Source organism: Brevibacterium picturae (genome assembly GCF_900105045.1).
In the GTDB taxonomy this organism is placed as follows: Bacteria; Actinomycetota; Actinomycetes; order Actinomycetales; family Brevibacteriaceae; genus Brevibacterium; species Brevibacterium picturae.
In genome coordinates, this window is record NZ_LT629739.1 from 2863189 (window position 1) to 2919400 (window position 56212).

Sequence of the window (56212 nt, forward strand, 5' to 3'; positions counted from 1 at the left end):
GCTGACCGACCTGCGTCGCCGCAAAGTCGACACCACCCTCGTCGGGCCGGAGTTCGACCTGGCCTACTGGGCGTCAGTCCTGCAGAGGATGGCCAGTGAGGACCCCCAGGTGGGCCGCCACGACGGTGCCTCTTTGCACCAGGTGGCCGAAGGCTTCCGTGAGAACGACCGCGCTTTCGTCGCAGCAGGTGCAAGCCGACTGCGATACAACCATGCTCAGGCGTGGAAACGGGGAATCGACAACGACCCGATCTCCGCCGGAGTCATCAAACAGGAGCTGCTCTCCCCACACACCTCGGTGCAGACCATGTCGACGCGGGCCCCCGAGCTGCTGACGACACTTGCTCCGGTCTGGATGGCCAGTCCGTACTCCGTGCCCGAGCTCTTCTCCGCACTGCCGCTCTTCGACGCCGTGGTCATCGCCGATGCCGGCCGACTGTCGGTCGCCGACGTCGTCCCCGGCATCACTCGGGCCCGGCAGGTCGTCTCCCTGGGCGATTCCAGACTGCTGGGGCCACGACCCTTCTCGATCGCAGTCGATCGCTGGGGCATGGACGATGGGAATCATCCGAGTTCAGTGCAGGAGAGCCTCGGCGAATTCCTGCCCAGAATGGAGCTGTCGAACTCCTACCGTCAGTCGCCGGTCGGGCTCATCGACCTGGCGAACCGGCACTTCTACGATTCGACGATCACGACGATGCCGACCGCGCACACGGGCGAGGGCACCGGTCTCGAGTTCTCCTTCGTCGCAGATGGTCGGGGTCCGACGGACATCGGCACCGGACGTGTCGAAAGCCCCGACGCTGAGGTCAAACGTGTCGTCGAACTCGTCCTCAAACACGCACGGAACCGGTCGCGCGAGTCATTGGCGGTCGTCGCGCTCACCGCGCATCACGCTCAGCGCGTGGCCACAGCGATATCGTGGGCAATGAAGGATCTGCCCTATGTTGCGGCATTCTTCAGCGATTCGAGCAAGGAACCTTTTGTGGTGACCGACGCCGAACGGGTCCAGGGAATGTCCCGCGACGCGGTGATCTTCACCTTGGGCTATGGGCGGACCGTCCATGGGCGAGTCATCCACGACTTCGGTGCGCTGTCGGGACCTGATGGGGAGCGGATCCTCGCGGCGACGATGACTCGGGCACGCAAGCGTCTGACCCTGGTCTCGAGCATCGAATCCGATGACTTCGATACGCATAGGCTTGCCGGGGGAGCGGCTCTGCTCCCACGGCTGCTCGACGAGGTCGCCGCCGGCGGTGTCAGGCAGCCGGGCCCCCACGGTGAGATCTACGATCCGCTCTTCAACGACATCGCCGATCGTCTGCTGCAATTGGGCGTGGTCGCTCACGAACATTACAACGGCATCGATCTGGCCGTGGCGAACTCGACCGAGGACGAACACGGAATGATCATCGCTGTCGCCGGCGACGGACCCGAATACGCGTCGGTCCGTAGCCTGCGTCAGCGCGAGCGCGTCGTGCCTGAACAGTTGGCTCGTCGCGGGTGGAAATTCATGCGCGTGTGGTCCACCGACGCCTTCGTCGATCCGCAGACGGAGACCGAGAAGATCTTCGATGCGTGGAAGTCCACAGTCGAGAAGATGAGCCCGCAGGCCGTCCTCAATGCCGCCCGAGCCGCCTCGGTCGTCGTCGGCCGCACCGGCAGCAGGCCGAAGCTGGTGCCCGGTCTGCCTATGCACAAGTACTCGGACTCAGGGCTTGACGCAATGATCGACTGGGTCCAGTCCGATGCCGTCGTCCGCGGCGATGGCGAGATCAAGGATCTGCTCCGCACTGCGCTGGCGCAGAAGGGCAACTCCGGTCGCGGAGATTCTCAGCTGCAGGCGGCAGTTGACCGTTACCGTCAACGGCATGCACGGGCCAAGCGAGTCACCGGCGCCGAGGTGGTGGTTCCCGAATCCGATCAGCACAGTCCCATGGAGGACGAGGTTGTTCCCACGTTCGACACTGGAAAGATCCGGGCCGACGAGCTTCGTCAGGCAGGTCTGATCGAGACCGCGAGCACCGAGCAGGTGACCAGCCCGGATGAGCAGGTGATGATCCCGGACGGGGAAGCGACGAGCTCGGACGGGGAAGCGACGAACCCGGACGAGCACGGTGCGCCCGGTGGTACGGAGGAGGAAACCTTTGATTCCTCCAACCCCACAGCTGGAGTGCAGGAGACGGCGGGCGATGCAGCCGAGTCATCTGCCGGCCGGCGCGGTGGTGAGAAGGATCGCCCGAGTGCCGCTGATATCGAGCCGCGCACGGATGACTCCTGACGAGATGAGTGACGAGAACCCCGAGTCACATTCTCCTGAGGACGAGGGCGCACAGAACGCGGAGCCTGCCGATCACCCCGCTGAACATGCAGCTGATGACGAGCAGGAGACTGTACAGCAGAAGAAGGAGCGCCTGGAGGCGGCCCTACGCAGATACCGGGCCACACTGCGCAATGAGGCTGAGACCGGCAACGACGGTTTCAGCGCCGACTATTACAGATCGCAGAAGCCTCCGCATTGGTGACGGGAGGTCACCAGTGACCGTCGAACACGGCTGGCCAGAAGCCAGAAACCAGCGACCGGATACCAGAGCATGACAATGGCGAAGGCCCGATTCCCCATCAGGGAACCGGGCCTTCGCCATGGTCGCCTCAATCAGTGGCGCGGAGGATCGGTCGATTCGGTGTCGTCGAAGGGGCCAGCCGTGCTGGCTGGGCCCTCGGCGGGACCGCCGACGGTGGTCGCTGCCTGAGTCCGGAGGATTTCGCGGATATCGCCGAGTAGGTCTTCGGTGGTCGGAGGAACTTCTTCCTCGGGAGCGCCGCGCTTGCGCAGTTCATTGAGCTTGTTCATCGGGACGATGATGATGAAGTAGACGATGGCGGCGACGATCAGGAAGTTGATCGCTGCGGTGATCACGGCGCCCAGATCAATGGTCGTCTCCGGGACGCCTTCCTTGATGGTGAAGGACAGAGCAGGGCCCTCCCCACCACCGACGGCAGCGATCAGAGGGTTGATGATCTTGTCGGAGAACGCCGTCACGATCGCAGTGAAGGCCCCGCCGATGATCACTGCTGTTGCGAGTTCGACGACATTCCCTTGGAGAATGAAGTCTCTGAAACCTTTAAGCATTAGAGACACCCTTTCGGCGTATATGTAAACAATAATGCGATGTTCAACGTTTCTATGACGATTACATGATACACACTGGTAACTCGCCCGCACGGTGAAGACATGCGATTCATATCACTGGAAAGATTTGTTAGCTAATCGCACGAAGGCGCGGTGAGGTCGGCCTGTTGTCATTTCTGAGTCAGCGGCGACTCACTGCGGGAGGATCGCGAAGCTGATCGGCATCCCCGCGAATTCTGCGATCCGCTCAGCATCATCCGAGGACAGAATCACTGAAACAAGCTGCCCTGATTGTGATGTAATGCCGTCGGGCTTGTCGACCAGTCGGGCTATTATGACTTCCTTGACGACGACTTCAGAGCCCCCATCGGGCAGCGAGCTGAATAGTCGAATTCGCTGTCCCGGCTGCAGCAGTGCCGCAGAAGCGTTATCGGCCAAACGCACGGGCATAAGGAGATCCGTGCTGCCCTCCGGCAGCGCCTGCTGGTCGAGGACGGCCGACTGAGTCAATGGCGAACCCTTGGACAGTCCGGCCGAAGTGCGCTTGTGTTCGGCATCCGATACCGCGGTGAAGACCTTGTCAGGGACGAGCTGTGTCGGGAATTCGACGACTGTCAGATCCTGAGTTCGGAGCTCAGAGCCCGGGGGCAGATTCCTGTTGGCGACGACGACGGACGTTCCGCCCTGATCGGGGGTGAGGATCCAGACCACGAGCGCGCATGCGCAGGCGAAGCAGACTGCTGCGGCGATTCTCTGCGGTTTGATCCGTGAAGACTTCGACCACGTCGACATTCTGGTTCTGAAGCGGCGCATGATTCCCATGCCCTGAGCCTGATTGTGCTCAGAGTTTCAGATCAAGGGAGCAGAAAGCGCCTGTGGGCAACGGTCGTGTGTGCACAGGCGAATCGCACATGAGTGGTCGGCCGATCCACAGTGAATGTACGCGCGAGTCGATGATCTGGACAGCGCTCGCGAGTCAGTTGGCGGAAGTGCTGCTGGCTGCGGGGGTGCTGGCAGCCGGTGAGTTGGACGTCGACGAGGACGAATCCGATGAGCTCGACGATTCCTTCGGCGCGCCGGACGCGTTCGACGAATCGGGTGAAGAGTTCGAGGAAGAGGAGACTGTGCTCGAATTGCTCGCGCGAGAGTCAGTGGCGTAGAAACCGGAACCTTTGAAGCTGATCCCCACGGTGCCGAAGACCTTCTTCAAGCGTCCCTGGCACTCTGGGCAGATCGTGAGCGAATCATCGCTGAAGTCCTGGTGGATATCAAAAGCGTGGCCACAGCTCTTGCAGGCGTAGGAGTAAACGGGCATTCGAGACCTTTCTTCGACGAGAAGATTATAGTCCACTGCGCACCGCGCGAATAACGCACGGGGTGAGGGGCTCGCACAAGCGTGGTCCTGTCCACAGACCTGGACGCATGAGTGGGTTTCTACGGCACGCCATCGAAGGTAAGCACCAGCGCATTAAAGGGTGAATACCAATCGCAGTCGACCGTGCAGTCGGCCCCTCGTTCGTTGCCGTCTCTGGTCAAACGAAGGTGTGAACACCCCGGTCGGTCACGGCCCGGCTGATCTGCAGGTCCCAGGGGTCAACGGTGAGCCCGGGGAGGTCGAGCTCCGTCGCGAAGCAGACACCGTAGACCTGGCTGCTGACACCGCTAGGTGAAACATCAACGTGGTGGTCACCGTCATCACCGTCCACGTGTTCACGCGCTGCCAAGGGCACCTCGCCCTGCGGGCCGAACGTGCGGTCGTAGAAACCGCCGCCGTTGCCCAAGCGAGCACCACCGGACCCGAAACCAAGGGCAGGTACGAACACAAGGTCAGGGGCCACCTCGGCGGATAGGAGATCGGACGCGGTCAGCGACGGCGACGGCTCGCGGATTCCCCACTTCCCGCGAGGTTCGAGGGTGGATATGGACTCGGCGACGGCACCGAACATGAGGGCGTGTCCGACCGCAGTGACCACGGGAAGGTAGACGATTCCGCCGTGGGCGAGGAACCGGTCGATGACCGGGTCCAGGGAGGGTTCGCCGGCCAAGGCGGCGTAGGCCAGCATCGAGCAGCCGGTCAGATCCGTGTCCGGCGATACCCTCTCGACCACGTGCCAGGCAGCCTCGGCAAGCGACGACTCGGCCTTGGCAATCGTGGTTTCGGACTTCGCAGACACCGAATCTGCGACCGCTGCAGCCCGAGCCGCGCGGTCGGTACGTATGAGTGCACGCAATTGCGCCTTCGAAGTTTCTGTATCCACGCTCTTCAGCCTAATCCGGGACACCACAATTGGTTAAGATGAGCGGCATGAGTGATGAATCGCAGCGCACTGTGCGCAAGGCCGTGATCCCCGTGGCCGGGCTGGGTACCCGCTTTCTCCCCGCGACCAAGGCGACCCCCAAGGAGATGCTGCCCGTCGTCGACAAACCAGCCATCCAATACGTCGTCGAAGAGGCAGCCGATGCAGGGCTGCAGGATCTCCTTATGATCACGGGTCGCAACAAGCGCCCCCTGGAGGACCACTTCGACCGCGTCGACGGTCTCGAGGCCGCGTTGGCCAAGAAGGGCGATGACAAGAAACTCGCCGCCGTTCGTCACGCATCCGAACTCGCTGACATCCACTACGTCCGCCAGGGCGACCCGAAGGGCCTGGGCCATGCCGTGCTCAAGGGCCGCCAACATGTGGGCGAAGAACCCTTCGCAGTCCTGCTCGGTGACGACCTCATCGACGAACGCAGCCCGATCCTGCCGAAGATGATCGAAGTCGCTGAGCAGACCGGCGGCAGCGTCGTCGCGCTGATGGAAGTTCCTCCCGAAGCGATCCACCTCTACGGCTGCGCCGCCGTCGAAGCCACGTCCGATGATGAGGTCGTCAAGGTCACCGGCCTGGTCGAGAAGCCGGAACAGGGTGAGGCCCCGTCGAACTTCGCGATCATCGGTCGCTACGTTCTCGCGCCGGAAATCTTCGACGTCCTCGAGACCACCGAACCGGGTCGCGGCAACGAAATTCAGCTCACCGACGCCCTCCAAACACTCACCGACGAGGACGGTGGCAACGGGGTCTACGGGGTCGTCTTCAAGGGCGCCCGCTACGATACGGGCGACAAGCTCGACTACCTCAAGGCCGTCGTGCAGATCGCCAGTTCTCGAGAAGACCTGGGAGCTGACCTCAACAGCTGGCTCAAGGAATACGTCGCAACGCTTCCCTGATATGCGTTCGCATCACCCCAACAGTGGACAGTCCCGCACCAGTGGGCATCACCGATGAGCATCCGAGAGCGGAGGCAGCCGTTTGTGGCCAGTCATCCTGACTGATCAGCAGTCCGACATCGTGTTGCGTCCGCTGCACAGGCGCGACGAGAGTCAGTGGCGAGAAGTCCGCAGGCACAACCGTGATTGGCTGCGTCCATGGGATGCGACGCTGCCGATCCCCGGCCAGCAGCTTCCCGGGTTTCGAACCATGGTCCGCATGTACGACAAGCAGGCTAAACGTGGGCAGTCGGTGCCGTTGGCGATCGAGGTCGGCGGTCGTTTCCGCGGCCAACTCACCGTCTCCAGCATCAGCTGGGGGTCCATCCTCAGCGGACAGATCGGCTACTGGATCGATTCGCGAGTCGCCGGACGCGGCATCACACCCATCGCTGTGGCCATGGCCATCGACCACAGCCTCTTCGCCCTGGGCCTGCACCGCATCGAGATCAACATCCGACCCGAGAACACGGCAAGCCTGCGCGTGGTCGAGAAGCTCGGCCTCCGCGACGAGGGGGTGCGCGAGAAGTACATGCACATCGACGGCAGTTGGTGTGACCATCGCACATTCGCCGTGGTCGCCGAGGAAGTTCCGCAGGGGATCCTCGCCGCCTACCGTCACAGCCTGAGAAACTTGTGAACTTGGTGCCTGTTTGACCGACACACCACAGTCCTTCACGTCGTTGCCGATCCGGGCGATCTAGGGTTGCAGTGTGGACACCAGCATCATCGTCGTTATCGCCATCATCGTGGTCTTCGCCGTTGTCGTGCCCACAATGATCCGCAAGTCAGCGACGGAGCTGTCCCGAGTCGAGATCGACACCGTTCCAGAACAGGCCGAGGTCGTCGCCGCCGATCCCCAGATCCCCGGCCACGATCACACCGAGCGGGCGAGAGTCTTTCACTCCTCCGCGACCATCGAACCAACCGTTCCGCGTCCCGACGTGGCACCGCTGACCGAGGCTCCGAAACTCAGCCTCTCCGCACGGGCACCCGAATTCGCCGTCATCGACGGACGCACCGACTCGAGTTCGACCACGAACACAAGCTCCACCACCGCCGAGGCGGACGAGCAGCACCAGCGCAGCTCGCTTCCCGTCGCCGTCGGTGAAACCCGCTCCGCCTACCTCGACAGCCTCAGCCACAGCGCACATGAGGCATCCGCGACGAGTGACAATGTTCGGCTGCTGCACCCGGCAGTGCACGCCGTATTCAACCAGTCGCCGCAGGGGGCGAACGGCAGAAGCTCGGCCGACGGAGGTGACGCAGCTGGGGGAAGCGCCCGTCCGGGACATGCTCAGCCACGATCGCTGCACACACGATCCACCGAATCCATCACCACAGGCACAACAGAGACGACCAGACGAGGTACACAGATTCCCAATCCGAGCTTCGGAGCTGATGAGGACCATTCGATGACTGAGAAAGCAACGACTCTGCGCGAGTCCATGAAATCGCTGCGCACGATGACGCGGGGATTTGCCCTGCTCTTCCTCGCCTTCGTCCTCGGCATTCTGGTCACGGGCGTGCTCGCGATGTTCTCGATCGTCCACGTCGCCCTCACCGGAGTCTTCTGCGGAGTCGCAATCGTCTCCCTCCTCATCGTGCGTACGCTCAACCTGCGCAAGCGCGAAGTCAAGGCTCGCCTCCGCGAAATCGAAGGGCGGACAGCGAAAACCAGGAACGGCGCAACGAAGACGAGAGCTGCGCAAAGGACGAGCGCTGCCCCGAAAGCACCCGCCGCCTCGTCGAGGACGGCAGCTCCGACGGCCGGTGCTTCGAAGACCGGTGCACCCACGACTGCTGCTCCGAAGGCCGCGGAAGCCAAGCCGACCGCGGCGCGGCCGGCGGGATCGACGAAGGCTGCCCAGGCGCGCGCCGTGATGCAGCGCAACGCGAGCGCGAAGCACAACCGGGAAGAAGCAGACACCGGCGAGATTCCGCTCGTGCGCATCCGCAACGAAGCCGCGGAGGGACACACCACCCGTCAGGTGCTGCTCACCGGACCGATCCCCATCGTCGAAGAAGCAGCCGACGCCGATGCGACCGAGACTGCAGAGGCCTCCACTGCAGAGAAGACCTCAACGGAGAAGACACCCGCGGAGAAGGCCGCTGCGACCAAGGCGGCTTCCGAGGTCAGTGCGGACGAATCCACGCCGACCGCAAAGTCGAGCATCGCAGCGGGATCGGTGTCGGAAGCTGAGGCCGCGCCGCAGGCTGACCCCACTGCAGAGACCGACTCTGCTGAAGACCCCGACTCTGACAGGGATGCCGGTGCCGAGACGACAGCGTCGAAGGCCGACACTGGCAACGTGAGCGACCCGTTCATGCAGCGACTCCAGGCCCGTGATGCCTGGTCGCCGACGCCGCTGCCGGTGCCCAGCTACGTTGACGCCCCACATGTTGAGCACCCGGTCCCTGAGGCGAAGGCGGCCGATGCCTCGTCCTACGAGTCGTACGAGACCGAGGCCCGCAGCCGTGAGGACATCGCGGCTCAGTTCGCCGCTGAACTCGGCTACCGTGCCGAGCTCAGCGACTCGGCCCGTGATGACAGTCCGCTGGAACACGGCCGCAAGGCGATTCGGACCAACAAGGGCCCCGAGCTGGGCGCCGTCGACGACGTTCTCGCCCGCCGCCGCGCCTGAACGCGGCACGTTTCTTCACTCGCACCTGAACGGCGCGGACAACCGCGGGTGCCGCCTCGGCAGCTGCGGAGGCTGATCGGCCTCGACGACTGCCGGCTGGATCAGTCGGAGAAGGCGAACCAGCAGATGGAATCACGACGGTCCTGATCCGCAAGGACCAGTTGGCGGATCCGCCTCGGCAGTTGGGCCCTCTGCCAGTCACGTTCGGCCCGCCCCGCCGCAGGATCCTCGGGATTCGCGCTGCGGACCGCTTTGATGGCATAGGCGGCCGCGCCAAGGTCATGTTCGGCAACGTGCCCGACGCACGCTGCCTGCCCTGCCGAATAGGCCGCGAACCGCGCTGCGCCCCGCAGCGGTCGGGCTGCACCCATCGCGTGCCCTCCGACGGCGCGGGCCACCATCATGGGCATGCTGCCGTCCGCCCAGGCACGGGCGGCTGCCACGGCATCGCGCGGTCGATGGTCATCAGACCGCTGATCTTCGAAGAGGTGCAGAACGTGCTCGGCGCAGTCGGCTGCCCAGAGTGCCAGCAGTCGGTGATCGTCATCGCTCAGGGTGCCTCCGCGGCGAATGGTGACCATCGCCGGGTCACGGACTTCCGGAAGGATCATGGTTGCCCGCTCATCGCGGTCGGTTGACTGCTCGGCGCGGTCGGCTGAACGCGAAGCCGCACATCGAGTTCATGCATGAGGCGGTTGATGTGATTGGTGTTCGCTCTTGTCCGGCCCGGCCTCTCATTAGAATCGTCCGGCCGCTCAGCGGAACGGCTCGACATCGCGTTGGAATCACCCGACATCGCACTGATCCTCGGGTAGCGCCGAAGGACATCGCAGAGTTGCACAGTGGCATACGACGCGAAGTGTTCGGCGAAGAAGCCGAGGCCAGAGCACTCGTCTGAGCTATCCGCGAGTTCGATGACTCGGATGGCATGCGCAGGTGCGCGCAGAATGTGTTTGACCTGTGCCAGATCGGCTAAGGGATGCAGATAGGCTGATGCGGCGGCATCTCCGGCGGCCATCGCCGCATGGAACGCAACGTCGGATGAGGCCTCTCTCCCGGCTCGATGGGCGGCTGGAGCACTCACGCGCCGAGCCCGTGATCGTGGTTCGCCGCGGGCGACGGCAAGTGCGGCGTCGAGGGCATGCCGGGGTCTGGTGTCCGCGGGACATCGCAGTTCGAAATAAGGGAGCACCACTTCGGCGGTGGCAGAGGTGAATGCGGTGACAGCTCGGAGGTCGTCCCTGCTCCATGCGAAGTCAGCCTCGCGAGGTCGACTCACTCGTTCGCGATCGATGCTCACACTGCCCGATTGTAGCTTCGGCGCGGGTGGCGCGGGCGGAGCCTCACCGCCACGCCGCCGGTGGAGGGTCAGCCTCAGGCGCGGGGCAGGGCCACGTACTTGAGCTCGAGGAACTCCTCGATGCCCACGCTTCCTCCTTCGCGACCGAGTCCGGACTTCTTCACGCCGCCGAAGGGTGCTGCGGGGTTGGAGACCAGGCCGGTGTTGAGGCCGACCATGCCGGTCTGCATCTTGTCGGCCAGATTCAGGGCACGTTCGACGTTCTCGCTGAACAGGTAGCCGGCCAGACCGAACTCAGTCTCATTGGCCAAGGCCATTCCCTCCTCGTCGGTGTCGAAGGTGACGATGGGAGCCACGGGTCCGAAGATCTCGGTGGTGCGAATCTCGGAGTCCTGGGGCACATCGGTCATGACCGTCGGGGTGTAGAAGAACCCCTTGCCCTCGATCTTCGAACCGCCGGTGAGGATCGTCGCACCCTTGGACACAGCATCGTCGACGAGGGATGACACCTTGTCCAGGGCATCCTGGTCGACCAGCGGACCTACCTCGGTGCCGTCGTCGAGGCCGTTGCCGACCTTCATCGCGCCGAGGCGCTCGGTGAGCTTTTTCGAGAACTCCTCGGCGACCGAGGAGTGGACGAACAGGCGGTTCGCCGAGGTGCAGGCCTCGCCGCCGTTGCGCATCTTCGCCTGGACCGCACCGGTGACGGCCTTGTCGATGTCGGCGTCCTCGCAGACGACGAATGGGGCGTTGCCGCCGAGTTCCATCGAAGTCTTCATGACATTGTCGGCGGCCTGCTTGATCAAGCCGATGCCCACCTCGGTGGAACCGGTGAAGGTGATCTTGCGGGCGATGCCGGATTCCATCCACGGGGTGACCACGCGGCGGGCGGAGTCGGAGGTGACGACGTTGAGGACGCCGGCGGGCAGGCCTGCCTCGATGAGCACGTCGACGAGCATGAGCGAGGTCAGCGGGGTCAGCTTCGCAGGCTTGAACACCATGGTGCAGCCGGCGGCGATGGCCGGGCCGATCTTGCGGGTACCCATCGCCAGGGGGAAGTTCCACGGGGTGATGAGGATGCAGGGCCCGACCGGTTCGCGGGAGACCATGACGCGGGTCTTGCCGTCGGTGGACTGGGTGTATTCGCCGCCGACGCGCACGGCTTCCTCGGAGAACCAGCGGAAGAATTCGGCGCCGTAGGTGACCTCGCCCTTGGACTCGGCGAAGGGCTTGCCCATTTCGGCGGTCATGACAGCGGCGATGTCATCAGCCCGTTCGATGAGGAGTTCGAAGGCGCGGCGCAGGATCTCGGCGCGTTCACGTGGAGGGGTGGCTGCCCATGTCTCCTGGGTGTCACCGGCGACCTTGATGGCCTCTTCGGCATCGGCAGCGGATCCGTCGGCGATCGTGGTGATGCGGTCACCGGTCGCGGGATTGTGGACGTCGAGGGACTTTCCGCCCTCGGCATCACGCCACTGGCCATTGATGAACAGTCCGGTGTTGAGCTTGTCGATGATCGGTGTGATGTCCACGACTGATCCTCCCTTGGTGGTCGTTGAAGCATGGCCGCGTCGTGGCTGAAATGCACGCTAGAGCGCAACTGTGACCAGTGTAGTGGTGATCACCGATGCGAGCTATACGGAATTCGTTGTCTGAGGTCCGTTTTCATGCGACGTTCGAGGCATGGCCGACAGCGAAGCATGAGCGAGTGCGCTTGTGGCCAGCAGCAGTCTGTTGTGCATCGTGATGCCCCGGATCACTTCGACGCAGATCCGGTCCCTGCTCAGGGCGTCGGTGATCGGTGTGGTGTTCCTGCCCGCGATCTCGGCCAATGCCTGAATGTGGCGGAGGATCGTGTCGCGCCCGACGGGATAACCTGAGGCGCTCAACTCCTCGAGCACGTCTGCCATCGATGTCACTGCCGTCGGCGAGATGTCCGGCCAGCCCAGTTCCTTGAGGACGTTGCGGATGTCGTGTTCGAAATCTGAATCTCCTGGCCTCGCCGAGGCGGTGCCCGGAGACAGCGCATTGCTCGCCTCCAGCGCCAACTGCTGGCAGATCCCCATCAGATCGATGTTCTCCAGGCTTTCGTCGTCGATGGCCCGAGTCAGCGCGGTGATGGAGCCGATCGACGATCCGAGCTCGCGACGCAGGCAGGTGATGAGCGCGAGCCGGTCGACGTGGGCCGGAGCATAGTCGGCCGTGGTCGCATTGCGCTTGCGCCCGGGCGGAAGAATGCCGACATGGATGTAGTACTTGATGCTGGCGGTCGAGACCCCGGTCTCCTGCGCCAAGGTGCTGAGTTTCATGACGATCCCCATTCGGTGTGGATGGCTGCGTGCCAACGTGGGATGGCGACGTGGCCGCCCGGCAGCGTGGCCGCCCGGCGACGTGGCCGCCCGGCAGCGTGGTGTCAGCGTGCACGGTGCAGTCAGCGACTGTTTCTCGGATAGCAATCAGGGCTTAGCTATCTACGTTGCCGCCCTTGGTTAGTGAAACTATCTTAGGTCTATGACGACGATGTTCATAGCAATCCACGCTCTTGCCGCCTCTGGCGTTGTGCTCTTGGCCCCTGTCCAGATCATCCGGCGGACCAAGGATCGCAAGCACAGATGGATCGGGCGATCGTGGGTCGTCCTCATGTACCTCGTGTGCGTGAGCGGCATGTTCATCTACACCCTCAGCGGCAGCTTCACGATCTTCCACGCGCTCGCGATCTTCACCTTCGGGACCACAACCGTCGGAGTCATTGCGATCCGGAGAGGAAACATCCGCAGGCACATCGGGATGATGATCGGATCATGGCTCGGCGCGCTGACGGCGGGTGCCTTCGCCGCGATCATTCCGGGCAGGGAGATACCGCAGCTGGCGGTCGCCGACCCGGGTCTGCTGTGGGGCGCCGTTGCAACAATCGTCATCGCCGCCACGGTCTGGGTCGGCTACGTTCTCAAATTCGTGCCGACTCAGGCACGCAGCTCTTCGAATTCGGGATTCTTGCGGAAGAACTCCATGACATAGGAACAGGTCGTACGGAACTTCAGGTCCGCCTCGGCGCTGGTCTCGAGGGCGAAGCGCACCAGATGTGCGGCGATGCCGCGGCCACCATAAGCGGGGGACACCTCGGTGTGGGTGAACGTGCGCACTGCGGATTCGGACGTGTCATCAGGGCTGGCCTCGCGGTCGATGTAATCGACGTGTCCGATGACCTTGTCGTCGTGGCTCACCGTGAAGCGAGACGCCGCGATGTCCTGGGCAAAGGTGTACGTCTCGTCCGAGATCTCGAGGTCCATGAACGCTCCTTAAGGCGAAGGTGTCGGCCATCCCCATGCCAGCACGTGGATGAGTCAGTCCTGATACATGAAACTATAGTTGTGTTCCCCATCGAGCGACTAACCTGTTGAGCAACCCGTTCTTTCGGCCGTTCCCGGCGACGGCCAGACATCCTCAAGGAGCCGACCTATGTCCTCTCACGCCCCAGCCACCATGGTCGATGCTCACACGCTGATCCTGCACGAAACAGGCTTCGAAGTCAGCGAACTCAGCCTCGACGACATCGACGACTACGTTGAACTCGTCGCCTCCGCCTACCGGGGTGAGCCCTCGAAGCAGGGGTGGACGACCGAGGCGGATCTGCTCAGCGGCCAGCGACTCGACGCCGATATGGCCCGCGAGATGCTCGCCGAGCCCGATGCGTCGATGATCCTCGTCCGGTCCGCCGAAGGGCAGGCTGTGGGCAGCGTCTACCTGCGCGAACCCGTCGAGGGAATCGCCTACCTCGGTGTGCTCGCGGTCTCCCCGGTGGGGCAGGGCCAGGGCGTGGGATCGGCACTGATGAACCTCGCCGAGGCATGGGTGGCCGAACGCTGGAACGCCCACTCGCTGCAGATGAGCGTCATCAACAAGCGCACCGAACTCATCGCCTACTACGAGCGCCGCGGATATGAACGCACCGGAGAGGTCGAACCCTTCCCCTACGGTGACGACCGCTTCGGTGTGCCGCTCGTCGACGACCTCGAATTCGTCGTTCTGGTCAAGCCGCTGAGCTGAGAGCCATCAACGCAGTGACAGACGCACATGGTGCCCAGCGAAATTCGCTGGGCACCATGTGCATCTCGGGAGACGGGGAGGAGGCGTGTCCCTCAGAAGATCATGGCCGGCACGACGAGTCCGCCGACGAGGACGATGGGTCCGATGATGACCATCGACATGCCGAACTTCACGAGGATACGCGTCAGCCGTGCCTTGCTGTCACCCGGAACCGTGGCCACGACCGTGGCGCCCAGCGTCGAGAACGGCGAGACGTCGACGACGGCCGAGCACACGCCCAGTGCTGCGATGAGAGCCCACCCGGGGACTCCGCCGGCAGCGATGAGCGGCAGCGCCAGAGGCACGAGTGCGGCGAGGATGCCGGTCGTCGATGCGAACGCGGAGACCAGTCCGCCCACCACGCAGAGCACGAGGGCGGCGATGAGCGGCGAACCGATCGCCTTGGCGCCCTCGCCCAGGAGGTCGACGGCGCCCATGTTCTGCAGCACGCCGACGAAGGTGATGATGCCGCCCACGAGGAGGACGGTCGACCAGTCGATCTTGGGCAGCGCGGCCTTGCCGGTCTTGGGATCGGCAAGCGAGAGGATCGCACCGAAGAGGAAGCACAGCAGCCCGATGTCCGGTTCCTTGCCGAACGCGGCCAGGACGACGACCGAGCCGATGAGGCCGACCATGAGAACGACGGTGAGGATCTGCACAAATGAGAAGGGCCCCGATTCGGCGCTCGCCGAGGAGCTGGAGGAGTCGAAGAGGGCTTCGTCCTCGTCGTCCTCACCGAAGGCCACCTTGGTCGCCGAGGCGGATCCGCGAGAGATCGTCGAACCGGCACCTTCGCCGGTGGTTCCGAATTCGTTCGTCCCGGCAGCGTCCGCTCCGAAGTGGGCAGAACCGGTCGCGGCCATGGCAGACTTCTTGCCGAAGAGCGAGCGACCGAACATGAAGTAGGCGACGGTGAGCATCACGATGTAGACGCCGACAGCGAGGCCGAAGAGCAGGAACGGGGACAGGTCGATTCCGGCATCATGGGCAGTGCTGTAGGTGACGATGCCGTAGAGGCTGGTCGGGGCGAACCCGCCGGCGCCGATGGCGAAGCAGATCGCCAGGCCCATCAGTGCGAAGTCGACTCCGTATTTGCGGGCTACCTGCATGCCCACGGGCATCATGACCAGACCGGCCAGGGGCGCACCCATGGCAGCGATGCACGCGGTGATGACGAAGAAGACGGCCGGCAGCAGGACTGCAGAGGAGCCGACCTTCTCCAGCGCCCAGTCGATGATCTTGTCGACGGTCCCGTTCTCCTGCGCGATCGCGAAGAAGTAGGTGACGCCGGCCAGCAGGATCATGATGGACAGTGGGAATTCGGCGATGATGTCATCGACGGTCATGTCGGTCAGGAACAGGCCGGTTCCGGCCGCGCCGACGAGCATGAGCACGCCGATCTGTACTCCGCGGATCGCGCCGATGGCGAAGAGTGCGATGAAGATCAACAGCGCAATGATTTGTACGAGCATGGGTCCCCAATAAGGCTGAAATATCGCTGAGCGAAACTGGCTGATTCGCTGAGTGACACTACCACCTCAGTACGGGCAGGGGCGGTTGCTTCCACGGCAACGGCCGATATTTCCCGTCTATCGGCACTTGGGTGTGTTCGGGCGTGCTCGGCGGGGTCGGAATCAGCCGGGTTCCGGTGAGCTCAGCCCATGACGTTTCCGCTGGTTCCCGCCGGATTCCGCAGACGCGAGAAGGTTCCCAGATTCAGTGTTCGTCCCGTGCGTTCCAGCGGAATCTGGACGGGATCATCGTCGTGGTCATGGCCGTTCTCGACGGCGTCGATGAGGCCTGCCATGAGCTCGCCGACCATCGGCGCATTCTTGAATTGGTTGCCGCTGGTGCCGACCGCCAGATAGAAGCCGTCGACCTCGGAGCGGTCGTAGATGGGAGTCCAGTCGGTTGAGGCGTCGTAGACTCCCACGACTCCGCGGGCCCGGTTCGGGATCGTGATGTCGTTGAAGCGTTTGGCCGCTCGCAGCGCCTGAGTCTCGAACTGCTCGGGACGAACGCTCAACGTGACGGCGTCAGGGTCGTCGATCCACTCCAGTTCGTCGCACTCGGGCTCTGTGCCTCCGATGAGAAGCTGCCCGCCCACCTCGGCGCGCATATAGGTTCCGACGCCGGCGTCCAGGATCGCGGGGATGGGGGAGCCGTCGCTGCGGATGACGGTCGATTCCGCCGGCAGGGTGTGAACCTCTTGGCGCAGGGGAGTGAGCGAGATTCCGTGGTCCGATCCGACGCCGGCGAGCTCGTTGAGCTTCGATGACCAGGGCCCTGCGGCATTCACGACGACATCGGCGTCGAGAAGGCGGCCGTCGGCGAGGCTGATGGTCCAAGTCGGGCTCGGCTGATCGGTGCTGCTCTCTTTGCAGTCGGCGCCCGGTGCGTCGCGGTTCGCATCGGAGGCTCGGTGCTGCAGTCCGAGGACTTCGGCGTTGTAGAGGAAGGTCGCACCGTGTCGCCCGGCGGCGCGGACAAAGTTCTCCGTAGCCAGCACCGGGTCGGAGATGTACCCGCCGTCCGGTGTGTACAGTGCCGTCGCGGGTTCCTCGCTCTCGTCGAGGAACGCCGGATCATCGGGGCGCACCGGCGGGAAGTGGTTCGAGGTGTCGACGCCGGGCAGCTCACGGGCGAGATCGGCCGCATCCCACTCGGCATAGGGAATCGCAAGGTCCTCGAAGTCGGTCCGCACATTGGCCGGGAGCAGACCGGGAATATCGATGACGGCCATTCCAGTGCGGATGAAGTCCGCGACCGGCTCCGACTCCGGTGCTTCGACATGCTCGCGCAGATTCTCCCACCGGTGCTTCGACTCCCAGGCCAGGGCGATAGAGTCCCGCAGCGAATAGGTGAAGCGGACGATCGCGCTGGTGGCTCCGGTCGAGCCTTGGGCCGGTCCCGGTTTCTTGTCGACGACGGTGACCGCGTAGCCGCGTTTGGCCAATGAGTGGGCGATTGATGCCCCCATCACCCCGCTGCCGACGACTACCGCCTTCGCGCTCATTGCTGGACCTTTCGCCTGCCTACTGATTCGACCTGTCGCCCACGGTCGGGGTCGTAGCCTCGACCGCGGTGAGGCACGAACTGCCGACCGCGGCCAGCTTCGACTGTGCCGATCATCGTAGCGAGATCCTCGTCTGCGCGACACCTGATCTCAGCATTCAGTTCAGGTGGAGAGCTCAGTGCTCAGGTCAGGTGGAGAGCTCAGTGCTCAGGTCAGGAGGAGGGCGCCGCCCAGTGCGATCACGGCAACGATGAGAGTCGTCGTGGCTGCCAGACCGATGGGCCCCGCGCCGAGGCTCTTCAGCGAACGCCATTGCACCCCGCGACCGAGGGCGAACATCGCCATGGCCAGGCACACGGTCTGGAGCCAGCCCAGGCCGGAGACCGCGACCTCAGGCAGCAGTCCGAAGGTGCGCAGACCCGCCATGAGGAGGAACCCGAGAACGAAGAGCGGAACGATGGGAGGACGTCTTCCCGCCGCCGGGGCGGACGGCGGAGGCGAGGCCTGGGGGACTGACGTGGACTGAGCAGTCGACGAAGACTGCGGGGACGACGAGGACTGAGCAGTCGACGAAGACTGCGGGGCCGCCTCGGCGGGGGATGTCACCGATGCCCGCTCCCGGCTTTCGTTGCGGCGCATCACCATGCTGAGCACGGCGACGGTCGGGGCGAGCATGATGACGCGGGAGAGTTTGACGAGGACGGCGACCTGGAGAGCTGCGGGACCGATGATGCCGCCGATCGCGACGACCTGCGCAACCTCGTGCGTGGACGCTCCACCCCACATGCCGGCAGCGTCGGGGGTCAGCCCGAAGGCGATGCTCAACGAGGGGATGACAGCGATCATCAGGGTGCCGAAGAGGACCACAAGGCCGATCGCCGCCGCCACGTCCTCCTTCTTCGCCTTCAGCGTCGACTCGACCCCGGCGACAGCTGCGGCCCCGCAGATGCCGAACCCACAGCCGATGAGCAGCGCAAGGCTCGAATCGACGCGGAACGGACGGGCCAGCAGCAGGCCGGCGATGATGCCGACGGCGACGACGACGGCGGCGAGCACGAGGACCAGCCAGCCGAGCTCGAGGATGTCGCCGAGGACGACCTGGGCACCCAGGGCGACGATGCCCAGACGCAGGAGAGGCTTGGCCGCGACGTCGAGCCCGGGCCGGAAGGTCTGCGGCAGCTCGGGGAGGACGTTTCCGACGATGATTCCCAGGACGATGGCGATGAGAAGAGGGGACAGGACGGGGGCCATCATGGAGATGGGCCAGGCGATCGCGGTGGCCAGCGCGGCGACTGCCAAACCGGGAAGCAGACGGAGAACTCTATTCATGAGTTCAGTCTGTCAATCGGCACTGGAATCCGGTAGACGGCAATAACGGACCAACCCATATCGGCTTGATATGGCATCATTGATGTATGCGGGATCTCAGCAGAATGCAGGACTGGCCCGAGCTTCCGGCTCTGGGGCTGCTGGTGACTCTGAGCGCGAGCGCTCAGTCCATCGGGCAGGCCGCCGAGGCGATGGGGCTGGCCCAGCCGAACGCCTCTCGCAGCCTGCGCAACCTCGAGCGGGACCTCAAGGTGCCGCTGCTGCGGCGCTCGCCGCGGGGAACCGAGCTCACCGCCGAAGGCCACGCCGTTGCGCAGTGGGCCTCGAAGGTCCTCGACGCCTATGCCGATCTCAACGCGGGAACCCGCGCCATCCAGGATGACCGGGCCGGTACCGTGCGCGTGTCCGCCTCGCTGACCGTGGCCGAATACCTGCTGCCCCGGTATCTGACGACATTCACCGTCACACATCCCGACATCGATGTCGGCCTGGCAGTCGAGAACTCGGCCGCAGTCATCGCGGCCGTACGTGAGCAGCGCTGCGACCTCGGTCTCATCGAGTCCGTGTCTCTGCCGCAGGATCTTCCCGCCGAGGTGGTCGGACACGATCGCCTGATGGTAGCGGCTGCCCCCGACTTCGCCACCGCATGGACCACGCCGATCGGCGCCGCTGCGCTGGCGGACATTCCGCTGCTGGTCAGAGAGGTCGGATCGGGAACGAGAGAGGTCCTCGACGCTGCCCTTGCACAGGTCGGTGGGGCGAGCGTGGCGGGAGAGTATGCGTCGAATTCGGCGCTGAAGATCGCCGCGGCCACCGGCCTCGCGCCGGTCGTTCTCTCGGAGCTGGCATTGCGCGATGACTTCAGTGCTCGGCGCCTGGTCCCGCTTCCGGTTCAGGCCGGCATCTCCCTTGATCGCGAGCTGCACGCGGTGTGGTCGCCCGGTCGTCGACTTTCAGCGGGGGCCAGAGCACTGCTGGAGCACATGGTGCGCGTGCACGACTGAGATCTGCGCGCACGATTGAGATCTGCGAGCACGATTGAGATCTGCGAGCACGTTTGAGATCCGCGAGCACGCCTGAGATGTGATTGAGACGTCAATGCGGAGTCGTCGGCATACGGCATATATTGGGACGATGACCTCCCGAGTACCCTCCTATGCTCCCGAAACCGTCCTCGTCGATGCGGGCCGCCCGGACCGCCGCGACGGCGCCTCGGTGAACCCTCCCATCGAACTGTCCTCGACCTTCGTCGGCAGCGGCGAGATCGATCATTCCGACTATGTCTACGGTCGGTTCTCGACTCCGGCGTGGACTCCGTTCGAAGAGGCACTGGCTGAACTCGAACATGCCGAACTGCCCGGACTGGTCTTCGGTTCGGGACTGGCCGCGATCGCCGCTGCCCTCAGCCTGGTCCCTCGCGATGGCACTCTGATCATGCCCCGACACTGCTACCAGGGATCACTGGAGTCCGCGGGAGAGCTCGCCGAACGCAGCGGATTCACCCTCACCACCGTCGACATCGCCGACACCGCAGCCGTCGTCAACGCACTCGATGACGTTGCTGCCGCCTCGGCGATGCTGTGGATCGAATCTCCGACGAACCCGATGCTCGAAGTCGCGGACACACCCGCACTCATCTCCGCCGCGCGCGATCGCGGCATCCTGACCGTCGTCGACAACACCTTCGCCACTCCGCTCCTGCAGACACCGCTCGACCTGGGGGCAGACGTCGTTGTCCACTCCGTCACCAAATACCTCGCCGGACACTCGGACGTCGTTCTCGGCGCAGCTGTGACCAGCAGCGAAGATCTGCACAAGCGGCTTCACAGCGAACGCTCACTGCGGGGAGCAATCGCCGGACCCTTCGAAGTCTGGTTGGCGCTGCGGGGACTGCGGACGCTGTCGGTGCGCATGGAGCGAGCCCAGGCCAATGCCGCGCTCATCGCCGAACGCCTGAGTTCGCACCCCAGCGTCGTCGAGACCCGCTACCCGGGCCTGCCCGGCGATCCCGGGCATGAGCGTGCGGCAGCGCAGCTGTCGGGATTCGGTGCGGTCGTCGCCTTCTGCACCCAGACCGCGCAACAGGCCACAGCCGTCGCCGAGGCGGTCCGGGTGTGGACGCCGGCCACTTCCCTGGGCGGAGTGGAGTCCCTCATCGAACGCCGTCGGCGCAATGCCTCGGAACCGGAGTCGGTCCCCGATGGTCTGCTGCGTCTGAGCGTGGGCATCGAACACGCCGACGACCTGTGGAACGACCTCGACGCGGCACTCCGCACTGCCCACAGCCCTTGATGACTGAGCCCTTCGTGCTCGACCGGCCCGGTCTTCAGGATCTGGACGAGGTATTCGAGATCTACAGCGATCCCCGTGTCTGGACGCACTTTCCCAGCGGTCGGATGGCGAAGCGGGAGGAAGCCGAGGCGTTCCTGCTCACGCGCATCGCCGATTGGGAGATCGATGGTCTCGGGATCTGGATCGTCCGCGAATCGGAAGGCGGTCCGGTGCTCGGAACCTGCGGCTGCGGCGTGAGGCGCATGCCTTTGGCCGATGAGTGGAGCCCGGACCGGGTCGAGGCGCATTGGAACCTCGGCTACCGCTTCAGGCCAGAGGTTCAGGGACGCGGCTATGCCAGCGAGGTCTCGCGTCTGGCCATCTCCCGTGCCCAGGAACTCAAGCCTGAGCTGCCGGTCATCGCCTACCTCCTCGAACACAATGTGGCCTCACAGAAAGTGGCGGAGAAGGTCGGTCTGAGCCTGCGGCATCGTGCCCCGGACGCAGGCAACCCCGATCCTGAGGCGATGCGCTTGGTCTTCGCCGACCGGGCTCTGACCGCGAGCCAGCTGACCGTCGCGCTGGCCTGAGCGGGTTGCGAGGCCGAACACGTCACTGGCCCGAGCGGGCTGCGAGGCCGGACACGTCACTGGCCTGAGCGGGCTGCGAGGCCGGACACGTCACTGGCCTGAGCGGGTGACGTGCCGCCGCATCAGGCGTACGGTGGTACCGCAACGCACTTCTACGACGCGTAGAAGTCATGGCCTGAAGATGTCACGCGGGAGGCGGCGATCATGCATGAGCACGGGATGAGCGGAGTGATGTGGCACCCGACGCTCCCGCCGACGTTCCTGCGAGTCATCGACTGGCACCCGCAGCCGATCCCCATCATCGTCATTGTCGCGGCCTTCGGCCTGGTGCTGTATCTCTTCTGCGTGTGGCTGCTGCACCGCCGCGGAGTGCGGTGGCCGATATCGCGGCTCATCTGGTGGACCCTGGGCATCGCCACCGTCATCCTCGTCGATGGCACGGCGTTGAACGGCTATGGCATGGCGCTGTTCAGCATGCACATGATCCAACACATGATTCTGTCGATGCTCAGCCCCATCCTGCTGGTTCTGGGCGCACCGATCACGCTGATGCTGCGTGTCCTGCCGGCCGGGTCAGGTCGGTGGAATGCGCGCCGGGTGATCCTTGCGATCGTCCATAGTCCCGTCATGCGTGTGCTGACGAACCCGGTCGTGACCACCCTGTTGTTTCTGATGAGCTTGTACGGGCTGTATTTCACGCCTGCCTTCGATTGGCTGATGTCGACGATGTGGGGACACAACCTGATGTTCATCCACTTCGTGGCCATCGGGATGCTCTACTTCTGGAACATCTTCGGAGTCGACCCCTCACCGCGAACCAGCAGCAAGCGGAAAGTTCGCATCGATCCCACCGTTGTGCAGGTCTTCGAGATCGTGGCCACCGTGCCGTTCCATGCGTTCTTCGGCATTGTCGTGATGATGTCGACGACCCTGCTCACAGACTTCTACCACATGCCGATGTGGGGTATCGATCCATTGGACGACCAGTTCCTCGGCGGTGGCATCGCGTGGGCATTCACAGAGATCCCGACGCTGATCATGCTCGGGGTGCTGGTGCTCAAATGGCAGAGATCTGATGAGCGCCTCAGTCGCCGGCTCGATCGTCAGGCTGCCAGGGACGGCGATGCGACGCTGCGGGACTACAACGCCTATTTGGCTTCGTTGGCCGAGGTGGATCAGCGCGACCAACGCCACAGGGCGTGACCACAGCGGCCCGGCGAACGTGGCAACACCACGGCGGTCCGACGTGACAACGGGTCCGCCCCTGTCGCCCGGTCTCTGCTGAGACGTGTGACCCAGGTCAACTTATCGTGCGTTAAAGTTGGGGTGAAAGATCAGTCATCCAGCGCCAACCAAGAGGAGTCGCTTTGACCTCGAGTGTTCTCACCGACCTGCAAGATGGGGTCGTGACTGTCACGATCAATCGCCCCGAAAGCCTCAATGCGCTGACTCGGGAGTCCATGGAGGCGATCGGTGACGCTGTCGCCGAAGCGGCCGCCTCGGCGCGGGTGGCCATCATCACCGGCAACGATCGGTCGTTCAGTTCGGGCGCCGACCTGCAGGGGTCGGTGCAGGGCGGCGGGCTCGGGCTGGAAAAAGCCAACGCCATCATCCGTTCGATCATCGACCTGCCGATTCCGACCATTGCAGCGGTCTCCGGCCCGGCCGCAGGCATCGGCTGCTCCCTGGCGCTGGCCTGCGACTACACGATCATGAGCGAAGAGTCCTACCTGATGCTGGCGTTCACCAAGATCGGCCTCATGCCCGACGGCGGAGCAACCGCACTGGTCGCCGCCTCGGCGGGACGACACCGAGCCATGAAGATGGCGCTGACGGCACAGAAGGTGTGGGCGAAGGAGGCGGCCGACTGGGGGCTGGCCAGCCTGGTCACACCGGCGGGCGAGCACCTCGACCGGGCACAGGAGATCGCGGCGCAGTGGGCGCAGGGTGCACCCCTGGCCTTCGCCGCCTCGAAGGACGCCATCAATTCGGCGACTCTGACGGAGCTCGACGGCGCCTTCGACCGTGAGCTCAACGGGCAGACATCACTGCGGGCCAGCCAGGACTTCGCCGAAGGGGTCGCAGCTTTCATGGAGAAGCGCGGCCCGACGTTCACCGGCGAGTAGTCAGCGAACCCGCAGGAGTGAGCGGTCGGCCAGCCCGCACCTCGGAGCCTGCGAGTTTCTAATTGGTAACGTTGCGGCAAAGATTGTGATCGGCGTCACCTGCCGGGATAGTCTGGCGATGAAAGCGACCCGAATACCGAGGTGCTCTGACTGCTCGAACTGACCCGGACCATGCACCCCCGACAATCGCACACATACTCCACCCCACCAGCACCACCACGCTCCAGCACGACCACCCTTCAGCACCACCACGATGACCAAAGGAGTCTCATGCTTACAGGCATTCCATCCACCCTCGGTGACAGCTACCAGCTCAACACCACCAGCCTGATCCGCCATGCCGCGACGGTCTTCGGCGAATCCGAGGTCGTCTACCGCCGATCCGACGGGTCCTGGGGCCGATCGAACTACGCCGACGAATACAGGCGGATGTCTCAGCTGGCACACGGCCTCGACGAACTCGGCGTGGGCGCGGGCTCCATGGTCGGCGTCATCGACTGGAACTCCCGCCGCCACCTCGAGCTCTACTTCTCGGTGCCCGGTGTGGCCGCCACCATGCTCCAGCTCAACCTGCGCCTGGCCCCGGAAGACCTCGCCTACGTCGTCAGCCACTCGAAGTCCGACTGGATCTTCGTCGATGAGTCCCTGCTCCACGTCGCCGAGTCGCTTGCCCCGAAGCTCGACGTCAAGGGGTGGGTCGTGATGACAGACAAGTCCTCCTCGGAGATCGAGACCTCCTTGGACAATGTCGTCTTCTACGAGGACCTCATCGCCGACAAGCCCGAGACCTATGATTGGCCTGTCGTCGACGAGAAGACCGCGGCCTATGCCGGCTACACGACCGGAACCACAGGCCGCCCCAAGGGCGTCTACTACTCCCACCGCTCGATCTACCTGCACACCATGGGCGGGCTGGCCGCACTTCACGCAGACTTCACGGACTGCGTCATGCCCATCACCCCGATGTTCCACGTGCTGTCCTGGGGCTTCCCGCAGAATGCGGTCGCAGCGGGCGCGAAGCTCGTCCTGCCCGGCAAGTTCGCAGCCGAGGAGTTCGGCGCCATCGGCAAGGCCTTCATTGAGGAGAAGGTGACGCTGGCGAACGGCGCGCCCGCGATCTTCACCCCGATGCTGGAGATGATGAAGAACATGCCTCAGACGCCGGACCTCAGCGGAGTTCGCCTGGTCTCCGGGTCCTCCGAACCTCCGCTGTCGATGATGCGTGGATTCAAGGAGATCACCGGCGCCGAGGTGATCCACGGCTACGGTGCCACCGAGACCACCCCGTTGGCGACGACGAACTGGGGCCTCAAGTCCGGGATGGACCTCAGTGAGGACGAGCAGTGGGATCTGAAGCGCTACCAGGGCCTTCCGATCATCGGCGTCGAGGTCAAGATCGTCGACCCGACCGGTGAGGAAATGCCCCGCGATGGGAAGTCCGTGGGCGAGATCGTCATGCGCGGTCCGTGGATCACGGAATCCTACTTCCAGCTGCCCGACAATGCGGACCGCTTCCTCGACGGCTGGTGGCGTTCGGGTGACGTCGGCGTCATCGATGAGCACAGTTACCTCAAGATCACCGACCGCCTCAAGGACGTCATCAAGTCCGGCGGCGAGTGGATCTCCTCGATCGACATGGAGAACGCGATCCTCGACAACCCCGACGTCAAGGAAGCGGCCGTCATCGGCGTCCCCGACGAGAAATGGGACGAGCGACCGGTGGCCTATGTCGTCGCCAATGACGGCGCCGAGGTGACCCGTGAGTCCATCGTCGAAACGCTGCGTGAGCGCTTCGCCAAGTGGCAGATGCCTGATGAGGTCAATGTCGTCGACGAGATGCCGCGCACCTCGGTGGGCAAGCTCGACAAGAAGCTGCTGCGCAAGAACTGGGACGAGAAGTAAGGCTCAAGTCCAGAGGTAGGGCTCAAATCCGTGAAGTGGGGGCTCTAGTCCGTGACGTGGGTCCGCGCGGCCTGGCTCGAGCTGGTTGCGAGATCGAGACAACGACGGAGCGCCGAGGCGGCTGTGCACGCACAGTGGCCACGGCGCTCCGTCGTTGTCTCGGCTGCTGCTCCTAGTGATTATTGATCGCTGAGTCGATGGCCCATTTGATCTGAGCGAAGATGTTTGGCCGAAAGAGGTCGCCGAATGTCAGATTGAATACCCTGAATCCTGCATTGACGAGGTTCATATTGCGTTGGTGGTTTTCACGTGCGGCCTGGTCAGGGCCCTTCGGGTGCATGTAGTACTTGCCCACTCCATGGACTTCGACGATGACCGGTGCCCTGTCGTGTCGAAAGTCATTCCTGCCGATGAACTTGCCCGTCGGTGAATAGGTATTGACCTGGGGGATCATTCCAGTGACACCGTGGCGACGGAATTTGACCGCGCAGAATGCCTCCGCATTGGATTCATAGTCAGCGTTGGACAAGGTCAGCGCCAATCGAGCGCGCTTGAGACCCCGTGCTCCTGCGGCGAAGTGCGGCTCGATCGACTCCCTGGTTGCGCGGCCCTCCCGCATCGCTTCCGAAATCAGCGGAACCGATACCTCCAGTGGATGGTCGAGCGCGATGTCGGCTAGCGTTCTGGGCAGGCTGGTCACGGGATAGCTGAGGCTGTGGTCGACATCCTCGACGGCGATCGTGCGATCATAAAGAGTCATATCCAGGTAGCTGCGAGAGTATGCGCTCCTGGAGATCTCGACCTTCTTCGTCCCTGCGTCGACAGGGTCGAGGCCATGGATCAGTGCGGCGGAGACATGCGAGAAGACATCGCTCGGCAGCACCGAGTCTCTTCGTGATGCGATGCGAATCCGCAGCTCCTCGACCGCGTCCCTGACATCGCCGTGGAATTGCGGAAACGTGATTCCGGGTTCGTGTGCCAGTGCCCGAATGTGATCGAAGTGCGAGGAGGAACAATCCGTCATGACGATGTATCGGCCGCGTCGTACTCTGCGCAGGCAGCATTTCAGAGCCGCCGTGAGATCGGCGCGAGGCATATCGAATTCGGCGAGGTCGCTTCTCGTCACGATCCGAAACATACGACTATTATGCAATCCTATATATGCAAACGCAATCAAATAATATCAAATCACACTATAAAGAGTTGAGTGGCGGAGTTGGCCGCTGTGAAATGAGCCCTGAGCCCCGAATCAGGAGCAATGAGCCCCGAATCAGGAGCACTGAGCAAGGGGTCAGGAGCAATGACTCAGGAGCACTGAGCGTTTTGGCTGACGCGGCTTTGAGGGTGACTGCCCATGCGGATGCGCAGCTGCCAGGCGACGGCAGATGGCGTCCCATCCCGCCGTTGCGCGCCAGCGGCTCTTCCGCGGCAACGGTGGAGGGTCGAGACCACTTGGTCTGCACCGTGGCTTCGGTGCGTCGTCGTGGTTTCGGCGCTTCACCGGTGTCTCGACAGCCCTGCTCCTTTGTGCCTCAGGCTGTGTGCGACTCAGGCTGCGTGGCGCGCCGCAGCCTGACTTGTCCCGCAGCCGGAGCCGCACAAAGCCTGACCTGCCCCGCAGAATGATCCAGGCCGCCGGCTGGCCACTTCGCCGGCAGCATGATCCCGGCGAAGAACTCGGCGAGCTCGGCATGGGCGTCCAATGGCAGCACCTGGGAAACGTACTGATCCGGACGGACGATGACCAAGGCCCCGGCACTGCGGTCGATGCCACGAACGTCGAAGATGTCTGGACCCGTCCGGAGGTCCGCGCAGAACATCTTCTCGTAGTCGATGAGACCGAAGCGTCCCTTGCGCGGCAGCAGGAACTGCGGCATCGACTCCACAGCCAGGTCACGGTGGTTCTGCTGGAAGATCGCGCGGACGTCGAAGACTGCATCGGGGTCTGCCCCGACAGGCGTGTGGCGGTGAATCGGGGAGTCGGGTGACTCGGCGAGGAAATCGCACAGCGGGCGGATCGACGAACTCGCCGAGCCCGGCGCCTGTGGGTCTCCGGCGTCGGCGAAGGCATAGAGGCGCCATCGTCCGTCCGCCTGTGCCTGATGGCCGAGTTCGACGGGTTTGGCGTCAGCGAGACGGATCGTCGGTGCGGAGTGGAAGCGTTCGCCGATGGGAAACCCTTGGGCAAGATGCTCATAGGTGTTCTCAGCGGTGATCATGTTCGGCGCATAGTCGGTGGCGAAGCCGGCGGTGAACCGTCCACCTGCTGTGAAGATCTCCTGCCGCTCGGCCGCGCTCATTCCGCCCGCATCGGGATCATTCGGATCGGCAGGTTTCGCGGCCATGGCCTCTGACCAGGTGAGATCGAAGTCGATGAGCTCTTGGGCGATGGCCTGACGCTCCTGGGCGTAGGTGTCGAGGAGCTTGGTCGGGCTGCGGCCCTGCAGTACTGCTGCGAGCTTCCACCCCAGGTTGAACCCGTCCTGCATGGACACGTTCATACCCTGCCCGGCCTTCGCTGAGTGGGTGTGGCAGGCATCGCCGGCGATGAACACATGCGGGGATCGGGTGCCGCGCTCTGCCTCGGCGACGTCATCGAAGCGGTCAGCGCTGCGCTGGCCAACCTCGTAGACCGACCACCAGGCGATGTCCTTGACCTCGAGCGAGTAGGGATGGAAGATCCGCTGTGCGGCCTGGATGATCATGTCCGAGGTGAATCGACTGCGGGCCCCGGCGTCGTTCGGATCGAGGTCGCCGAGGTCGACGTAGAGGCGGACCATATAGCCGCACTCTCGGGGGATGAGCAGAACGCTGCCGCCGGACGTCGATTGGATTGCTGACTTCAGGCGGATATCGGGGAAGTCCGTGACGACGAAGACGTCCATGACACCCCAGGCGTGGTTCCTGGCATATCCGGTCATCGTGCCGCCGATGGAGCGGCGCACGGCCGAGCGGGCTCCGTCACAGCCGACGACGTATTTTGCGCGAACCGTGCGCGCGACGGTGGTGGCGGAACTCGCCCCGGTTGCGCCGCCATCCGCCGTGCCGACCACGCCGCCATCCGCCGTACCGACCACGCCGCCATCCGCCGTGCCAGCCGGCGTCAGGGAGACGGTGACCGGGTGCTCGCCGACGTCGTCGACTCTGACTTCGGTGACTTCGAGGCCGTAGTCGGGGACTAGTCGGGAGGGGGAGTCGGCCATGTGTTCGAGGAGATAGTCCTGCATGCGGGCCTGATTGACGATGACGTGCGGGTATTCGGACAGGCCGTCTTCGACATCGTCCATGCGTCCGGTGCGGGTGATCTGTGTCGGGTCCGCCTCGTCCGGGCCCCAGAAGGTCGTCTCATTGACCCAATAGGCTTCCCGAACGAGACGCTCGGCCAGGCCGAAGGCATCGAACATCTCGACCGTGCGGCAGGCGACGCCGTCGGCGTGGCCGAGCTCCAGCGGTCCCTCGCGGCGTTCGACGACCCGGGTGGTGATGTCTGGGAACTCTGCCAGCTGGGCGGCGAGAACGGTTAGCGCCGGTCCCGTGCCGACGATGAGGACGTCGACCTCCTCGGGGAGTTCGGCCGTCCGCGCGGTGGGTGCCTCCGCATGCTTCTCGGGGTCGCCGGGGTGGAATCCGTTGAGGTAGAACTGCATGATGCTCCTGGTGTCCGCAGAATCGTCGTCGATCAGTGACGTGTCTGACACCACTGTGATCGTGCCCACCAGAGACCGGCAAATAGATTCTGTTATATGGAAAAACGGGTTCGATGCCGAACTACGATGGGGTGATGGAACGTCGTACGGTGGCCCAGAAGCCTGCCCATCTGCTCAGCTCGGTCGACAATGTGCTCCGCTTGCTGCAGTCGCTGCGTGACACCGGGGCAGTCTCGATCACCGATGCCGCAGCCGATCTGCAGGTCAGTCCCTCGACCGCGCATCGCCTCCTGAGCATGCTCGTCTACCGCGGATTCGCCGTCCAGGACGAGTCGCGCACCTATCACCCGGGGCCGGGAATCGTGGCCAATGTCGAAGCCCAGTCGGCCCATCGACATCTGCTGCAGATCCTGCGACCACACCTCGAGACGCTGTCGGAGACGACAGGGGAGACGTGCAACCTGTTGGTCCGTGTCGGTACGACGACGCGCTTCCTGGCAAGCGAGGAGGGCGCCGATCGAATGGGGATCGGCAGTAGAGCGGGGGAGATTCTGCCTGCCCGACTGACCTCGGGCGGGCAGGTGCTGCTGGCCGAGCTCTCGCCACAGGTTCTCGCCAGTCTTTATACGTCGAACACGGCGCGCACGTCGGGGGAGTTTCTCGACGCAGAGGCGTTCGTCCGTTTTCGACGCCGGCTCGATCTCATCCGGCAGACCGGATCGGCACTCAACCGTGAACGCACCGAACGTGGCGTCGCGGCCCTGGGAATGGTCGTCCGTGGACCGGAAGGGCAGGCGCTGGCAGCGATCAGTGTGTCTGTCCCCAGCAATCGGGACGAGGCCCTCGAATCAGAGAGAATCCGAACTGCGCTGACCGTGGCCTGCCGAGAGGGTGCTGTCGACCTCAGGGATGATGGAGCAGGTACGTTCCGCCCTTGAGACAGGTGTCGAGGACCCAGCCGTCGGCGACCAGTGCGGTCAGCGAATCGCGCAGGGCCATCCGCCACCGTGAGGCGAGCTCGGCATCCTGGCCGCGCAGCGCCTCGATATCTGAGGGGATGTCGAGGGAGACCAGCGTGGCTTCCTTGGGCACCTCGGCGACCACGGGCTCGCCGGTGTCGTCACTGCGCAGGCATTCGAAGGCGTCGTCCGCCTCGGCGAGGGTGGACCGGGCCGGCTTGTCGAGCGGCCAGGACACGACCATACGGTCGCTGGCCTGGCCAGCATTGACGCCATCGCGCATCTGCCCGTAGAAATCCTCGAGGTATTCGACCATGCCCACACCCAGGCGCTGGAAGTTGAAGTACGCATTGCGCGCCACCAGCGGATCGAAGGTCCAGGTCATCTCCGTGATGCCCAGGTTGAGACACCACAGGCGCTGATGCAGCTTCATCGCAGAGCCGGCCCCGCGGCCGATGACCTCGTGGCGCACCCCGGCGATGTGCGAATGCATGAGCGTGCCCAGAGGCTGTCCGAAGAAGCCGATCGTCACGCCGATCATCTCGCCGGGCTCGTCGAGACTGTAGGCGGCCGACACATAGTTTCCCGCATGCGCGAAGGCGACGATGAGCCCGGGTTCGAGCACATTGGTGCCTGTTTCGTCGACGCTCCAGACCTCGTCGAGCAGAAGCGCGGCCTCGGCAGCTTCGGCGGCGGTGTGAATCTCACGCACCTCGATCCGAGCCGCCTCGGCCGCTGCCGCGTACTCGTCCTCGGCAAGGGCGATGATCTCCGAGTCCACTGTGGTCAATCCTTCGCGCGGTGTCATGGTGACATTGTGCCACCGAAGTGCCCATCCGCACGTGGCAAAACGTGCATATCTGAGGGGCCGGCGGAGGTATAGCCTTAATGGTATGAGCTTCTGCGTTGCTGTCATCGGGGCCGGGACGATCGGCCGTTCCTTCGCCTGGCTGTTCGCCCGATCGGGTTATTCGGTGGCGGTCTTCGACCCCAGAGAAGACCTCGCCGAGGTGGTCTCCGAACTGCAGGCCGCCGTCAGTGCCGACGCTGCCGCCCACAACATGCTGGCCTCCGAACTCGGATCCCTCACCCTCGTCGAATCCGTCGAGACCGCGGTGGCACAAGCCTCCTTCGTGCAGGAATCGGGGCCCGAGGATCCGCAGGCGAAGCCGAAGCTGTTCGCTCAGATCGCTGCCGCAGCCCCGCTGGACGCGGTCCTTGCGACCTCCTCGTCGACCATCCCCGCGTCATTGATCGCACGTCAGCTGCCGACGCAGGCCGCAGCGCGCGTCATCGTCGGTCATCCCTTCAACCCGCCTCACCTGATGCCCCTCGTCGAGGTGGTTCCGGCCCCGGCCACCAGCCCTGACACGGTGGAGCGGGCGCTTGAGTTCTACCGCAGCTGCGGCCGTGAACCCGTGGCGCTGAACCGGGAAGTTCGCGGGTTCGTCGGCAACCGACTGCAGAATGCGCTGATGAAGGAGGCGATCTCGTTGGTGGAGAACGGGGTCATCTCGGCCCCCGACCTCGACGCGGTGATGAAGAATTCCCTGGGCCTGCGCTGGTCCGCAGTGGGCCAGTTCGAGGCGATGCACCTCGGCGGGGGAGAGAAGGGGATCCGCGGTTTCATGCACCACATCGGGACCTCGTTCGCTGAGATCGGAGAACTGCCTCTCGACCTCAGCGATGCCGGGATGGCCGAGGTCTATGCCCAGGTTGAGCAGGCCTACGGCCAGACACCGAGTGATGCCGGCGCCGAGGCGCGGGACCGTGCCCAGCGTGCTGTGCTCGAATCGCGTGGTCAGGACAGCACACACTCAGAGGAGTGAGGTGCCTAGCCCAACCGGCGGCTCAGACCGCCGCTTGGTAGAAGTACGTGGTGCGTTCGGCGATGAGGCCCTCGGTGTCGAAGAGGAAGAAATCGGCGAAGCCCACGGAGGTGTCGGTGCCGTCCTTGAGTCGGCCGGTGAAGACCCCGCGGCTGGAGGCGCGGTCGCCGTCGACGAGGATCTCCGTCAGCGAGTGCGCCCCCGACTCGATGACGCGCTCACCGTGATAGAAGTCGGTGATCTGGCCCCCGACCATGGTCGGATATCCGGGCCGATCATAGTGTCCGTCGGCGGCGAACAGCGCCGAGGTGGCACCCGGGTCCCCGGCGTCGACGGTGGAGTAATAGCGCTTCACGAGTTCAGTCACACTGTTCATGGCAACACAGTAACAGCGATCACATTCGGCTCTGTGTTCAATGGGTGGGACGAAGAATTGCCGCCGAGGAGATTGAGCCATAGCGTGGGAGTTGAATCCATGCGTCGACGGGTGCCGAATACGTGGTTCCGCGTCGTTGGATCGAGGTCAACAACCCCAGCAGAAATGAGGCTCGACATGTCCACCATGTATCGCGTGACCAACCCGGCGACCGGCGAGGTAGCCGAGGAATTCGCCACCGCCACCGACTCGGAGATCTTGGCCGCCCTCGATCGATCCGCGACCACATTCACCGAATGGAGCCAGACTTCCGTGGCCGATCGCGCAGCGATCCTCACCCGTGTCTCCGAGATCTACGCCCAGCGGGCCGAAGAGCTCGCCGGAGTCATCCAGCTGGAGATGGGCAAAGCCGTCCCCGAAGGCAAGGGAGAGGTCGGACTGAGCTCCGCCATCTACCGCTACTTCGCCGACAACGCCGAAGCCTTCATGGCCGATGAGCCCCTGCGCGGACCCGAGGACGGCACCGCGATGATCCGCCGCAAGCCGGTCGGGTCGCTGCTGGGCATCATGCCCTGGAACTTCCCCTACTACCAGGTCGCACGCTTCGCAGCCCCCAACCTGGCATTGGGCAACACGATCCTGCTCAAGCACGCCCCACAGTGCCCCCGCTCGGCTCAGATCATGGAAGAGATCTTCATCGAGGCTGGACTGCCCGAGGGCGCCTACATCAATATCTATGCGAGCAACGAGCAGGTTGCAGACCTCATCCTGCCCGACCCACGCAACCACGGCGTCTCGCTGACCGGTTCCGAACGTGCGGGCTCGGCAGTGGCCGCCGAGGCGGGCAAGAACCTCAAGAAGGTCGTCCTCGAGCTCGGCGGATCCGACCCCTACATCCTCCTCGACACCCCTGACGTGGCGAAGAGCGCGAGCACCTTCTTCAAGACACGCATGGGCAACACCGGCCAGGCCTGCAACTCACCCAAGCGCATGATCGTCATGGACGACGTCTACGACGAATTCCTGTCCTCGATCACCGAGGCGGCCAAGAAGTTCACTCCCGAAGCTCCCGGTGATGAAGGCTCCCGCCTGTCGCCGCTGTCGTCGGTGGCGGCCGCTGATCGCTTCATCGAGCAGGTCCAGGACACTGTCAAGGACGGTGCCACTCTGCTCGCCGGCGGCAAGCGCTACGACGGTGGCGGCGCCTACGTCGAACCGGTCGTCCTGGCCGATGTGGAGAAGGGCATGCGAGGCTACTACGAAGAGCTCTTCGGGCCCGCCGTCATCGTCTACCGGGTCAGCAGCGAGGAGGAGGCCGTCGAGATGGCCAATGACACCCCGTTCGGCCTCGGTGCCGCTGTGTTCTCCAACGACCTCGAGCGGGCAGAGCGCGTCGGTTCCCAGATCGACTCCGGCATGGTCTTCCTCAACGCGCCCGAAGGCACTCGTGAGTACCTGCCCTTCGGCGGAGTCAAGCGCTCCGGCGTCGGCCGTGAGTTGGGACCGCTGGCCATGGACGAGTTCGTCAACAAGCAGATGGTGTTCAAGAAGAACTGAGCCTGAGGTTCCGGCGCACCGCGTCGCCTGAGCCGCTTTCGACTCTCAGGGTGTTGACCGCACCGGCGGTCAGCACCCTGATTGTATGCTGAGGTCCTATACAGTCTTTTCTCAGCAGGAGGTTCTCATGTCGGCACAGAAGCCGTCGACCCAGGTCAACGCCGCGGCCGCTTCCAAAGGGATAATGCGTCCGGTCAATCGTTTCCTCGAACAGTGGATTCCGTCAGCGCTGACGTTCGCCATCGTTCTCACGCTCATCGTCGCCGTTCTGGCGTTCATCCTCACGGGAGCCAGCCCGCTCGACGTCGTCACCGGCTGGGGCGAGGGCCTGGCCGGGCTGCTCGCATTCATGACGCAGATGTGCCTGATCCTGCTCCTCGGCCACATCCTCGCGAACACCGAACCGGTGCAGAAGCTGCTGACCCGGTTGGCCAGGGTCCCCGGCAGTCCGGCCTTCGCCTACGTCTTCGTGTTCGTCGTCGCAGCGGTCGCCAGTCTCATCACCTGGGGGCTCGGGCTCGTCGTCGGCGCGCTCCTGGCCCGTGAGATCGCGGTGCAGGCGCGTACCCGCGGAATCAAGGTCCACTTCCCGCTGCTCGTCGCCGCCGGATACTCCGGTTTCGTCGTCTGGCACATGGGGTATTCGGGTTCGGGACCACTGACGGCAGCCACTCCTGATTCCTTCCTTGCCGAATCACTGGGCGGAGAGGTTATTCCTGTCAGCGAGACCATCTTCTCGACCTGGAACCTCCTCGCCATCCTCGCCGTCATCGTCGTCTGCGCCGTCTTGTTCTTCCTCGTCGCACCGAAGAAGGACGCTCCTGTCTATGAGCTTCCCGAGTCGATTGCTTCCGAATCGAGAAGCACCGTCGACGAGGAGGTCGTCACGCCTGCCGACCGCATTGATGCCTCGCGGATTCTGACCCTCATCGTCGGGCTCGCGCTCGTGATCTACCTCGCCGTCCACTTCGCCCAGGGTGGAGGGCTGACCCTCGACATCGTCAACTGGTCGTTCCTCGCGCTGATCTTCCTGTTGGTGAAGAACCCCTTCGAGCTCATCCATCTGACCAAGGGAGCCGCGTCCAACGTCGGCGAGATCCTGCTCCAATTCCCTCTGTACGCGGGAATCCTGGGCATCATGTCCGGGACCGGTCTGATCGCCGTGTTCTCCGACGCTCTCGTCTCGGTCGCGAATCCGACGACCTTCGGCATCCTCGCTCTGCTCTCGGCCGGAATCGTCAACTTCTTCGTCCCCTCGGGCGGCGGACAGTTCGCAGTCCAGGGCCCGATCATGCTCGATGCCGCCAACCAGTTGGGCGTCGACCCCTCGGTCGCGATCATGGCGGTCTCCTATGGTGATCAGTGGACGAATATGCTGCAGCCGTTCTGGGCACTGCCGGTCCTGGCCATCGCAGGTCTGAAGATGCGTGACATCCTCGGCTACACCTCGGTGACCTTCCTCGGTTCCGGTGTGGTCATGGCCGCCGCGTTGTTCTTCGTCTCCCTGTGAGGCTGAGCCGAATGCCACGTATCCACGCGGCACACTCGGCTCTGTTACCGGCGGCTACGGTATGGTAGCCTGCATGGTTGGTCGCATCCGGTGAAACCTGTGTGAAAAAGATGGGTGTGCAGTGAGCCGGCGTGAAATGAGCCGGTATGCAGAAGAAGCAAGTCAATTCGGGCGAGAATTCGTCCTATGAAGGAGCAAGCTGATGTCAGCCGCAGTGGACAAACCCGCGGAGAAGTCGAAGAAGGGGGCGAAGGCTGTGCTGCCTCCGGTGAATAAGCCGGTCTTCATCGCAGCAGCACTGGGCACCCTGGCCATCACCATCTGGGCGCTCATCGCCCCCACCAACGCCGAGGGGGTCCTCGGTGCCGTCGTCGGCTGGACCTCGGACTGGTTCGGTTGGTTCTACGTCCTCCTCGTCGCCGCGGTCCTCGTCTTCGTCATCTACCTCGCGGCCTCAAAATACGGGAACACCAAGCTCGGCCCCGAACACTCCAAGCCGGAGTTCGGCCTGCTCGCATGGGCATCCATGCTCTTCGCCGCCGGCATCAGCACCGACCTCATGTTCTTCGCCGTCTCCGAACCCGTGACTCAGTACCTGGCACCGCCGAGCACCCAGCCGGAAACCGTTGACGCGGCCCGTGAAGCCACGGTCTGGACACTGTTCCACTACGGTCTCAGCGGTTGGGGACTCTATGCCCTCATGGGCATCGCCCTGGCCTACTTCGCCTACCGGATGAACATGCCATTGGCGATCCGCTCAGCGCTTGCCCCGATCTTCGGCAAACGCGTCCACGGCGCCTTAGGCGACACGGTCGACATCGCTGCACTGCTGGGCACCGTCTTCGGTGTGGCCACCTCGTTGGGCATCGGTGTGGTCATGGTCAATACCGGGCTCAACCAAGTCTTCGGCATCCCTATCGGTGTGGGCTCACAGATCGGTATCGTCGTCGTCGGCATTGTCGTGGCGACACTCTCAGCCGTGTCAGGCGTGGACAAAGGCATCAAGTTCCTCTCGATCCTCAACGTCTTCCTCGCAGTCGCATTGAGCCTCTGGGTCCTCATCGCGGGCAACACCCAGTTCCTCCTCAACGCCTTCGTCCTCAACGTCTTCGACTTCATCAGAATGTTCCCGGACATGGCGGGTCAGACCTTCGCCTTCGAAGACACCGGCACATGGATGACCGACTGGACCCTGTTCTTCTGGGCCTGGTGGATCGCCTTCGCCTCATTCGTCGGACTGTTCCTCGCCCGCATTTCGCGTGGACGCACGATTCGTCAGTTCGTTCTCGGGACTCTGACGATTCCGTTCATCTACATCTTCATGTGGATCTCGATCTACGGGAACTCTGCTCTCGACCTCATCCGCAACGGTGACAAGGAATTCGGCGAGAAGACGATGCTCAACCCCGAAGGCGGGTTCTACGAGTTGCTCTCGAACTACCCGGGATTCGTCATCATCGCCGCACTCGCGACGATTACAGCACTGCTGTTCTACGTCACCACCGCAGACTCCGCCGCACTCGTCATGGCCAACCTCTCCTCGCGTCTGCCGACACCGCAGGATGACGGGCGTCCGGGGCTGCGCATCTTCTGGGCCATTGCCACCGGTGGACTGACCATTGCCATGCTCATCGTCGGCGGCGTCGGGGCACTGCAGAACGCGACCGTCGTCATGGGGCTGCCCTTCGCCTTCGTCGTCATCCTCGTGATGATCGGGCTCTACAAGGCGCTGCGGGTCGAAGCGAACCGGGTCGACAGCGTCGACCAGAGCCTGCCGGGCTCGCTGGCCAGGCGTTCACGCACCGGCGACGGGCATGAACCCTGGCAGCGTCAGCTGAGTCGGGTCCTGTCCTTCCCCAGCGGCAACAAGGCCCGCGACTTCGAACGCGAAGTCCTCACCCCCACGTTGGAAGAAGTCGCGGCGGAACTGACCGAACGAGGTGTCACGGCCCGTTGCGGTCGCGTCGACACGGAGGGGCAGTTCGTTGATGACGGCGAGCTCATCCAGCTCGAGGTCGACGGCGAGGGACAGTATCCTTTCCGGTATCAGATCTGGCCGCACAAGGTCAGTGTGCCCTCCTTCGGCGGACATGTGCCTCGCGGGACCGAGGACTACTACCGCATGGAGGTCTACCTCGACGGTGGCGCCGGACAGGGCTACGACATCATGGGCTACTCGAAGGAACAGCTCATCGACGATGTCCTCGACAAGTACGGCCGCCACGTGGAGTTCCTGCAGCTGCAGGAGAATATCGCCAACCACGACGACTGACGCGAGCAGTCGGTCGCCAACCACGACGACTGATGTCAGTCTGAGTCAGACCGCGGCCACGCTGAGCCCGGTGTCTGCCCTCCCTGAGGACAGGCGCCGGGCTCAGCCTCGTCCGAGGCCCTCCAAGCACGCTCGCAGCGTGCGCGTGACCGACAGCGCGGTGAGACCGCTGGTGGCCGGGTTCTCCGGGCTCGGCGTGGACGAGATGGAGAACGCGAAATCTCCTGCCGGCCCGGTGGCGGTGATCTCATGGTGCGAATCCTCCTGACGCGGGTCCGCGCGGATCTCCACTCGTGTCCGATCCAGGGCCGCCTCCATGAGTTCGTCGTCCGTGCTCGCCTCGACTCCGAGCCCACGCGTCGCCCAGGCCAGCGCCACGGTGATGTTGACGTTGGCGGGGAACTTCACGATCGCCTCAGCGGGGGTGCCGGTGAAGATGGTCAGCGCACCATCTTCGGGGGTCAGACCCTCGAGGCGTCGGACCTCCTCGGCGGGCATCCACGGTTGGATCAGACCGCTGGGGGCCTTCGCCGTCGTGATGGACACCATCTCGAGAGCCTGGGCCTGAGCTGCGGCTTCGAGGACGTCGAGCCCGCCGATCGCCCCATTCGTCACGTGTAGATCACCCGGCCCGGCCAGGAGCGCCTGCCTGGTCGGTCGATCGGCAAGAGCTCCGACGCTGGCGAGGACGAACGGAAGTCCGGCAGCCACCACGGCAGGTCCATAGCTCCTGGCCGCTGGGACCCCTGCACATTCGACGACAGCATCGGCCTTCAGCGCAGTCCAGCGCGGGTCCTCGGGGCTCTCGATCTGGATGAGCTCGGCACCCAGGTCCCGATGCTCGGCATGCTTGTCGACGTCTCGGACCAGCGCGGTCAGCGTCACCCGGCCACTCGAGATCTCCGGGTGAAGCAGGCGCGCGACATGTCGCCCGATCGCCCCGAATCCGATCATCAGCACCGATTTCACTTCGCGCTCTGGCCTCATGACATCAGCGTACACATTGGTACGGTCGTTGCCGTGTCAGTGTGCCGGGGTACCGTAACGGTGTGGACGAGCGAAGCGGAGGAGAGGCACCGATGACAGAGACGAACGTCGACGATGGCACAGCCACTGACGGTGCCGTTGTGGGTGACGATGGACTCGCCCGATCTCCGTGGTCCTACGGTGATCCGCTGCTGCGCAGCTACTACGACACCGAATGGGGAATGCCCGTGCGCGACGAGCCCGGGATGTTCGAGCGGCTGAGTCTCGAAGGCTTCCAAGCCGGACTGTCGTGGCTGACGATCCTGAAGAAGCGCGAGCGCTTCCGGGAGGTCTTCGCCCATTTCGACGCCGAGGCGGTTGCCGGGTTCGGCGAGCCTGAGATCGAAGGCCTGCTCGCCGATCCGGGAATCATCCGACATCGCGGAAAGATCGAAGCCTGCATCGGAAATGCCGGCGCCACACTGGCGATGCGCGATGAAGGGGGCCTCGGCGATTTCATCTGGAGCTTCCAACCGGAGAACACACCGCGTCCCCGCACCGTGAGCGAGGTACCCACGACGAGCCCCGAATCGCTGGCGCTGTCGAAGGCGCTGAAGAAGAAGGGGTTCCGATTCGTCGGACCGACCACCATGTACGCGCTGATGGAAGCGGTCGGTATGGTTGACACGCACGTCCTCGGATCCCATCGCCGAGGCGCGTCCGGAGTCTGGAACGACTGATCACTTGGGCGATTGTCCTGATGAAAGGCTGGAATGAAAGATATCCGAGTCAGTGCACTCGTCCTGCTGCACCCGCTCGAACCCCTCCTGCTCATGGTGCGAAAGGAGGGCACGACGTCATTCATGCTCCCCGGCGGCAAGCCCGAAGCCGGTGAGAGTACCGAGGCGACGATCATCCGGGAGATCAGCGAAGAGCTCGGCCTCACCCTCGAGGCGGGGCAGCTCTCACCGCTGGGCACCTTCGCCGCAGATGCGGCCAATGAAGCCGAGCACAGGGTGATCGGTGACGTGTTCTGCTATGAGGGCCTGCCTGCTGAACTCGACGTCGATCGGATCAACCATCAGGCCGAGATTGCTGAGGCCGCGTGGTTTCCCTACGCACCGATGCCGGCAGACGACGCGGAACGTCAGTTCGCCCCACTGACTCGTCTGCAGGTTATTCCAGCGCTGGCAGAACGGGGCCTGCTCGCGCAATGACGCGTCTGCTCGTGCGGTGACGCGCGGGGACCTTCAGACGCCTCGGCGCTGGAACGCCAGCTCGAGGACGAACAGGTGCACGGCATGCCCCAGTGCCAGGCCGGCAGTGAGGAAGCTGAGGACGATGTCGAAGACGCCGAAGTCCGTGTAGGGCGGAGGGTCGACGTATCCGGGGGACTGCAGCAGCGTGGAACCGACGACGGTGGCTCCCACCAGGATTGCGATGAGACCACTCGTCGACAGTTTTCCCACCGCGGCGACAGCCAGCAGCAATGCTGTCAGGAGTAGGACCACCAGCGCCATCAGGTCGAAGCTGGGTCCGAGCCGAAATACCTCCTGCCACAGGTTTCCGTAGATGAACGAGCTGTGCGGTTCCGGCTCGTAGTAGGGGAAGAACGTCAGGGAGATGACCAGCAGGCACAGTGGTCCGTAGAAGTGGGCGTACAGGGCGTTGATTCGCGTGATCCGTGAGTTGAGAAGTTCGGCTCGGATCATCTGCTCGGGCAGAGTCATGTGCTGTCTGTCCTTATGGTCGATCATGAGTCGTCGATTTTTGTGACCTCCGGGCCACGACGGCGGTCGCCGCCGACGTGAAGATGAGAGCAAGCAAGCTCAGACCGACGCCGATGACTGAGAATCCCGGTCCCGGCGGGATGTGAAGCCCGTTGTTCGCTCGAGGGCCGATGCGTCCGATCGGGGGAGTGGCTCCGCCGGTTTCGGTGCCGGCATGAGTGCCGTCGGCAGGGATGACAGGCAGAACCGAAAATGATTCGCTCAGGTACCCCTCGGCCATGCTCTGCTCCGAAGTGATTTCAGCCTGATACCCGCCCGCATAGGTGTTGGTCGGTCTGCCGGGTGAGCCGCCGATTGGAAACGTCACTGTTCCATCGGCTCGAGCCCGTTTCCTGTCGTGGATGGCTTCGATTCCCGTCGGCGTGGATGCGATGTCGAGTCGCACCTTCTCACCTGGGAGGAAGCCTGTGGCCGTGAGAGTCACCGCGTCGTTGTCGGTGATGAAATCGGTGGTGGCTACGGCCCGTGGACTGACGTCGATGACCGTCGGCAGGCCGTCTTCGTACTCGTGGGCCAGAGCAGGGTCGGCCTGCAGGCCGGTTCCCAGAATGCAGGCGGAGGCTGTCACAGCCACGGGGATCCGCCATTTCGATGGGCGCATATGTATTCTCCAAACGAATGTTGAATGCGAAAGTACAGATGACAATGGGGTCTGATTGATTTCGTCCGCGGGCGTTGAAAGAGATCTTTGCCTCGGGAATAGAGAACCGTGGTGGAATTCGACCACAATGAGTTCGCGGAATAATCTCTGCGTTATTCCGCCGATTTCTTAGAAAGCTACAGTTCGACTTTTGTCGGAGACAAGGAAAGGATGAGACTCACGTGTCATGCCCGCGAAAAGGCGGATCGCTCCGGAGCATTCGCAGGCAAGACACGTGAGGATCGTCAGGCAGTGGACTGGCCCGGGTGCGGCACGTTATACGGAGGTGGCCGTCTCCGATGAAGTCGCCGTCGGTTCCGACGGCGGTGTCGCACGCAGCAGCCGCTCCGACAGTGCGCGGATCTCCGCGTTGAGTTCGGGCGAATCCTCAACCGTGAACTCGACGTCGAGCCTGGCCAGCGTCAACGCCATGGTGCGAACGCTCTCTGCCCCGATCACCACGGTTGAGCGCAGCTCGTCCAGAGCCTCGACGGTGCCCTCGGCGGGCATCAGCATCGTCATGACCTCGGATGCTGCAGCCTGCACGGTGACTGTCGCCGTGCATTTCCATCTCCTGGCCGAGACATTGCGATCGACGTAGGCACCGATGTCCTTGGCGGGGAGTTCACGGGGTTCGAAGCGTCGACCGCCGGGCAGTTTGGGGACGATGTGTTCGACCCGGAAGATCGCCCAAGCATCCTCCGCAGTGTCGAAGGTCAGAAGGTACCAGCGGTGCTGATGGTTGACCAGACGATAGGGCTCCACCTCGAACTCTCCGCTGTGCCCTTGATCTGAGGGCGCGCTCCCCGGATCTGGATGCGCGCCTCCGTGATCTGGAAGTGCCTCGGCGCGATAAGAGAATCTGAACCGCTGGTGACCGTGACAGTATTCGATGATCAGGGTCAGCAGGTTCGGGTCGACGATCGGCATCGGATGGTTGCCGGCCATCGGGACCGTGAAATGGGCCAAGTTCTTCACGCGGTTGCGCACGCTGGCGGGCAGAATCTGTTCGAGCTTCGCCAGGGCCTGCGCCGAAGTCTCTTCCATTCCGCCGATGATGCAGCTGAGTCCCGAGTGCAGCCCCACGGCGACAGCGACCGCTTCGTCGGGATTGAGCAGCAGCGGCGGCACAGCCGAACCACCGGATCCCAGCCGATAGCCGCCCTCACCGCCGCGAGTCCCCTCGACGGGGTAGCCGAGATCGCGGAGTGTGCCGATATCGTTGCGAACCGTGCGTGAGCTGACGTTGAGACGCTCCGCCAGTTCCGTGCCTGACCAGGTCCGGGGAACCATCAACAATGACAGTAATCCGAGTAGACGCCCTGCTGTCTGTGACATTTTCTGTTGTCTTCGTCGGTTTAGGAAGACCTCCTGCCTAATCAAACAATAGCATTCGAATTATGAATTCGTAATGATCTGCGGTCAGCAGCACATCCGTGAGGCAAATGGAGGAACAGCGAAATTCATGTATACGCAATTATCTCCTGCGAGCGATTCGAGGAGACAACACGGGATGATCGTCAGCGATTATCTTGATCTCTACGCATCTGCCCGGAAAAAGGACAAGGGCTGGATCCTCGACGAAATCGTCGTGATGACAGGGTGGTCACGCGACCATGTCCGCCGGCTTCTTGCTCAGCTGGCCCGACGGCAGGAATCCCCGCCATCCGAGGCTGACCGCCGGTGCCACAGAGAGGGCAAATACTCCGAGGAGGCCAGGGCCTCACTGGAACGAGTCTGGGACTGGTCCGGCCGACAGAGTGGAAAATACCTGGCCGCTGCCATTCCGCTGCTGCTCGATTCTTTGGAACGACACGGCTCCCTGACGGCCGGACGCGACGGATACAGTCCGTCGGTGAAAGAAGAGCTGTTGTCTGTCAGTCCGGCCTCGATCGACCGGTACCTGCGGTATGCCCGATCCTGTGACTTCGCAATCCGCAATGTGTCGACACGACGCTCGCATGCGCCCAGCGCAGACTTCCTCGACTTCGCCGGCGGGGAGAACGAGGCCGAGCCGGGCTTCTTCGTCGTCGATACCGTTGCGCACCCCGGCTCGACCTTGGACGGGGACTATGCATTCACGCTCAATGCGACGTGTGTGCACACCGGCTGGGTATTCACTCGCAGCATTGCGGACAACACCCCGGAGCGAGTCGTCGATCTTCTGCAATGGTCACTCGATGAGATCACCGGCATTCCCTTCTGGGTCAATGCCGTGGAACTGGTCAATGCCTGCGATGGTGTCCATGGCTTCGTCGGTTCATGGGCGAAAGAGCTCGACATCCACTACAGCCCCGCGGTCAAAGACCACCAGCGCGACCGACTTCCGGAGGCATCGAGGCATCAGCACCTGGTCCATGAGTACGGATTTGTCAATCGCTACGACACCGAGGAGGCGCGCCAGGTTCTCAACCAGCTGTGGAGGGTGGTCAACGACCGACTGAACTTCTTCACTCCGACGCGGAAGCCGATCGCCTGGGTCAGGGACTCGGCCGGCCACCGCAAGCGGATCTACGACGAACCCGCTACGCCGCTGGACCGTCTCAGCGGGGCGGGCGTGATGTCGCCGGTTCAGGAGGCCGAGCTGATCACCTACCGCAACAGCCTCAACCCTGCGAGACTCACAGCAGAGATCGCTCGCTGGCAGCAGCGGCTGCAGGAACTCACTCGGCCGACGCGGTGATGGCGCCGCCGCTGCGAGCGGCCATGCCCATGGTAAAAGATTCAATTATAGCAGGAGTCCCTGCCGAGGAACCACCCCTGTTCGCGTCTTTGATGAGACTCGCGATTTGGGGGTTACAAGCGCGTAACTTCCAGGTACAGTGAAGATCGATTGTGATCTGACGAACCTTCTGAAACATGACACAGCGATATGTGTTGCCCCGAGTCCGAGGCTCGCCCGTATGACCGCGGGATGGCGCTCCGGCAGGGATTCACCGGGGTTGGAGACGACCACCATCGCCGAGGGGGTCGGTGTGCAGCCAGGCCATCCTCGAGCACCGGAAGAACCGGGTTATAGATGAGCGTCTTGAGGGATGGCTGAGGAATTGTGTGCACTGATGGAAGTGATCGACAGGTGAGAGTGAGCGAACGGCCGCTGCGGCGCAGTCTGCGAGACGACTCATGATCCAAACCGTCGCCATTTCGATGATCGCCTATGCCGGGGTGGCCGTTTTCATCATCATCCTGCTGCTGTCGAAGGCCGATTACGGACGATCGTGGCGCGATCGCAGAGATGCCGCACGGATGGGATTCTTCGTCCCCGTCTGGCCCCTGTTGGTGCTGTACCTGATCGTCCGTGCAGTGACGCGCATGTGGCAATTGGCCGACTGGGGACGGGCGCGCGGGCCTCAGGCACACAGGCGATAAGACACAGAGGCGAGGCGCGCTCCTCAACGCGGTTCGTGACAGTTCAACCCGGTTCGTGTCAGTCGTTGGACGTCCGCGAGTAGGCGATGAGCGCCCGGTACAGATCGAGCGGTGTGCAGTTCGCGCCCTTCGCCAGTGACTTCACTAATTTCCGATAGGCCTGATAGTCCGTCTGATTCGGGTTGATCGATTCGATCAGGCCGAACTCGTGCAGGACCCCCGTGGCACGTGAGTCCATGATGGCGAACTTCTTCGGGTTGAACACCGTGAGCAGGGTGCTGGCCAACGGCCTGCCGACACCAGGGAGCACCGTGAGGAACGGCAACCGCAGGTGATTCGGTGTGTCCTCGTTCAGGGCCACCGCGCTCACATATTCGATGTCATCGGAGTCGAGGCCGTCGAAGGTCGCCCGTGCGGCGACGGACTTCCACTCGGCAACCTTGAGGAAGTGCTTGCGCTTGTAGGCCTCACGTTTGACGACCCTCGGTCCGATGGAATCGAAGATCTCAGCCTCGGCCTCCGTGACCGTGTACTGAGGCTCGAATCGCAGCACGAAGGCCGTGTCGATGACGCCGCTGGAATCAGATTCTGTGATGGAGGTCATGACGTGATTGTACAGACGGGCATTGACCTGGTGATGAATTTCCGACGACGCTGATTCCCGCAGCACTCCAGCCTCAGTCGTCCTTGTCGAAGGCGCTGAAGTCCTCGACCTTGCGCGGGGTGCCGGCGATGAGCATCTCGTCCTCGGCATACAGCGTCACATCCTGATCCGCGATGTCCCAGTGCTCGTCGCCGCTGCGCCTGAACGCCACGACCGTCACACCGTACGTGCCGCGCAGATCGAAGGACCCCAGGGGCGAGTCGGAGAAGCGCGTCGGTGGAGTCGTGCGAGCCAGTACGAAGTCATCGCTGATCGGCAGGAAGTCCGACATATGTCCGCGGATCAGATGGGCCAGACGGCGACCCATGTCGTTATCCGGCCGGATCACGTTCTCGATGCCGAGCTGATCGAGGATCTCCGCATGCGTCTGGCTGATCGCCTTGGCCCAGATGTGTCGGTTCCCGATCTTCAGGATCTTGGAAGCGGTGAGGATGCTGGCCTCGAGATCGCTGCCGATGGCAATCACCACCCGGCTGACTTCGTCGATTCCGAGCTGGCGCAGAACAGCCTCGTCGGTGGAGTCGGCCCGCGATACGAAGGCCAGCGTCTCCGCGTAGTGGGCCACGACTGCCTCGTCGATATCGATGCCGATGACGTCGACACCGTGAGCGGCGAGCTCGGATGCCAGCGATCCGCCGAAGCGCCCCAGACCGATGACGGCAACCGCACCGTGCTGCGCCAGCGGAGCGGGATCACCCAGGAAGAACGCGGCCGGCCTCGCTCGCCAGGATTTCGTATTCATATCAGTGTCCTTTCTCAGCCGATCAGTGGTCGTTCGACGGGCAGTTCGTAGCGGATCGTCCTGGCCCTCAACGCCAGCGCCGAGGCGACGGTCACGGGGCCCAGTCGGCCGAGGACCATGGCCAGGATGAGCACCCCTTGGCTCAGTCCGGACAGCCCGGAGGTGATGCCGGTCGACAAACCCACGTTCGCAAAGGCGGAGATGACTTCGAAGAGCACTCGGTCCAATCCCAGCTCGGGAGCGTCGAGCATGAGTACCGTCGTGGACAGAGCAACGAGGCTCAGGGCGAGGACGATCACGGTCGTCGCCTGCCGGTGCGCCGATTCGGCCACGCGGGCTCCGAAGAGGTTCGCCTTCGTTCCGCCGGTGACTTCGGCCCAGGTGATCGCCAGGAGCACCATGACTGTCGTGATCTTGACACCGCCGGCAGTGCCCGCCGGTCCACCGCCGACGAACATGAGGATGTCCATGCCGAACCAGGTTGCCGAGTGCAGCTGCGAAATGTCGACGGAGCTGAAGCCCGCGGTCCGCGTCGTCGTCGACTGGAACGCCGCGGTCTGCAGCTTGCCCCACCAGTCGAGGTGGCCGAGAGTGCCGGGATTGTTCCATTCGATGGCGGCGATGAAGGCTGTGCCGCCGAGGAGGAGGACCGGCGTGACGACGATGACGGCCCGGGTCGTCATGGACCATTTCAGAGGCATCCTGTAGTGCCGGAAGAGTTCGATGAGCACCGGGTACCCCAGTCCGCCCAGAATGGCTCCGAGGGCGATGGGCGCACACACGAAGGGGTCGGTGGCGTAGGCGGCGAGGCTGTCGGACTTCAACGCGAAGCCGGCGTTGTTGAATGCGGAGACCGCGTGGAAGACCGCATCCCAGAATGCCCCGCCCGGCGGCTCGTCGTAGTGGAGGAAGAAGCGCAGGAACAGCGCCGAGGTGATCGCGAGTTCCGTGGCCACCGTGAGGCCGATGATCCGCAGCACCATGGGTCGGATGCCGCCGATGTGGGAGCTCTTCGCCTCGGCCGCGACCGATTCCCGGAGGCGAAGCCCGACCTTACCGGCGACGAGCATGGCCAACAGAGTGGTGAGGAGGAGGATGCCGAGTCCACCGGCCTGGATCAGTCCGAGGATCACGGCTTGGCCGAAGAATGTGAAGTCCCCGCCGACGGAGAGGACCTCCAGCCCGGTCACGCTGATCGCCGAGGTGGCGGTGAAGAGTGCGGACAAAAGTGAGATTCCGCCCGGAGTCGTGGTGGCAGAGGGCATCATCAGCAATCCGGTGCCGATGATGAGCGCAGCCAGGTACGTCACGACCACACGGTCGATGGCGTTGCGATGAGGATTGTGCACGTGCCCGGACCTAGCCACGACGCATCAGCACGGCTTCCGCGGTTGTCACCATGGCCCAACAGTACAACTTGCCTGCGAGCTTCGGAGAGACCGCTGGAACGGGAGCTCCTCGGGCGGCATGGCGGGGCTGAGTGAAAGCTGTGAACGACTACGATGTCACCGTAGTGCGCAATCCCCAGCAGGCTGTCCCCGCAGCCAGGAGAATGTCATGGCAGAGAACTTCCCCGCTCGTGACGAGCCGTCGATGGCTCGTGCCGAGCCGCTCTTCGGTGCCGAGGCATCGGCCCGCCGCGATCGGCCACTGAGTGATCGCGTGAGAGCCAGGGCACGGACGATGGAACGAGGCAAGAGGGGCATCCTCGCCAACACGATCCGTCACGTGATCAGTGACCAGGGGCTCGACCTGGCAGCGGGTCTGGCGTTCTATGCGCTGCTGTCAATGGCACCGGCCACTCTTGCCCTCGTGTCGATGCTCGGTGTGATCGGGGAGGCGAAGTCCACCACCGAGGCGGTCCTGGGCTTGGCCTCGGACCTGTCGACCGAAGCCGCCGAGGCGATCCGTCCGATCGTGTCCGAGCTGGTGTCGACCCCGGCTGCCGGTCTCACTCTCATCGTCAGCCTCATCATCGCAATCTGGTCGTCGTCGAAGTACGTCGGTGCCTTCGGGCGGGCGGCGAACAAGGCATACTCCGTGCAGGAGAGCCGTCCCCTGTGGAAGCTCAAGCCGATGATGCTGCTGATCACTCTGGTGCTGCTGCTCCTCATGGGCGCACTCGGTCTGCTGCTCGTGGTCTCCGGTCCCATCGCGGAGTCGCTTGGCCGGCTGGTCGGCTTGGGGCCGGTAGCGGTGATGGTCTGGAGCATCGCCAGATGGCCGGTAGTGATCTTCTTCGTCATGCTCATGATCGCCCTTCTGTACTATGCGACCCCGAATGTGAAGAAGGCGAAGTTCCGCTGGTCGAGCATCGGTGCGTTCATTGCACTCCTCACAGTCGTCATCGTGTCTCTCGGATTCGTCGTCTACATCAACAATTTCGACAACTACAACGCCACCTACGGTGCAATCGGGGGCGTGATCGTCGGATTCGCCTGGCTGTGGATGGTGAATCTGGCGCTCATCTTCGGCGCCGAACTCGACGCTGAGATCGAACGACGGGCAACCTCGGCGTGAGAGAACCGGACTTCGGCCCGGAGCGCTCGGTGCCGTATGGTCAAATCATGAGCTCAGACCGGTCCGATGCCTCGACATTCACCCCAGCACTATTGGGCCTGGTGTGGACGGCGATGTTCGGATTCTCCGCGTTCTTCTTCAGCTATTCGACGATGGTCTCGATCGCTTCCATCAATGGGCTCTCAACCGTCACCGGCGGATCGGTGCTGACGACGATGATGATCGGCGTCATTGCCGTCCAGCCCGTCGCCCCCTGGGCAGGCCGGGTGTTGGGGCTCAAGGGCGCCCTGTTCTTGGCCCTGGGTCTGCAGCTGCTGGGACAGATCCTCGGGCTCATCGTGTCCGCGCCGCTGCTCGGCCTCGTGCTGGCCGGACTGTGCGGGGGAGTGGGCTTCGGCCTCTTCGTCGTCCTGGCCAATGCCGCTGTGCCGGCCACGACCTCCCCGGGGCGCATCGGCAAGGCGCTGGGGATCTTCGGCGGGATCACCTCGTTGGCGGCCGCTCTCGGAGCACCGCTGGGCCTATGGCTGGTCGGCACGGTTCCCGTATGGACCTTCCGCGTGATCGTGTGCGCCTCACTTCTCCTCGCGGTGCCGACCGTGATCAAGTATCTCCCCGGCCGAGAGCCCCAGAACGCCGCCGAAACCGACGGCGACTCCGACGTCACCGTCCGCAGCGGCACAGACAGTACAGGCAGCACTGGTAGCTCGGACAACGCCGACGGCACCGACGGGCACCTCTCGCGTCGTCGGAGAGTCCGCAGCATCGGCGAGGTCCTCGGACTGATCGTCATGCTCTCCCCCTTCCTCGTCGGCATGGTCGTCTTCGGTCTCATCGTCGGTTTCGGGCCGCGCGACGGAGTCGCCGGAGCCGCATTGTTCATCGGTGCGATGCAGGTATCGGCCGTGATCGGCCGGTTCGTCGCCGGAGCCATCGCCGACAAATTCTCTCCGTTCGCTCTCAATCTTCTGGGCCTGGGCCTGGCCGTCATCGGACTGGTCGTCACCGTCTTCGTCTTCGGCGGACTGCTCTTCCTCGCGATGATGATCATCGGCCTGGGCCTGGGCACACTGCAGTCAGCGAGCTTGGTGATGGCCTTCTCGACTGTCAGCACGCCGGCGAAGGCCAGCGTCGCCTGGAACATGAATTTCGATATCGGCTTGGCCATCGCCGGTGTCCTCGGCGGGCTCGGCTTCACCTACCTCGGCGACTCGGTGACATTCCTCCTCTGCGCCTTCCTGCTGCTCTTCACCGGAGTCCTCTCCTTGATACTGCAGTCTCTGCGCCGCTCAACCTGAGTTCTTGGCCCCGTCGTCCAGGTCGGCCAGGAGCCCCACAGCGGCTCGCGTGTATTCGCCGATCCAGCGGTCATGGATGCGTTTGATCGGCAATGGAGCCAACGCCAGCTGACGGGTCCTGCCTATGCGTCTCCCGCCGACCAACTCGGCTCTCTCCAAGACGCGGATGTGCTGGAGGACGGTCGTGCGTTCGAGGTCGGAGAATGCGGTGCAGACCTCGCCGGTTGTGCGGGGCTCATCGCGGAGCATGTCGAGGATCCGGCGCCGAGTGGAATTCGCCAGCGCCTTGAACACGGCATCATCACGCTCATCTTCGCTGACACGTGTGGCCATTCCATTTGCAGACGACATGTGGTAAAAATATCACATGAATGATGAGCAGAGCACCAAAGACGCACAGCTGGAAGAGCTGTCTTTCACGGTCATGGGCTACATTTCGAAGACTCCGCATGAGACCTTCGAAGCGGTGGCTGACCCGGAACAGCTCTCGAAGTACTTCACCACCGGGGGAGCGCGGGGTCGACTGGAGCCCGGCGCCGAGGTGACCTGGGACTTCGCGGATTTCCCCGGTCGGTTCCCGGTCGAGGTCATCGAGTCCGTTCAGGACGAGAAGATCGTCATCGCGTGGGAAGGGACCGAGCACGCCACAGCGAAGTCCACGACGACGACCTTCGAGTTCTCGCCTGTCGACGACGGGACTCGGACCCTCGTGACGGTCACCGAGAAATCGTGGAAGACCACAGTTGGGGGAGCTGAGGGTGCCTTCGGCAACTGCATGGGCTGGACGGGAATGCTCGCGGCGATGAAGGCCTGGGTCGAATACGGCATCGATCTGCGCGAAGGCTTCTACAAATAGCCGCTCCGCTCGGCCCGGTTCAGCCAGCCCCGCCCGGCCTGGTTCCGCCGGTGGGTTCTGCCCGACTCAGCCCGGTGTGTTCGCGCCGTGCGAGTTCTTGATGAAGAAGGATCCGACGATGCCGAAGATCCCGATGACGGCGGCGACGAAGAAGGCGACATCGGCGCCGTGAACCAGCCCCTCGACTCCGTAGACTTCCGGGTCGCGAGCCGCGGAGACCATGATGGTGACCAGGACTGCGGTACCCACCGAGGCGGCGATCTGGCGGAAGGTGTTGTTCAGTGCCGTGCCGTGTGGAATGAGGCTCTGCGGCAGCTGATTGAGCGCTGCTGTCGTCACCGGCATCATCACCATAGCCACTCCGAACATGCGGATCGTGTTGACCACGGCGAGGAAGGTGAACGAGGTGTCGGCCTCGAGGTCGGCGAAGAGGAATGTGGTGACGGTGAGCAGGGTGAACCCGGCAACGGCCAGCCACCTTGCCCCGATGGCGTCGAATACTCGTCCGGTGACCGGCGACATCAACCCCATCACCGCTGCGCCGGGCAGAAGCACCAGGCCCGATTCCATGGCGGTGAAGTCGTTCATGTTCTGCATGTAGAGCGGCAGGATCATCATGCCGCCGATCATGACGATGAAGACGCACATGCCCAGGGCCGTGTTGAGGGTGAACATGCGGTAGCGCAGCACTCGGAACTCGAGCATCGGCCGGTCCAACTTGAGCTGGCGCGGAATGAAGATAGCCAGAGCGACCACGCCGATGACCAGAGGGATGATGACCTCTGGGCTCAGCCATCCTGCGTCGCCGGCGGTTCCGAAGCCGAACAGCAGTCCGCCGAAGCCGAATGTCGACAGGATGATCGAGGGGACGTCGAGCTTGGGGTATGTGCGTTCGGTGACGTTCTTGAGGATGAAGTAGGCGACGATGATGTCGATGACCGCAATCGGCAACATCATGTAGAAGAGGGTCTCCCACGGCAGGTGGTCGACGATCCAGCCCGAGAGGCTGGGCCCGATGGCCGGAGCGAAGGCGATGACGAGGCCGAACGTGCCCATCGCTGTACCGCGCTTGTCCACAGGGAAGATTGCGAAGAGAATGGTCTGCATCAGCGGCATGATGATGCCGCCGCTCGACGCCTGAATCACGCGTCCGAGGAGAAGGACAGGATAGGTGGGCGCCAGCGCGCAGACCAGTGTGCCGACGATGAACAGCAGCATCGCGGCGAGGAACAGTCCGCGGGTGGTGAACTTCTGGATCAGGAAGGCCGTGATCGGAATCATGATGCCATTGACCAGCATGAAGCTCGTCGTCACCCACTGCGCAGCGCTGGCCGTGATGTCGAAGGACCGCATGAATGCGGGCAGTGCAGTGTTGAGCAGGGTCTGGTTGAGGATGATGACGAAGGCACCAGAGACGAGAACTGCGAGAACCACATTCCGGTTGAACGGCTTGCCATCGGCTGCCGTGCTCTGAGCATTATCCTCTTTTGTCAATGAAGTTCCTTCTCTCCCCTGATTGATTGCCCTCACCGGCCCGGTGGGCGACAGCTCTGGTCCGTCTGAGCGCACCGCGTCTGTCGGCGACCGCGCCGTGCGAGTCTACTCTCCATGTATCCGACCTCTGTGAACAGGGTATCGGCACGGGGCAAGACGCGGGTGTCATGGAGATGTCTCGGAGGCGACCGGTCGGACTCAGTCCACCGCCGAGGTGATAGCTGAGATTTTCAGTCTCATCGCCTCGGCGATCCGCGGAATGCTATGAGATTGCAGGGTAAGTTGTCGGTGTCGAAAGGATGTGCACAATGATTCGCGGCGCATGGGGTTCGTTCGGACGATTCCTGTTGCTGACGACCGGTATCGGTGCCATAGCCGCACTGGGTCTGTACGTGTTCAACTCCCCTCCTGTCAGCTTCTCGAAGTGTTGGAGGGGCTGGCCTACGTTCTCTTCTTTCTCGTGCCTGGTGCCGGGCTGGGGCTGATTGTCGGACTACCGGCCTATGGCGCGCTTCGACTCGGCAGCAGACCTGGCGAGAGCGCTCGGGTGGCCGACACTGACAGCCGGAATACTCACTGGTGCCGCGTCATACCTCGTTGTCGAACCCCGCGACGACAGCACAGAGCTGACCCGAGGGCGCAACAGCGGCAATCAGCAGTAATTCGCAGCCGAGGCAGTGAGTTGAAGCAGCTGCCCGATCACACGATCCGGGTCGGTGGGGACTTGGTCTTCGAGGGATTCGTTTCGGGCAGATCACCGAGGGCATCATCGATGCGGGAGAGCGCCTCGGCGTCGAGCTTCACACCGGCTGCGGCGACGTTCGATTCCACCTGCTCGGGACGGGAGGCGCCGACGAGTGCGGTTGCGACGTTGTCGTTGGCCAGCACCCAGGCGATTGCGAGCTGGGCCATCGTCAGTCCCAGATCGGCCGCGATCGGTTCCAACTTGGCCACGCCGTTGAGGATCTCATCGTTGAGGTAGCGGTCGGTGATCATGTCCTTGCCGCCGTTCTCATCGGTGGCACGAGACCCGGACGGTGCAGGCTGCCCCGGCTTGTATTTGCCGGTGAGCACGCCCTGGGCGATCGGCGACCACACGACCTGCGAGATCCCGAGCTCTCGCGAAGCTGGAACGACCTGGGGCTCGATGACGCGCCAGAGCATGTTGTACTGCGGTTGGTTGGACACGAGCTGGATGCCGAGGTCGCGGGCCAGATAGTGCGCGGCACGCAGCTGATCGGCGTTCCACTCGCTCACGCCGATGTAGAGGGCCTTGCCGGCGCGCACGACATCCGCGAAGGCCTGCATGGTCTCTTCCAGCGGGGTCTCGTAGTCGTAGCGGTGGGCCTGATAGAGGTCGACGTAGTCGGTGCCGAGGCGCGACAGCGAGCCGTTGATCGACTCCATGATGTGCTTGCGGGACAGGCCGGTGTCGTTGTGTCCCTTGGGTCCGGTGGGGAAGTAGACCTTGGTGAAGATCTCCAGGGACTCGCGACGCTGTCCCTTGAGGGCATCGCCGAGGACCTGCTCGGCCACAGTGTTCGCGTACACGTCGGCGGTGTCGAAGGTCGAGATGCCTGCGTCGAGAGCCGCGTGAACGCACTTCGTTGCGGTGTCGTTTTCCACCTGGGAACCGTGCGTGAGCCAGTTTCCGTAGGTGATCTCCGAGATCTTCAGGCCGCTGTTTCCAAGATATCTGTGCTCCATGGATCCAGCCTACTGCTGGGCGGGCGGAGTGGACACCCCTCGCCGGAGCATCGTCGAATCGAAGGCTGCCGATGACCTCGCCGAGGTGGCCGCGGGCGGTGCATTCTCCGCGAGGTGGCCGTGCAGAACGTTGGCAAACCCGGCCGAGTCGCCCGCGCGCAGGTGCTCGACCAGCGAGACATGTTCGGCGATGATCTCCTCGCATCGGTCGAGGAGTCGATCTCCGGAGGCGAAGAGGATGAAGCGGTGCCGATCGGAGAGCTGCGAATACAGTTCCAGCATCACCTGGTTGTCGCCGGCCTCGACGAAGCCGCGATGGAACTCGAGCGTCAGGTCGATGAAGGCGGCGATGTTCCCGGCGTCGAAGGCCTCCCGCTGAGCTTGGATCGAGGCTTCGAGCTCAGCGGCGAGTTTCTGTCGCAGTGCATCCGGAGCCCGGTCGACGGCCGTCGTCTCCAGCACGAACCGGGCGTCGGCGAGTTCGGCCACGGTGCGCTCGTCGACTCCCTGGACGATGGCCCCGCGCTTGGGGTAGATGACGATCCACCCCTCATCCTGCAGCCGAGCCAGAGCGACCCGCACCGGTGTGCGGCTGACCTCGAGCTCGGTGGCCAAACCTGCCTCGCCCAGCATGGTCCCGGGCTGGTGGGTGCCGTTGAGGATCTGCGCGCGGATGAGCTGATAGGCGCGCTCGGCCGCGCTCGGGGTCTCGCCGCTGCTGGTCGTGGCCACCGAATTCTCCTCGTGTGCTGCAGATAGTGTCATGTCCGAGCCAGATGATCATCGATCGCTCGGGTCGGGGTGTTTGGACTCAAGCTACCTGAGATGTCGCTTCAATCCGCATATGACGCCTCTGCAGTGCTTTCGTTTGGATCGGCAGGTGCCATCTGCCCGGGCCAGCGCATCAGAGGTATCGCCCGGATCGAGAACGCCAGGGCGATGAGGAGGACGACTGTGGCCATCATGTTGATCCACAGGAAGCCTCCGGCCTGCAGCACCGTGCCCGCCATGGCGGCCATGAGTGCACCGCCGAGGTTCATCGCCGAATCCGATGCGCCCTGCAGGGTGACTTTCGCATGGCGGGGCACCGAGGCTGTGAGCAACGCCGATCCGCCGATGAGGAACATCGACCAGCCGATGCCGAGGAAGATGAGTGCCGTGCTCAACAGGACCATGGAGGAGACCTCGGCCGCGGCATCGACGACGCCCAGGGTGATTGCAGCGGCGAAGACGGCGACCCCGCCGGCGATGACCGTTCCCGGCCCGAAGCGATCGGCCATCCATCCGAACACGGGGGAGAGGGCGTACATGCCGGCGATGTGGACGCTGACGACGATGCCGATCGCGCCGAGGGAGAAGGCCTGGTGGTCCATGTGCACAGGGGTCATGACCATGACGTTGGTCATCATCATCTGCCCGGCGATGATCGTGATCATCGCAAACAGGGGAACGGGGCGAGCAGCGGCGAAGCGCAGCGCCGGACCCAGCTTCATCGTCGCTGGCTCTGTCGTTGATTGGCCGGACTCGGCGACCGCCTCGGCGACACCGGGTGTGATCTTCCTGGTCAACGTCGATGCGACCAGGGTCGCCAGTCCGAATGCGGTCATCGAGATCAGGTAAGGCCCGGCCAGTTCGTTCATGCCCAGAGCCGCGCCGAGGTGCGCCCCAGGGGCGGTGAAGCTGGGCCCGAGCACGGACCCGACCGTCGTCGCCCACACCACCAGCGACATGGCCCGCCCGGCAGCCGAAGGATCGACGAGGTCGACCGCGGCGTAGCGGGCCTGCAGGCCGGAGGCCGTCGACGACCCGCACATCATCATGCCCAGCATGAACAGGGGCAGGAATTGCAGTGCGACGCCAAGGAGGACGACCGTGGCGCCCAGCGTGCCGATGCCGAATCCCAGCGTCAGCGCGGTTCGACGTCCGGCCTTGCCAGCCAGCACGGCGAGGGGGTAGGCGATGAGCCCGGCACCGAGGATGACGCTCATCTGCGCGATGCCCGCCATCGAGGTCTTGCCCGTGATCTCCTCGGCCAGCAGACCGCCGACCGCGTAGCCGGAGGCGATTCCGGCTCCGGAGAGCAGCTGCGCGGTGATCAGCTTGGCCTGTGCGCGAGTGCGGGTCTTCATCGACGCCTTCCGTTATTCCTGTCAGCTATCCACACAACGTATCTTGGATCCATCTTGGATACAAGATGGTCTGACCCTCGCCGAGGCGGCTGATCGTGGTGCTGCTGCGACGTCGCGGGTGCGCCAAGGGCTTCAGAGGCGGGAGGTTCTGAAACCGACCGAGGACTGCGCGAGGACTATGACGGCCAAGCCGATCACCGGGACCACGGGTGAGGCGGCGGTCTCCAGGCCGAAGCCGAAGG

54 protein-coding genes and 1 pseudogene (2 of these 55 running past the window's edge) are annotated in these 56212 nt (G+C 63.7%); 26 read left to right on the plus strand and 29 right to left on the minus strand.

Features of this window, described 5'->3' with window-relative positions; genetic code table 11:
• Positions 1–2281 carry the final stretch of a DUF4011 domain-containing protein gene (locus BLT92_RS13155; RefSeq protein WP_092106220.1) on the plus strand. The gene continues 2546 nt to the left of window position 1, outside the view, so only the last 2281 of its 4827 coding nucleotides appear in the window; the start codon falls outside the window, past its left edge; it ends in the stop codon at positions 2279–2281.
• A gap of 4 nt (positions 2282–2285) precedes the next feature.
• Positions 2286–2525 carry a hypothetical protein gene (locus BLT92_RS13160; RefSeq protein ID WP_157691439.1) on the plus strand — a complete coding sequence of 80 codons (240 nt, stop codon included), beginning with the start codon at positions 2286–2288 and terminating at the stop codon, positions 2523–2525.
• Positions 2526–2656: 131 nt separating this feature from the next.
• Here BLT92_RS13160 and mscL read toward each other — a convergent pair whose 3' ends face one another.
• A complete protein-coding gene (mscL, locus tag BLT92_RS13165) occupies positions 2657–3133 on the minus strand; it encodes a large conductance mechanosensitive channel protein MscL (protein ID WP_092106224.1) in 477 nt (158 codons plus the stop codon).
• Between the two features lie 192 nt (positions 3134–3325).
• Complete coding sequence (locus BLT92_RS13170) at positions 3326–3955, minus strand: SAF domain-containing protein (protein WP_092106226.1); 630 nt, start codon at positions 3953–3955, stop codon at positions 3326–3328.
• 131 nt (positions 3956–4086) lie between these two features.
• Here BLT92_RS13170 and BLT92_RS21125 point away from each other — a divergent pair, with 131 nt between their 5' ends.
• Complete coding sequence (locus BLT92_RS21125) at positions 4087–4293, plus strand: hypothetical protein (RefSeq protein WP_331712252.1); 207 nt, start codon at positions 4087–4089, stop codon at positions 4291–4293.
• Between the two features lie 14 nt (positions 4294–4307).
• Here BLT92_RS21125 and BLT92_RS21130 read toward each other — a convergent pair.
• Together BLT92_RS21130 and BLT92_RS13180 are read right to left on the minus strand one after the other, a co-directional pair.
• Positions 4308–4448: pseudogene (locus tag BLT92_RS21130) on the minus strand (FmdB family zinc ribbon protein); the annotation flags it as partial.
• A 217-nt stretch (positions 4449–4665) separates the two neighbouring features.
• Positions 4666–5391: a 5-formyltetrahydrofolate cyclo-ligase gene (locus tag BLT92_RS13180; protein WP_092106230.1), complete on the minus strand. Its 726-nt coding sequence runs from the start codon at positions 5389–5391 to the stop codon at positions 4666–4668.
• Between the two features lie 47 nt (positions 5392–5438).
• Between BLT92_RS13180 and galU the strand changes: the two genes are divergently transcribed.
• The 3 genes from galU (at position 5439) to BLT92_RS13195 (ending at position 9025) form a co-directional block, all read left to right on the plus strand.
• On the plus strand, positions 5439–6341 hold the full coding sequence (galU, locus tag BLT92_RS13185; protein ID WP_092106232.1) for a UTP--glucose-1-phosphate uridylyltransferase GalU: 903 nt from the start codon (positions 5439–5441) through the stop codon (positions 6339–6341).
• Positions 6342–6423: 82 nt separating this feature from the next.
• Complete coding sequence (locus tag BLT92_RS13190) at positions 6424–7020, plus strand: GNAT family N-acetyltransferase (protein WP_092106234.1); 597 nt, start codon at positions 6424–6426, stop codon at positions 7018–7020.
• Between the two features lie 73 nt (positions 7021–7093).
• A complete protein-coding gene (locus BLT92_RS13195; protein ID WP_092106236.1) occupies positions 7094–9025 on the plus strand; it encodes a hypothetical protein in 1932 nt (643 codons plus the stop codon).
• Between the two features lie 101 nt (positions 9026–9126).
• On the opposite strand, the gene BLT92_RS13200 is transcribed toward BLT92_RS13195, so the two are convergent.
• The 4 genes from BLT92_RS13200 to BLT92_RS13215 form a co-directional block, all read right to left on the minus strand.
• Positions 9127–9636 carry a putative immunity protein gene (locus BLT92_RS13200; RefSeq protein WP_092106238.1) on the minus strand — a complete coding sequence of 170 codons (510 nt, stop codon included), beginning with the start codon at positions 9634–9636 and terminating at the stop codon, positions 9127–9129.
• Positions 9633–10325 (minus strand): putative immunity protein, encoded by a 693-nt coding sequence (locus BLT92_RS13205; RefSeq protein ID WP_092106240.1) that lies wholly within the window; start codon positions 10323–10325, stop codon positions 9633–9635. Before BLT92_RS13205 ends, BLT92_RS13200 begins: the two co-directional genes overlap by 4 nt.
• Positions 10326–10399: 74 nt before the next feature.
• Positions 10400–11857 (minus strand): NAD-dependent succinate-semialdehyde dehydrogenase, encoded by a 1458-nt coding sequence (locus BLT92_RS13210; RefSeq protein ID WP_092106242.1) that lies wholly within the window; start codon positions 11855–11857, stop codon positions 10400–10402.
• A 102-nt stretch (positions 11858–11959) separates the two neighbouring features.
• On the minus strand, positions 11960–12634 hold the full coding sequence (locus BLT92_RS13215) for a MerR family transcriptional regulator (protein WP_157691440.1): 675 nt from the start codon (positions 12632–12634) through the stop codon (positions 11960–11962).
• Between the two features lie 202 nt (positions 12635–12836).
• On the opposite strand from BLT92_RS13215, the gene BLT92_RS13220 reads away from it, so the two are divergent.
• A complete protein-coding gene (locus BLT92_RS13220) occupies positions 12837–13343 on the plus strand; it encodes a DUF2306 domain-containing protein (RefSeq protein WP_092106246.1) in 507 nt (168 codons plus the stop codon).
• Here the strand turns inward: BLT92_RS13220 and BLT92_RS13225 are convergent.
• The gene (locus BLT92_RS13225; protein WP_092106248.1) at positions 13289–13615 is read right to left on the minus strand and encodes a GNAT family N-acetyltransferase; all 327 of its coding nucleotides are present in this window, start codon (positions 13613–13615) and stop codon (positions 13289–13291) included. The genes BLT92_RS13220 and BLT92_RS13225 overlap by 55 nt on opposite strands.
• Positions 13616–13784: 169 nt before the next feature.
• On the opposite strand from BLT92_RS13225, the gene BLT92_RS13230 reads away from it, so the two are divergent.
• The gene (locus BLT92_RS13230) at positions 13785–14372 is read left to right on the plus strand and encodes a GNAT family N-acetyltransferase (protein WP_092106250.1); all 588 of its coding nucleotides are present in this window, start codon (positions 13785–13787) and stop codon (positions 14370–14372) included.
• A 92-nt stretch (positions 14373–14464) separates the two neighbouring features.
• Here BLT92_RS13230 and BLT92_RS13235 read toward each other — a convergent pair whose 3' ends face one another.
• The 3 genes from BLT92_RS13235 to BLT92_RS13245 form a co-directional block, all read right to left on the minus strand.
• Positions 14465–15883, minus strand: coding sequence for an SLC13 family permease (locus tag BLT92_RS13235; protein WP_092106252.1), 1419 nt, complete (start codon positions 15881–15883; stop codon positions 14465–14467).
• 182 nt (positions 15884–16065) lie between these two features.
• Entirely contained in the window at positions 16066–17427 is a 1362-nt protein-coding gene (locus BLT92_RS13240; RefSeq protein ID WP_092106254.1) for an NAD(P)/FAD-dependent oxidoreductase, read from the minus strand.
• A 207-nt stretch (positions 17428–17634) separates the two neighbouring features.
• Positions 17635–18756: a YeiH family protein gene (locus BLT92_RS13245; RefSeq protein WP_092106256.1), complete on the minus strand. Its 1122-nt coding sequence runs from the start codon at positions 18754–18756 to the stop codon at positions 17635–17637.
• An 86-nt stretch (positions 18757–18842) separates the two neighbouring features.
• On the opposite strand from BLT92_RS13245, the gene BLT92_RS13250 reads away from it, so the two are divergent.
• The 6 genes from BLT92_RS13250 (at position 18843) to BLT92_RS13275 (ending at position 25645) form a co-directional block, all read left to right on the plus strand.
• Entirely contained in the window at positions 18843–19760 is a 918-nt protein-coding gene (locus BLT92_RS13250) for a LysR substrate-binding domain-containing protein (RefSeq protein WP_092106258.1), read from the plus strand.
• A 130-nt stretch (positions 19761–19890) separates the two neighbouring features.
• Complete coding sequence (locus BLT92_RS13255) at positions 19891–21048, plus strand: trans-sulfuration enzyme family protein (RefSeq protein WP_092106260.1); 1158 nt, start codon at positions 19891–19893, stop codon at positions 21046–21048.
• The gene (locus BLT92_RS13260) at positions 21048–21617 is read left to right on the plus strand and encodes a GNAT family N-acetyltransferase (RefSeq protein ID WP_092106262.1); all 570 of its coding nucleotides are present in this window, start codon (positions 21048–21050) and stop codon (positions 21615–21617) included. The genes BLT92_RS13255 and BLT92_RS13260 overlap by 1 nt, the downstream gene beginning before the upstream one ends.
• Before the next feature lie 204 nt (positions 21618–21821).
• Positions 21822–22820 carry a cytochrome c oxidase assembly protein gene (locus BLT92_RS13265; protein WP_092106264.1) on the plus strand — a complete coding sequence of 333 codons (999 nt, stop codon included), beginning with the start codon at positions 21822–21824 and terminating at the stop codon, positions 22818–22820.
• A gap of 164 nt (positions 22821–22984) precedes the next feature.
• A complete protein-coding gene (locus BLT92_RS13270) occupies positions 22985–23743 on the plus strand; it encodes an enoyl-CoA hydratase-related protein (RefSeq protein WP_092106266.1) in 759 nt (252 codons plus the stop codon).
• 270 nt (positions 23744–24013) lie between these two features.
• Entirely contained in the window at positions 24014–25645 is a 1632-nt protein-coding gene (locus BLT92_RS13275) for a long-chain-fatty-acid--CoA ligase (protein ID WP_092106268.1), read from the plus strand.
• 172 nt (positions 25646–25817) lie between these two features.
• Here BLT92_RS13275 and BLT92_RS13280 read toward each other — a convergent pair whose 3' ends face one another.
• Both BLT92_RS13280 and BLT92_RS13285 read right to left on the minus strand, forming a co-directional pair.
• Entirely contained in the window at positions 25818–26771 is a 954-nt protein-coding gene (locus BLT92_RS13280) for a hypothetical protein (protein WP_157691441.1), read from the minus strand.
• A 406-nt stretch (positions 26772–27177) separates the two neighbouring features.
• Entirely contained in the window at positions 27178–29292 is a 2115-nt protein-coding gene (locus BLT92_RS13285; protein ID WP_092109315.1) for an FAD-binding monooxygenase, read from the minus strand.
• Between the two features lie 113 nt (positions 29293–29405).
• Here BLT92_RS13285 and BLT92_RS13290 point away from each other — a divergent pair, with 113 nt between their 5' ends.
• Positions 29406–30230: an IclR family transcriptional regulator gene (locus BLT92_RS13290; RefSeq protein ID WP_092106272.1), complete on the plus strand. Its 825-nt coding sequence runs from the start codon at positions 29406–29408 to the stop codon at positions 30228–30230.
• On the opposite strand, the gene BLT92_RS13295 is transcribed toward BLT92_RS13290, so the two are convergent.
• Positions 30196–31059, minus strand: coding sequence for a hypothetical protein (locus BLT92_RS13295; protein ID WP_092106274.1), 864 nt, complete (start codon positions 31057–31059; stop codon positions 30196–30198). The genes BLT92_RS13290 and BLT92_RS13295 overlap by 35 nt on opposite strands.
• Positions 31060–31144: 85 nt before the next feature.
• On the opposite strand from BLT92_RS13295, the gene BLT92_RS13300 reads away from it, so the two are divergent.
• Entirely contained in the window at positions 31145–32080 is a 936-nt protein-coding gene (locus BLT92_RS13300; RefSeq protein WP_092106276.1) for a 3-hydroxyacyl-CoA dehydrogenase NAD-binding domain-containing protein, read from the plus strand.
• 22 nt (positions 32081–32102) lie between these two features.
• Here BLT92_RS13300 and BLT92_RS13305 read toward each other — a convergent pair whose 3' ends face one another.
• Positions 32103–32456: a nuclear transport factor 2 family protein gene (locus BLT92_RS13305; RefSeq protein WP_092106278.1), complete on the minus strand. Its 354-nt coding sequence runs from the start codon at positions 32454–32456 to the stop codon at positions 32103–32105.
• A 177-nt stretch (positions 32457–32633) separates the two neighbouring features.
• Here BLT92_RS13305 and BLT92_RS13310 point away from each other — a divergent pair, with 177 nt between their 5' ends.
• The 3 genes from BLT92_RS13310 (at position 32634) to betT (ending at position 37795) form a co-directional block, all read left to right on the plus strand.
• Positions 32634–34013: an NAD-dependent succinate-semialdehyde dehydrogenase gene (locus tag BLT92_RS13310; RefSeq protein WP_092106280.1), complete on the plus strand. Its 1380-nt coding sequence runs from the start codon at positions 32634–32636 to the stop codon at positions 34011–34013.
• 127 nt (positions 34014–34140) lie between these two features.
• Positions 34141–35523: a short-chain fatty acid transporter gene (locus tag BLT92_RS13315; protein ID WP_092106282.1), complete on the plus strand. Its 1383-nt coding sequence runs from the start codon at positions 34141–34143 to the stop codon at positions 35521–35523.
• Between the two features lie 202 nt (positions 35524–35725).
• Positions 35726–37795, plus strand: a complete 2070-nt coding sequence (gene betT, locus BLT92_RS13320; RefSeq protein WP_092106284.1) for a choline BCCT transporter BetT — start codon at positions 35726–35728, stop codon at positions 37793–37795.
• 102 nt (positions 37796–37897) lie between these two features.
• Here the strand turns inward: betT and BLT92_RS13325 are convergent, their stop codons facing one another.
• Positions 37898–38782 (minus strand): aspartate dehydrogenase domain-containing protein, encoded by an 885-nt coding sequence (locus tag BLT92_RS13325; protein WP_231938822.1) that lies wholly within the window; start codon positions 38780–38782, stop codon positions 37898–37900.
• A 92-nt stretch (positions 38783–38874) separates the two neighbouring features.
• On the opposite strand from BLT92_RS13325, the gene BLT92_RS13330 reads away from it, so the two are divergent.
• Both BLT92_RS13330 and BLT92_RS13335 read left to right on the plus strand, forming a co-directional pair.
• Positions 38875–39501, plus strand: coding sequence for a DNA-3-methyladenine glycosylase I (locus BLT92_RS13330; protein ID WP_092106286.1), 627 nt, complete (start codon positions 38875–38877; stop codon positions 39499–39501).
• A gap of 33 nt (positions 39502–39534) precedes the next feature.
• Positions 39535–39978: an NUDIX hydrolase gene (locus tag BLT92_RS13335; RefSeq protein WP_092106288.1), complete on the plus strand. Its 444-nt coding sequence runs from the start codon at positions 39535–39537 to the stop codon at positions 39976–39978.
• Positions 39979–40011: 33 nt separating this feature from the next.
• On the opposite strand, the gene BLT92_RS13340 is transcribed toward BLT92_RS13335, so the two are convergent.
• The 3 genes from BLT92_RS13340 to BLT92_RS13350 form a co-directional block, all read right to left on the minus strand.
• Positions 40012–40491: a hypothetical protein gene (locus BLT92_RS13340; protein ID WP_092106290.1), complete on the minus strand. Its 480-nt coding sequence runs from the start codon at positions 40489–40491 to the stop codon at positions 40012–40014.
• Positions 40492–40504: 13 nt separating this feature from the next.
• On the minus strand, positions 40505–41152 hold the full coding sequence (locus tag BLT92_RS13345; RefSeq protein WP_092106292.1) for a hypothetical protein: 648 nt from the start codon (positions 41150–41152) through the stop codon (positions 40505–40507).
• A gap of 315 nt (positions 41153–41467) precedes the next feature.
• Complete coding sequence (locus BLT92_RS13350) at positions 41468–42529, minus strand: helix-turn-helix transcriptional regulator (RefSeq protein ID WP_092106294.1); 1062 nt, start codon at positions 42527–42529, stop codon at positions 41468–41470.
• A gap of 175 nt (positions 42530–42704) precedes the next feature.
• Here BLT92_RS13350 and BLT92_RS13355 point away from each other — a divergent pair, with 175 nt between their 5' ends.
• On the plus strand, positions 42705–43874 hold the full coding sequence (locus BLT92_RS13355) for a hypothetical protein (protein WP_092106296.1): 1170 nt from the start codon (positions 42705–42707) through the stop codon (positions 43872–43874).
• A 440-nt stretch (positions 43875–44314) separates the two neighbouring features.
• Positions 44315–44560: a hypothetical protein gene (locus BLT92_RS13360; RefSeq protein WP_092106298.1), complete on the plus strand. Its 246-nt coding sequence runs from the start codon at positions 44315–44317 to the stop codon at positions 44558–44560.
• Positions 44561–44618: 58 nt separating this feature from the next.
• Here the strand turns inward: BLT92_RS13360 and BLT92_RS13365 are convergent, their stop codons facing one another.
• The 3 genes from BLT92_RS13365 to BLT92_RS13375 form a co-directional block, all read right to left on the minus strand.
• The gene (locus BLT92_RS13365; RefSeq protein ID WP_172802592.1) at positions 44619–45164 is read right to left on the minus strand and encodes a hypothetical protein; all 546 of its coding nucleotides are present in this window, start codon (positions 45162–45164) and stop codon (positions 44619–44621) included.
• Positions 45165–45237: 73 nt separating this feature from the next.
• Complete coding sequence (locus BLT92_RS13370; protein WP_092106302.1) at positions 45238–45966, minus strand: potassium channel family protein; 729 nt, start codon at positions 45964–45966, stop codon at positions 45238–45240.
• Between the two features lie 14 nt (positions 45967–45980).
• Positions 45981–47315 carry a TrkH family potassium uptake protein gene (locus tag BLT92_RS13375; protein ID WP_231938823.1) on the minus strand — a complete coding sequence of 445 codons (1335 nt, stop codon included), beginning with the start codon at positions 47313–47315 and terminating at the stop codon, positions 45981–45983.
• A gap of 208 nt (positions 47316–47523) precedes the next feature.
• On the opposite strand from BLT92_RS13375, the gene BLT92_RS13380 reads away from it, so the two are divergent.
• A complete protein-coding gene (locus tag BLT92_RS13380) occupies positions 47524–48486 on the plus strand; it encodes a YihY/virulence factor BrkB family protein (RefSeq protein ID WP_231938824.1) in 963 nt (320 codons plus the stop codon).
• A gap of 47 nt (positions 48487–48533) precedes the next feature.
• Entirely contained in the window at positions 48534–49784 is a 1251-nt protein-coding gene (locus BLT92_RS13385) for an MFS transporter (protein ID WP_157691442.1), read from the plus strand.
• On the opposite strand, the gene BLT92_RS13390 is transcribed toward BLT92_RS13385, so the two are convergent.
• Positions 49776–50135 carry an ArsR/SmtB family transcription factor gene (locus BLT92_RS13390; protein ID WP_092106306.1) on the minus strand — a complete coding sequence of 120 codons (360 nt, stop codon included), beginning with the start codon at positions 50133–50135 and terminating at the stop codon, positions 49776–49778. The two genes, BLT92_RS13385 and BLT92_RS13390, sit on opposite strands and share 9 nt — an antisense overlap.
• A gap of 16 nt (positions 50136–50151) precedes the next feature.
• Between BLT92_RS13390 and BLT92_RS13395 the strand changes: the two genes are divergently transcribed.
• Positions 50152–50640: an SRPBCC domain-containing protein gene (locus tag BLT92_RS13395; protein ID WP_092106308.1), complete on the plus strand. Its 489-nt coding sequence runs from the start codon at positions 50152–50154 to the stop codon at positions 50638–50640.
• Positions 50641–50706: 66 nt separating this feature from the next.
• Here the strand turns inward: BLT92_RS13395 and BLT92_RS13400 are convergent, their stop codons facing one another.
• From BLT92_RS13400 to BLT92_RS13420, 5 genes are all read right to left on the minus strand, one after another.
• Positions 50707–52134, minus strand: coding sequence for an MDR family MFS transporter (locus tag BLT92_RS13400; RefSeq protein ID WP_172802593.1), 1428 nt, complete (start codon positions 52132–52134; stop codon positions 50707–50709).
• Between the two features lie 699 nt (positions 52135–52833).
• A complete protein-coding gene (locus BLT92_RS13405) occupies positions 52834–53841 on the minus strand; it encodes an aldo/keto reductase family protein (protein WP_092106312.1) in 1008 nt (335 codons plus the stop codon).
• A gap of 9 nt (positions 53842–53850) precedes the next feature.
• Positions 53851–54573, minus strand: a complete 723-nt coding sequence (locus BLT92_RS13410; RefSeq protein WP_231938825.1) for a GntR family transcriptional regulator — start codon at positions 54571–54573, stop codon at positions 53851–53853.
• 101 nt (positions 54574–54674) lie between these two features.
• Complete coding sequence (locus tag BLT92_RS13415) at positions 54675–55970, minus strand: MFS transporter (RefSeq protein ID WP_092106316.1); 1296 nt, start codon at positions 55968–55970, stop codon at positions 54675–54677.
• Positions 55971–56102: 132 nt separating this feature from the next.
• On the minus strand, positions 56103–56212 hold the end of the coding sequence (locus BLT92_RS13420; RefSeq protein WP_092106318.1) for an MFS transporter. 1120 nt of this gene lie beyond the right edge of the window; only the last 110 of its 1230 coding nucleotides appear in the window; its start codon lies off the right edge, out of view; its stop codon occupies positions 56103–56105.

Excerpts from the sequence above, each read along its gene's own strand:
- BLT92_RS13415 (WP_092106316.1), bottom strand. The coding sequence starts at position 55,970 with ATGAAGACCCGCACTCGCGCACAGGCCAAGCTGATCACCGCGCAGCTG.
- BLT92_RS13285 (WP_092109315.1), bottom strand. The coding sequence starts at position 29,292 with ATGCAGTTCTACCTCAACGGATTCCACCCCGGCGACCCCGAGAAGCAT.
- BLT92_RS13350 (WP_092106294.1), bottom strand. The coding sequence starts at position 42,529 with ATGTCACAGACAGCAGGGCGTCTACTCGGATTACTGTCATTGTTGATG.
- BLT92_RS13160 (WP_157691439.1), top strand. The coding sequence starts at position 2,286 with ATGAGTGACGAGAACCCCGAGTCACATTCTCCTGAGGACGAGGGCGCA.
- BLT92_RS13345 (WP_092106292.1), bottom strand. The coding sequence starts at position 41,152 with ATGCGCCCATCGAAATGGCGGATCCCCGTGGCTGTGACAGCCTCCGCC.
- BLT92_RS13325 (WP_231938822.1), bottom strand. The coding sequence starts at position 38,782 with ATGAGGCCAGAGCGCGAAGTGAAATCGGTGCTGATGATCGGATTCGGG.
- BLT92_RS13340 (WP_092106290.1), bottom strand. The coding sequence starts at position 40,491 with ATGACTCTGCCCGAGCAGATGATCCGAGCCGAACTTCTCAACTCACGG.
- BLT92_RS13230 (WP_092106250.1), top strand. The coding sequence starts at position 13,785 with ATGTCCTCTCACGCCCCAGCCACCATGGTCGATGCTCACACGCTGATC.
- BLT92_RS13240 (WP_092106254.1), bottom strand. The coding sequence starts at position 17,427 with ATGAGCGCGAAGGCGGTAGTCGTCGGCAGCGGGGTGATGGGGGCATCA.
- BLT92_RS13355 (WP_092106296.1), top strand. The coding sequence starts at position 42,705 with ATGATCGTCAGCGATTATCTTGATCTCTACGCATCTGCCCGGAAAAAG.
- BLT92_RS13290 (WP_092106272.1), top strand. The coding sequence starts at position 29,406 with ATGCCGAACTACGATGGGGTGATGGAACGTCGTACGGTGGCCCAGAAG.
- BLT92_RS13365 (WP_172802592.1), bottom strand. The coding sequence starts at position 45,164 with ATGACCTCCATCACAGAATCTGATTCCAGCGGCGTCATCGACACGGCC.
- BLT92_RS13245 (WP_092106256.1), bottom strand. The coding sequence starts at position 18,756 with ATGAATAGAGTTCTCCGTCTGCTTCCCGGTTTGGCAGTCGCCGCGCTG.
- BLT92_RS21125 (WP_331712252.1), top strand. The coding sequence starts at position 4,087 with ATGATCTGGACAGCGCTCGCGAGTCAGTTGGCGGAAGTGCTGCTGGCT.
- BLT92_RS13310 (WP_092106280.1), top strand. The coding sequence starts at position 32,634 with ATGTCCACCATGTATCGCGTGACCAACCCGGCGACCGGCGAGGTAGCC.
- BLT92_RS13300 (WP_092106276.1), top strand. The coding sequence starts at position 31,145 with ATGAGCTTCTGCGTTGCTGTCATCGGGGCCGGGACGATCGGCCGTTCC.
- BLT92_RS13315 (WP_092106282.1), top strand. The coding sequence starts at position 34,141 with ATGTCGGCACAGAAGCCGTCGACCCAGGTCAACGCCGCGGCCGCTTCC.
- BLT92_RS13395 (WP_092106308.1), top strand. The coding sequence starts at position 50,152 with ATGAATGATGAGCAGAGCACCAAAGACGCACAGCTGGAAGAGCTGTCT.
- BLT92_RS13380 (WP_231938824.1), top strand. The coding sequence starts at position 47,524 with ATGGCAGAGAACTTCCCCGCTCGTGACGAGCCGTCGATGGCTCGTGCC.
- BLT92_RS13255 (WP_092106260.1), top strand. The coding sequence starts at position 19,891 with ATGACCTCCCGAGTACCCTCCTATGCTCCCGAAACCGTCCTCGTCGAT.
- BLT92_RS13225 (WP_092106248.1), bottom strand. The coding sequence starts at position 13,615 with ATGGACCTCGAGATCTCGGACGAGACGTACACCTTTGCCCAGGACATC.
- BLT92_RS13275 (WP_092106268.1), top strand. The coding sequence starts at position 24,014 with ATGCTTACAGGCATTCCATCCACCCTCGGTGACAGCTACCAGCTCAAC.
- BLT92_RS13405 (WP_092106312.1), bottom strand. The coding sequence starts at position 53,841 with ATGGAGCACAGATATCTTGGAAACAGCGGCCTGAAGATCTCGGAGATC.
- BLT92_RS13390 (WP_092106306.1), bottom strand. The coding sequence starts at position 50,135 with ATGTCGTCTGCAAATGGAATGGCCACACGTGTCAGCGAAGATGAGCGT.
- betT (WP_092106284.1), top strand. The coding sequence starts at position 35,726 with ATGTCAGCCGCAGTGGACAAACCCGCGGAGAAGTCGAAGAAGGGGGCG.
- BLT92_RS13295 (WP_092106274.1), bottom strand. The coding sequence starts at position 31,059 with ATGACACCGCGCGAAGGATTGACCACAGTGGACTCGGAGATCATCGCC.
- BLT92_RS13235 (WP_092106252.1), bottom strand. The coding sequence starts at position 15,883 with ATGCTCGTACAAATCATTGCGCTGTTGATCTTCATCGCACTCTTCGCC.
- BLT92_RS13305 (WP_092106278.1), bottom strand. The coding sequence starts at position 32,456 with ATGAACAGTGTGACTGAACTCGTGAAGCGCTATTACTCCACCGTCGAC.
- BLT92_RS13220 (WP_092106246.1), top strand. The coding sequence starts at position 12,837 with ATGACGACGATGTTCATAGCAATCCACGCTCTTGCCGCCTCTGGCGTT.
- BLT92_RS13260 (WP_092106262.1), top strand. The coding sequence starts at position 21,048 with ATGACTGAGCCCTTCGTGCTCGACCGGCCCGGTCTTCAGGATCTGGAC.
- BLT92_RS13215 (WP_157691440.1), bottom strand. The coding sequence starts at position 12,634 with ATGAAACTCAGCACCTTGGCGCAGGAGACCGGGGTCTCGACCGCCAGC.
- BLT92_RS13385 (WP_157691442.1), top strand. The coding sequence starts at position 48,534 with ATGAGCTCAGACCGGTCCGATGCCTCGACATTCACCCCAGCACTATTG.
- BLT92_RS13360 (WP_092106298.1), top strand. The coding sequence starts at position 44,315 with ATGATCCAAACCGTCGCCATTTCGATGATCGCCTATGCCGGGGTGGCC.
- BLT92_RS13335 (WP_092106288.1), top strand. The coding sequence starts at position 39,535 with ATGAAAGATATCCGAGTCAGTGCACTCGTCCTGCTGCACCCGCTCGAA.
- mscL (WP_092106224.1), bottom strand. The coding sequence starts at position 3,133 with ATGCTTAAAGGTTTCAGAGACTTCATTCTCCAAGGGAATGTCGTCGAA.
- galU (WP_092106232.1), top strand. The coding sequence starts at position 5,439 with ATGAGTGATGAATCGCAGCGCACTGTGCGCAAGGCCGTGATCCCCGTG.
- BLT92_RS13250 (WP_092106258.1), top strand. The coding sequence starts at position 18,843 with ATGCGGGATCTCAGCAGAATGCAGGACTGGCCCGAGCTTCCGGCTCTG.
- BLT92_RS13265 (WP_092106264.1), top strand. The coding sequence starts at position 21,822 with ATGCATGAGCACGGGATGAGCGGAGTGATGTGGCACCCGACGCTCCCG.
- BLT92_RS13330 (WP_092106286.1), top strand. The coding sequence starts at position 38,875 with ATGACAGAGACGAACGTCGACGATGGCACAGCCACTGACGGTGCCGTT.
- BLT92_RS13370 (WP_092106302.1), bottom strand. The coding sequence starts at position 45,966 with ATGAATACGAAATCCTGGCGAGCGAGGCCGGCCGCGTTCTTCCTGGGT.
- BLT92_RS13170 (WP_092106226.1), bottom strand. The coding sequence starts at position 3,955 with ATGGGAATCATGCGCCGCTTCAGAACCAGAATGTCGACGTGGTCGAAG.
- BLT92_RS13200 (WP_092106238.1), bottom strand. The coding sequence starts at position 9,636 with ATGATCCTTCCGGAAGTCCGTGACCCGGCGATGGTCACCATTCGCCGC.